The organism is Streptosporangium sp. NPDC003464 (assembly GCF_053588315.1).
This window is the reverse complement of sequence record NZ_JBSFPS010000014.1, coordinates 1-56,898: the sequence shown is the minus strand read 5'-3', so window position 1 is coordinate 56,898 and position 56,898 is coordinate 1. Positions and strand designations below refer to the sequence as shown.

At 71.4% G+C, this 56,898-nt stretch carries 50 protein-coding genes and 1 pseudogene (1 of these 51 only partly in view); 29 read left to right on the top strand and 22 right to left on the bottom strand.

What is annotated here, in order from left to right; translation table 11 throughout:
- A protein-coding gene (locus tag ACWDS7_RS05620) for a GNAT family N-acetyltransferase (protein WP_451928275.1) crosses the window boundary here: on the top strand, positions 1-429 show its 3' portion. 120 nt of this gene lie to the left of the window's left edge; 429 of the gene's 549 nt are visible here — the last part of the coding sequence; its start codon lies beyond the left edge, outside the window; the stop codon is at positions 427-429.
- A gap of 329 nt (positions 430-758) precedes the next feature.
- Positions 759-1,442: a sulfotransferase family protein gene (locus ACWDS7_RS05615; RefSeq protein WP_451928274.1), complete on the top strand. Its 684-nt coding sequence runs from the start codon at positions 759-761 to the stop codon at positions 1,440-1,442.
- Positions 1,443-1,604: 162 nt separating this feature from the next.
- Here ACWDS7_RS05615 and ACWDS7_RS05610 read toward each other — a convergent pair whose 3' ends face one another.
- The 9 genes from ACWDS7_RS05610 to ACWDS7_RS05570 all read right to left on the bottom strand — a co-directional run bounded on the left by ACWDS7_RS05610 (position 1,605) and on the right by ACWDS7_RS05570 (position 10,069).
- Complete coding sequence (locus ACWDS7_RS05610; RefSeq protein WP_451928273.1) at positions 1,605-2,132, bottom strand: OsmC family protein; 528 nt, start codon at positions 2,130-2,132, stop codon at positions 1,605-1,607.
- 26 nt (positions 2,133-2,158) lie between these two features.
- The gene (locus ACWDS7_RS05605; protein WP_451928272.1) at positions 2,159-2,785 is read right to left on the bottom strand and encodes a VOC family protein; all 627 of its coding nucleotides are present in this window, start codon (positions 2,783-2,785) and stop codon (positions 2,159-2,161) included.
- Positions 2,782-3,411, bottom strand: coding sequence for an alkylhydroperoxidase domain protein (locus ACWDS7_RS05600; protein ID WP_451928271.1), 630 nt, complete (start codon positions 3,409-3,411; stop codon positions 2,782-2,784). Before ACWDS7_RS05600 ends, ACWDS7_RS05605 begins: the two co-directional genes overlap by 4 nt.
- Positions 3,408-4,007, bottom strand: a complete 600-nt coding sequence (locus ACWDS7_RS05595; protein WP_451928270.1) for a CMD domain protein — start codon at positions 4,005-4,007, stop codon at positions 3,408-3,410. The genes ACWDS7_RS05600 and ACWDS7_RS05595 overlap by 4 nt, the downstream gene beginning before the upstream one ends.
- A 72-nt stretch (positions 4,008-4,079) precedes the next feature.
- Positions 4,080-5,114 (bottom strand): putative FMN-dependent luciferase-like monooxygenase, encoded by a 1,035-nt coding sequence (locus ACWDS7_RS05590; RefSeq protein ID WP_306865982.1) that lies wholly within the window; start codon positions 5,112-5,114, stop codon positions 4,080-4,082.
- Positions 5,111-6,715: a dipeptide ABC transporter ATP-binding protein gene (locus ACWDS7_RS05585; RefSeq protein ID WP_451928269.1), complete on the bottom strand. Its 1,605-nt coding sequence runs from the start codon at positions 6,713-6,715 to the stop codon at positions 5,111-5,113. Before ACWDS7_RS05585 ends, ACWDS7_RS05590 begins: the two co-directional genes overlap by 4 nt.
- Positions 6,712-7,521 carry an ABC transporter permease gene (locus ACWDS7_RS05580; RefSeq protein ID WP_306865986.1) on the bottom strand — a complete coding sequence of 270 codons (810 nt, stop codon included), beginning with the start codon at positions 7,519-7,521 and terminating at the stop codon, positions 6,712-6,714. Before ACWDS7_RS05580 ends, ACWDS7_RS05585 begins: the two co-directional genes overlap by 4 nt.
- Entirely contained in the window at positions 7,518-8,462 is a 945-nt protein-coding gene (locus ACWDS7_RS05575) for an ABC transporter permease (protein WP_451928268.1), read from the bottom strand. The genes ACWDS7_RS05580 and ACWDS7_RS05575 overlap by 4 nt, the downstream gene beginning before the upstream one ends.
- The gene (locus ACWDS7_RS05570; protein ID WP_451928267.1) at positions 8,459-10,069 is read right to left on the bottom strand and encodes a TIGR04028 family ABC transporter substrate-binding protein; all 1,611 of its coding nucleotides are present in this window, start codon (positions 10,067-10,069) and stop codon (positions 8,459-8,461) included. The genes ACWDS7_RS05575 and ACWDS7_RS05570 overlap by 4 nt, the downstream gene beginning before the upstream one ends.
- A 675-nt stretch (positions 10,070-10,744) precedes the next feature.
- Here ACWDS7_RS05570 and ACWDS7_RS05565 point away from each other — a divergent pair.
- Positions 10,745-12,880: an alpha/beta hydrolase-fold protein gene (locus ACWDS7_RS05565; RefSeq protein WP_451928266.1), complete on the top strand. Its 2,136-nt coding sequence runs from the start codon at positions 10,745-10,747 to the stop codon at positions 12,878-12,880.
- Here the strand turns inward: ACWDS7_RS05565 and ACWDS7_RS05560 are convergent.
- From ACWDS7_RS05560 to ACWDS7_RS05550, 3 genes are all read right to left on the bottom strand, one after another.
- Positions 12,796-14,313 carry a nitrilase-related carbon-nitrogen hydrolase gene (locus ACWDS7_RS05560; protein WP_451928265.1) on the bottom strand — a complete coding sequence of 506 codons (1,518 nt, stop codon included), beginning with the start codon at positions 14,311-14,313 and terminating at the stop codon, positions 12,796-12,798. The genes ACWDS7_RS05565 and ACWDS7_RS05560 overlap by 85 nt on opposite strands.
- Before the next feature lie 73 nt (positions 14,314-14,386).
- Positions 14,387-15,046, bottom strand: a complete 660-nt coding sequence (locus ACWDS7_RS05555; RefSeq protein WP_306865999.1) for a response regulator — start codon at positions 15,044-15,046, stop codon at positions 14,387-14,389.
- A gap of 5 nt (positions 15,047-15,051) precedes the next feature.
- Positions 15,052-16,146, bottom strand: coding sequence for a sensor histidine kinase (locus ACWDS7_RS05550; RefSeq protein ID WP_451928264.1), 1,095 nt, complete (start codon positions 16,144-16,146; stop codon positions 15,052-15,054).
- Between the two features lie 351 nt (positions 16,147-16,497).
- Here ACWDS7_RS05550 and ACWDS7_RS05545 point away from each other — a divergent pair, with 351 nt between their 5' ends.
- The 4 genes from ACWDS7_RS05545 to ACWDS7_RS05530 all read left to right on the top strand — a co-directional run bounded on the left by ACWDS7_RS05545 (position 16,498) and on the right by ACWDS7_RS05530 (position 19,429).
- On the top strand, positions 16,498-16,992 hold the full coding sequence (locus ACWDS7_RS05545) for a DoxX family protein (protein ID WP_451928263.1): 495 nt from the start codon (positions 16,498-16,500) through the stop codon (positions 16,990-16,992).
- Between the two features lie 226 nt (positions 16,993-17,218).
- A complete protein-coding gene (locus tag ACWDS7_RS05540) occupies positions 17,219-17,665 on the top strand; it encodes a MarR family transcriptional regulator (protein WP_451928262.1) in 447 nt (148 codons plus the stop codon).
- A gap of 40 nt (positions 17,666-17,705) precedes the next feature.
- Entirely contained in the window at positions 17,706-18,938 is a 1,233-nt protein-coding gene (locus ACWDS7_RS05535; RefSeq protein ID WP_451928261.1) for an epoxide hydrolase family protein, read from the top strand.
- A 107-nt stretch (positions 18,939-19,045) separates the two neighbouring features.
- Entirely contained in the window at positions 19,046-19,429 is a 384-nt protein-coding gene (locus ACWDS7_RS05530) for a DUF1801 domain-containing protein (protein ID WP_451928260.1), read from the top strand.
- Positions 19,430-19,564: 135 nt separating this feature from the next.
- Here the strand turns inward: ACWDS7_RS05530 and ACWDS7_RS05525 are convergent, their stop codons facing one another.
- The 6 genes from ACWDS7_RS05525 to ACWDS7_RS05500 all read right to left on the bottom strand — a co-directional run bounded on the left by ACWDS7_RS05525 (position 19,565) and on the right by ACWDS7_RS05500 (position 27,653).
- Positions 19,565-20,422 (bottom strand): hypothetical protein, encoded by an 858-nt coding sequence (locus tag ACWDS7_RS05525; protein WP_451928259.1) that lies wholly within the window; start codon positions 20,420-20,422, stop codon positions 19,565-19,567.
- Between the two features lie 674 nt (positions 20,423-21,096).
- Positions 21,097-23,700 (bottom strand): family 78 glycoside hydrolase catalytic domain, encoded by a 2,604-nt coding sequence (locus ACWDS7_RS05520; RefSeq protein WP_451928258.1) that lies wholly within the window; start codon positions 23,698-23,700, stop codon positions 21,097-21,099.
- Between the two features lie 14 nt (positions 23,701-23,714).
- Complete coding sequence (locus ACWDS7_RS05515) at positions 23,715-24,704, bottom strand: serine hydrolase domain-containing protein (RefSeq protein WP_451928257.1); 990 nt, start codon at positions 24,702-24,704, stop codon at positions 23,715-23,717.
- Complete coding sequence (locus tag ACWDS7_RS05510; protein WP_451928256.1) at positions 24,701-25,519, bottom strand: carbohydrate ABC transporter permease; 819 nt, start codon at positions 25,517-25,519, stop codon at positions 24,701-24,703. Before ACWDS7_RS05510 ends, ACWDS7_RS05515 begins: the two co-directional genes overlap by 4 nt.
- Complete coding sequence (locus tag ACWDS7_RS05505) at positions 25,516-26,370, bottom strand: carbohydrate ABC transporter permease (RefSeq protein ID WP_306866021.1); 855 nt, start codon at positions 26,368-26,370, stop codon at positions 25,516-25,518. The genes ACWDS7_RS05510 and ACWDS7_RS05505 overlap by 4 nt, the downstream gene beginning before the upstream one ends.
- On the bottom strand, positions 26,364-27,653 hold the full coding sequence (locus ACWDS7_RS05500) for an ABC transporter substrate-binding protein (protein WP_451928255.1): 1,290 nt from the start codon (positions 27,651-27,653) through the stop codon (positions 26,364-26,366). Before ACWDS7_RS05500 ends, ACWDS7_RS05505 begins: the two co-directional genes overlap by 7 nt.
- A 157-nt stretch (positions 27,654-27,810) precedes the next feature.
- On the opposite strand from ACWDS7_RS05500, the gene ACWDS7_RS05495 reads away from it, so the two are divergent.
- The 3 genes from ACWDS7_RS05495 (at position 27,811) to ACWDS7_RS05485 (ending at position 32,378) form a co-directional block, all read left to right on the top strand.
- Positions 27,811-28,821, top strand: a complete 1,011-nt coding sequence (locus tag ACWDS7_RS05495) for a LacI family DNA-binding transcriptional regulator (RefSeq protein ID WP_306866026.1) — start codon at positions 27,811-27,813, stop codon at positions 28,819-28,821.
- Positions 28,822-28,890: 69 nt separating this feature from the next.
- On the top strand, positions 28,891-30,471 hold the full coding sequence (locus tag ACWDS7_RS05490) for a hypothetical protein (RefSeq protein WP_451928254.1): 1,581 nt from the start codon (positions 28,891-28,893) through the stop codon (positions 30,469-30,471).
- A gap of 20 nt (positions 30,472-30,491) precedes the next feature.
- On the top strand, positions 30,492-32,378 hold the full coding sequence (locus ACWDS7_RS05485) for a hypothetical protein (RefSeq protein ID WP_451928253.1): 1,887 nt from the start codon (positions 30,492-30,494) through the stop codon (positions 32,376-32,378).
- Here ACWDS7_RS05485 and ACWDS7_RS05480 read toward each other — a convergent pair.
- A complete protein-coding gene (locus ACWDS7_RS05480) occupies positions 32,348-32,920 on the bottom strand; it encodes a TetR/AcrR family transcriptional regulator (RefSeq protein ID WP_451928252.1) in 573 nt (190 codons plus the stop codon). The genes ACWDS7_RS05485 and ACWDS7_RS05480 overlap by 31 nt on opposite strands.
- Before the next feature lie 180 nt (positions 32,921-33,100).
- Between ACWDS7_RS05480 and ACWDS7_RS05475 the strand changes: the two genes are divergently transcribed.
- The 8 genes from ACWDS7_RS05475 to ACWDS7_RS05440 all read left to right on the top strand — a co-directional run bounded on the left by ACWDS7_RS05475 (position 33,101) and on the right by ACWDS7_RS05440 (position 42,399).
- Positions 33,101-33,958 carry a poly(ethylene terephthalate) hydrolase family protein gene (locus tag ACWDS7_RS05475; RefSeq protein ID WP_306875575.1) on the top strand — a complete coding sequence of 286 codons (858 nt, stop codon included), beginning with the start codon at positions 33,101-33,103 and terminating at the stop codon, positions 33,956-33,958.
- A gap of 10 nt (positions 33,959-33,968) precedes the next feature.
- Positions 33,969-35,222: an ABC transporter substrate-binding protein gene (locus ACWDS7_RS05470; protein ID WP_451928251.1), complete on the top strand. Its 1,254-nt coding sequence runs from the start codon at positions 33,969-33,971 to the stop codon at positions 35,220-35,222.
- Positions 35,219-36,100, top strand: a complete 882-nt coding sequence (locus ACWDS7_RS05465) for a carbohydrate ABC transporter permease (protein WP_451928250.1) — start codon at positions 35,219-35,221, stop codon at positions 36,098-36,100. The genes ACWDS7_RS05470 and ACWDS7_RS05465 overlap by 4 nt, the downstream gene beginning before the upstream one ends.
- Positions 36,097-36,906, top strand: coding sequence for a carbohydrate ABC transporter permease (locus tag ACWDS7_RS05460; RefSeq protein ID WP_451928249.1), 810 nt, complete (start codon positions 36,097-36,099; stop codon positions 36,904-36,906). The genes ACWDS7_RS05465 and ACWDS7_RS05460 overlap by 4 nt, the downstream gene beginning before the upstream one ends.
- Positions 36,903-38,213 (top strand): M28 family peptidase, encoded by a 1,311-nt coding sequence (locus tag ACWDS7_RS05455; RefSeq protein WP_451928248.1) that lies wholly within the window; start codon positions 36,903-36,905, stop codon positions 38,211-38,213. The genes ACWDS7_RS05460 and ACWDS7_RS05455 overlap by 4 nt, the downstream gene beginning before the upstream one ends.
- Positions 38,210-39,568, top strand: a complete 1,359-nt coding sequence (locus ACWDS7_RS05450; protein ID WP_451928247.1) for a carboxylesterase/lipase family protein — start codon at positions 38,210-38,212, stop codon at positions 39,566-39,568. The genes ACWDS7_RS05455 and ACWDS7_RS05450 overlap by 4 nt, the downstream gene beginning before the upstream one ends.
- A 1-nt stretch (position 39,569) precedes the next feature.
- Entirely contained in the window at positions 39,570-41,162 is a 1,593-nt protein-coding gene (locus ACWDS7_RS05445) for an AMP-binding protein (RefSeq protein ID WP_451928246.1), read from the top strand.
- Between the two features lie 418 nt (positions 41,163-41,580).
- On the top strand, positions 41,581-42,399 hold the full coding sequence (locus ACWDS7_RS05440; RefSeq protein ID WP_451928245.1) for an integrase: 819 nt from the start codon (positions 41,581-41,583) through the stop codon (positions 42,397-42,399).
- Between the two features lie 114 nt (positions 42,400-42,513).
- On the opposite strand, the gene ACWDS7_RS05435 is transcribed toward ACWDS7_RS05440, so the two are convergent.
- Positions 42,514-43,080 carry an N-acetyltransferase family protein gene (locus ACWDS7_RS05435; protein WP_451928244.1) on the bottom strand — a complete coding sequence of 189 codons (567 nt, stop codon included), beginning with the start codon at positions 43,078-43,080 and terminating at the stop codon, positions 42,514-42,516.
- 234 nt (positions 43,081-43,314) lie between these two features.
- Complete coding sequence (locus tag ACWDS7_RS05430) at positions 43,315-44,070, bottom strand: GntR family transcriptional regulator (protein ID WP_451928243.1); 756 nt, start codon at positions 44,068-44,070, stop codon at positions 43,315-43,317.
- 180 nt (positions 44,071-44,250) lie between these two features.
- Here ACWDS7_RS05430 and ACWDS7_RS05425 point away from each other — a divergent pair, with 180 nt between their 5' ends.
- The 10 genes from ACWDS7_RS05425 to ACWDS7_RS05380 all read left to right on the top strand — a co-directional run bounded on the left by ACWDS7_RS05425 (position 44,251) and on the right by ACWDS7_RS05380 (position 55,652).
- Positions 44,251-45,489, top strand: coding sequence for an amidohydrolase (locus tag ACWDS7_RS05425; protein ID WP_451928242.1), 1,239 nt, complete (start codon positions 44,251-44,253; stop codon positions 45,487-45,489).
- A 143-nt stretch (positions 45,490-45,632) separates the two neighbouring features.
- Positions 45,633-47,075 (top strand): ABC transporter substrate-binding protein, encoded by a 1,443-nt coding sequence (locus tag ACWDS7_RS05420; RefSeq protein WP_451928241.1) that lies wholly within the window; start codon positions 45,633-45,635, stop codon positions 47,073-47,075.
- A 26-nt stretch (positions 47,076-47,101) separates the two neighbouring features.
- Positions 47,102-48,109 carry an ABC transporter permease gene (locus tag ACWDS7_RS05415; RefSeq protein WP_451928240.1) on the top strand — a complete coding sequence of 336 codons (1,008 nt, stop codon included), beginning with the start codon at positions 47,102-47,104 and terminating at the stop codon, positions 48,107-48,109.
- A complete protein-coding gene (locus ACWDS7_RS05410) occupies positions 48,109-49,107 on the top strand; it encodes an ABC transporter permease (RefSeq protein WP_451928239.1) in 999 nt (332 codons plus the stop codon). The genes ACWDS7_RS05415 and ACWDS7_RS05410 overlap by 1 nt, the downstream gene beginning before the upstream one ends.
- Positions 49,104-49,967 carry an ABC transporter ATP-binding protein gene (locus ACWDS7_RS05405; protein WP_451928238.1) on the top strand — a complete coding sequence of 288 codons (864 nt, stop codon included), beginning with the start codon at positions 49,104-49,106 and terminating at the stop codon, positions 49,965-49,967. The genes ACWDS7_RS05410 and ACWDS7_RS05405 overlap by 4 nt, the downstream gene beginning before the upstream one ends.
- Positions 49,964-50,791 carry an ATP-binding cassette domain-containing protein gene (locus ACWDS7_RS05400; RefSeq protein WP_451928237.1) on the top strand — a complete coding sequence of 276 codons (828 nt, stop codon included), beginning with the start codon at positions 49,964-49,966 and terminating at the stop codon, positions 50,789-50,791. The genes ACWDS7_RS05405 and ACWDS7_RS05400 overlap by 4 nt, the downstream gene beginning before the upstream one ends.
- Positions 50,788-51,885, top strand: coding sequence for a sugar phosphate isomerase/epimerase family protein (locus tag ACWDS7_RS05395; protein ID WP_451928236.1), 1,098 nt, complete (start codon positions 50,788-50,790; stop codon positions 51,883-51,885). The genes ACWDS7_RS05400 and ACWDS7_RS05395 overlap by 4 nt, the downstream gene beginning before the upstream one ends.
- Positions 51,864-53,303, top strand: a complete 1,440-nt coding sequence (locus tag ACWDS7_RS05390; RefSeq protein WP_451928235.1) for an FAD-binding oxidoreductase — start codon at positions 51,864-51,866, stop codon at positions 53,301-53,303. Before ACWDS7_RS05395 ends, ACWDS7_RS05390 begins: the two co-directional genes overlap by 22 nt.
- Before the next feature lie 5 nt (positions 53,304-53,308).
- Entirely contained in the window at positions 53,309-54,415 is a 1,107-nt protein-coding gene (locus ACWDS7_RS05385) for a sugar phosphate isomerase/epimerase family protein (protein WP_451928234.1), read from the top strand.
- Positions 54,408-55,652, top strand: a complete 1,245-nt coding sequence (locus ACWDS7_RS05380) for a M24 family metallopeptidase (RefSeq protein WP_451928233.1) — start codon at positions 54,408-54,410, stop codon at positions 55,650-55,652. Before ACWDS7_RS05385 ends, ACWDS7_RS05380 begins: the two co-directional genes overlap by 8 nt.
- 61 nt (positions 55,653-55,713) lie before the next feature.
- Here ACWDS7_RS05380 and ACWDS7_RS05375 read toward each other — a convergent pair.
- Positions 55,714-56,012 (bottom strand): annotated as a pseudogene (locus tag ACWDS7_RS05375) (transposase); the annotation flags it as partial.
- On the opposite strand from ACWDS7_RS05375, the gene ACWDS7_RS05370 reads away from it, so the two are divergent.
- On the top strand, positions 56,012-56,898 hold an 887-nt coding region (locus tag ACWDS7_RS05370; RefSeq protein ID WP_451928232.1), incomplete at its 3' end, for an ADP-ribosylglycohydrolase family protein. The pseudogene ACWDS7_RS05375 and the gene ACWDS7_RS05370 sit on opposite strands and share 1 nt — an antisense overlap.

Genomic DNA, 56,898 nt, shown 5'->3' with positions numbered 1-56,898 from the left:
ACCCCGCTCCAGGGACTCTCGCTTGTCGCGGAGCACGGGGGCGAGATCGTCGGCCACGTGATGTTCACCCGCGTCTGGCTCGACGCCCCTCGCCGCCTGGTGGAGGCGCAGTCGCTCAGCCCGCTCGCCGTGCTGCCCGGACACCAGGGGCAGGGCATCGGCTCCGCCCTGGTCCGCCGCGGCCTGGAGATCATGGCCGAGCAGGGGGTCCCCGTGGTGTTCCTGGAGGGCTCGCCCGCCTACTACGCGCGCTTCGGATTCGGCCCCGGCGCCGGGCTGGGCTTCCGCAGGCCCTCCCTCCGCATCCCCGAAGTCGCCTTCCAGGCGGTCCGCCTGCCCGCCTACGAGCCGTGGATGACCGGGACCATGGTCTACCCCGACACGTTCTGGCGGCACGACGCCGTCGGCCTGCGCGACCCCGACGCCTGAGGCCGGCCACCGGCCGTCGCGCCCCCGACGCTTAGGCCGGCCGCCGGCTGTCGTACCAGGGAGCGCGCCGCCGTCGCCGCTGTCCGTGCCGCGCCCCGGGGGCCGCGGCACGGGCTCCGGCCGGTGGGACGGCCGGGCCGGAAGGCGGTCGGCCAGGGGTCGGCGGTGCCGATGCCGTAGGAGCCGACGTCGCGCGCCTGGAGTTTCCATGTTCCAGTACCCCGTCGGGCCGTGGAGCCGGCGGCGGGGATGCCCTTGCCGGACCGGGCCGTCGGTGAAACATTGCCCGTGTAGCCATCAAGCACTTTCCGACCGACAAGGTAGGGATTATGCGGGTCATCGGGGCGGGCTTCGGCCGTACGGGAACACTCTCTCTCAAGGCGGCCCTGGAGCGGCTCGGCTTCGGGCCGTGCCATCACATGATGGAGGTGATGGGCAGGCCGGAGCAGATCCGCCGGTGGCTCGCCCTGGCCGAGGGGCGGCCGGTCGGCTGGGACGACCTGCTGGACGGCTACGACTCCTGCGTGGACTGGCCGTCCGCCGCCTACTGGCGCGAGCTCGCCGAGCACTACCCCGCGGCGAAGGTCGTCCTCACCGTGCGGGACCCCGAGCGCTGGCTGGACAGCATGAACGCCACCATCTTCAAGCAGCGCGACCGGGGCGCCACGCTCTCCGGCAGGGCGGCGCTGGGGCTTTCGGCCCTGCTGGGCACCGACTTCGCCGCGTTCGCCAAGATGACCCGCCTGACGGTCGAGAAGCGGGTCTTCGGCGGCCACGGCAGCGACCCCGGACACGCGCTGAAGACCTTCCAGGCGCACGTCGAGGAGGTCAAGGCGGTGATCCCGGCCGACCGGCTGCTCGTCTTCGAGGTCCGCCAGGGGTGGGAGCCGCTGTGCGGGTTCCTCGGGGTCCCGGTGCCCGACGAGCCCTTCCCGCGGGTCAACGACACCGCGAACTTCGCGAGGAACGCCCGCCGGCACATCGGCCCCATGCTCCTGCGGCGCAGCCGATAGGCCACCCGCCCGGGAGATCGACGGCCGGCCGGGACGTCCCACGGCCGCTGAACCGGCGCGCCCCACGGCCCGCCGGCCGGGACGCCCGCGGGCGGTGAACCGGCGCGTTCCGCGGGCGGGCGGCCGGGGCGCCCCGGCCGCATCCGGTCGCTCCCGCGGCGCTCAGCGGGGCGCCGCGTCGACCCGGGTCACCGAGCCGCTGATCTCCTGCGGGTTGCGGATCAGGTTGAGGATGGGGCACACCCGTTCCACCTCGGCGTGCAGCCGCGCCAGCTCCTCGTCGGAGGCGGGCGAGGAGAGCTGCACCTCGTAGCGGAAGTTCTGCGGATACACCGGGATGTCCGTGCTGTCCGGCTGCTGGGCGCGGGGATCGTACTCGGCCTGCACGTCGACCGCGAGCGAGTCGATGGGGACGTCCAGCTCGGCCGCCTTGATCAGGAAGATGTGCGTCACACAGCTCCCCAGCACGCCGGCCTGCAGCTCCGGGGACCCGGGCCCGAGGTCGTACCCGGCGAAGTCCGGGCCGCTGTCGCTGATGATCTGGAAGTCCCGGATCCGGATGCGCCGTACCCCGCTGCGGCCCTCGGCCGTGACGTGGGCGCGCAGCGGCACCGGGCCGGCCCCGGGCGCCGCCCGCCGGGCCAGCAGCGCCGCGCGCTTGTGGGACAGGTATTCGCGGAGAGTGCTCATGGTCTGCTTTCTCGGGGCGGATGGGTTCAGCGCAGCGTCAGCGGGCCGCGCGGGGTGTCGAGCCGCGCCTGCAACGTCGCCGCGGGCCCGGCGGTCACGTCGAGGCTGACGCCGAGCGCGGCCAGGTCCCGCCGCACGGCGGCCGGGTCGGGATGCGTCGCGGTGAAGGAGACGAGACCGAGCTGCGGCAGGCCGGACGCGGCGGGGTGCGGCGTACGGCCCCAGTCGATGAGGAAGGGCACCAGCCCGTCCGCCGCCGGCTCCGCCCGGCGGGTGAGCCGCCAGGCCAGCAGGGTGCCGTCCGGGGTGAGCCGGGACAGCGGCTGCACCTCGCCCGGGTCGTACCCGTGCTCGCGCGCCTGCCGTACGGTCTCCTCGATGCCGTCCGGGTGCACGGCCCAGGCCGCGAGCCGGGCCTCGGTGAGGGTCTCCAGGCCGAAGGCGCGGGGCCGCCCGGCGGGGTCCGCCGCCGGGTCCGGGCCGATGATCTCCAGGTAGGAGTCCGGGCCGAGGCCGACGAGGTAGTTGGCGGTCCCGCCGGGGTGGCTGCCCCCGGCGGCCGGGGTGACCCCGGTGCGTGCCGCGAACTCGGCGACCCCGGCCAGGAGGTCGGGCACCGCGTAGACGAGATGGTCCAGGTGTGGATCGGTCACTGTTCCGCCTTCCTGCCGGCCCGTGGCGCGGGCGAGGTGGGTTCTCCCAGCGAGAGCATGAGCCGGTTGGCCCAGTTGAAGAACGCGGCCGCGTGGAGCGCGTCGCTGATGGCGAGGTCGTCGAGGCCGGCTGCGCGGAGCGCGTCGAGGTGCTCCGCGGTGAGTCCGCCCGGGGTCTCCGCCAGTGCCACCGAGGCGTCGATGACGGCGCGCCAGCGCGCCTCCTGGGGGGCGTCGACCCCGTCGTCCAGCAGGCGCTGCACGTCGTCGGGGCGCTTGGAGTGGTGCGAGGCGAACCGGGCGTGCACCGAGGCGCAGAAGACGCAGCCGTTGTGGCGCGAGGTCGCGGCGGCGGCGAGTTCGCGCTCCGCGCGGGGCAGCCCGGCGTCGGTGTTGTAGAAGATGTCGTTGTCGGTCTCCGTGCGCGCCCGCAGGATCTCCGGATCGCGGGCGAGCAGCAGGAAGTACGGCGACGCGGCGCGCCTGCGGTCGACGAGCGCCTCCCAGTGGCGCTCGCTCAGCTCCTCCTCGGTGAGCGGCGCCAGCCACGGCACCCAGCCGAGCTCCTCCTGCGTGAAGGCGTGCGGGCGGTCGATGTCGGGGTGCTGGAGCACGGCGTCGGTCATGGCTTCGGTCCCTTCCGGGCGGTGTCGAGCAGCCGCAGGCCCGCGATCACGCGCACCTGGAAGCTGAGGAAGGCGACGAGCTGCGAGAGCGTCACGATCGCCGAGGTGCTCCAGCCGGCGTCGACGAGCTGCCGCAGCGCCTGGGGGCTGGACTCGCGCGGACGGAACACCAGCAGGTGCGCGTGTTCGAGGGCCGCGGCGAGCCGGCCGCCCAGCGCGGCGTGGTCGCGCACCCGGTAGTCGAGACCCTCGACGCTCTCGGCGGCCAGAGGGCCCCCGGCGGGGTAGGCGCCGTAGGGACCGGTGGTCCGGGCGGCCTCGACCTCCCGCGCGACCGCGGCCGGCAGCTCCGCCGAGTGCTCGGCGAGCCGGTCGGCGTAGAAGCGCGCGACCACGGCGTCCCGGTGGAGCCCGGTCACGAACGCCGCGACCGCGTGGCGCTCGGCCTGGGTGACCTCACCGGGGGAGTCCGGGGAGAAGAGCGCGAGGTAGCTGCGCTGGGCGTTCTCGCGGGCGGCCGGCCGCCGGCCGCGCAGGTGGTCGACGGGGGAGCCCGGCGCGATGCCGGCCAGGCGGTCGATGATGTCGGTGCTCATGTCCTGCTCGGTCCGGTCGGGGTGGTGTGGGGGTTCATGTCCTGCTCGGTCCGGTCGGGGTGGTGTGGGGGTTCATGTCCTGCTCGGTTCGGTCTGGATGGCGGTGGTGGGATGCGGCGCCCAGCCGAGCGCGGGCGCGACCTCGGTCGCGAGCAGCTCGATGGAGCGGAGGATGAGCGGATGCGGCGGGTCGACCGAGTGCACCTGGAAGACCAGATCGGTCACCCGGTCGAGCGTCGGGTCGGCGCCGAGGCCCGCGATGACCTCCTGCGGCGTCCCCAGATGGACGTCGAAGGCGGGGATGAGCTCGTCGAGCCCGCCGTCGGGCACCGGGAAACCCGCCGCCCTGAACTGGCGGGCGGCGCGGGCCAGCCCGATCTCGGCGTGGCGCAGCGCCTCCGCGCGGCTGTCGGCCACGAAGGCCGTCCGCGAGGCCATGACCCGCGGCGTCGCCCCGGACGGCAGGTTCTCGTAGTAGGCGTCCACGATGGGCCGCTGGATCTCCGCGAGCGTCGCGTGCGGAGCGTCCTCGGGGCGCGGCTGGGTGCGCGAGAGCATGAGGCCGTTGCCTGCCCGGCCGGCGCGGGCCCCGCCGCTCACCGAGAAGGTCGCCTCCCAGACGGCGCCGGGAAGGCGCGGTGCCGGCGGGTAGAGCCTGCTGCCCCCGCCGAGGGCACGCCCCGACCAGGCGTCGAGGAGCACCGCGAGATGTTCGGCGTAGGTGGCCGAACGGGCCGCGCTGTCCTGTCCGAAGGCGGCGAACGACGACGGCGTGCCGCCGCTGCCCACCCCCACCTCCAGCCGGCCGCCCGAGAGCAGGTCGAGCACGGCCGTGTCCTCGGCGACGCGGACCGGATTCTCCAGGGGCAGCGTGATGATGCCGGTGCCGAGGCGGATGCGGCTGGTCCGCGCCGCCACGTCGGCGAGGAACACCAGCGGCGCCGGCAGCCCTCCCTCGGCCTCGTCGAAGTGGTGCTGGGCCACCCAGGCCGTGTCGAACCCGACGGCCTCGGCGTGCCTGATCTGCTCGGCGGCGAGCCGGTAGCGCTCACCGGCCGGCACGTCGTCGAGCAGGCGGGTGAAGAAACCGAGCCGGCGGCCGATCATCGTGCCGCCTCCGCGGTCGCGCCCGGGATGGCCGCCAGCAGCTCGCGGGTGTAGTCGTGCCGCGGGCCGGTGAAGACCTGTCGCGTGTTTCCGGATTCCACAATGCGTCCTTTGTTCATGACCGACACGGTGTGCGAGATCTGCCGCACCACGGACAGGTCGTGAGAGATGAACAGGTAGGTGAGCCCGAGGTCGCGCTGGAGCGCTCCGAGCAGGTCGAGGATCTGCGCCTGCACGCTCACGTCGAGCGCGGAGACCGCCTCGTCGAGCACGACCACCTCCGGGTCGACGGCCAGCGCGCGGGCGATGGCCACGCGCTGCCGCTGGCCGCCGGACAGCTCCCGCGGCCTGCGGGTGAGCACGCTCGACGGCAGGGCGACCCGGTCGAGGAGGTCGCGCACCCGGATGCCGCGCGAGGCCCGGTCGCCGATCCGGAAGTTGCGCAGCGGCTCCTCCACGATCTCGGCGACCGGCTGCCGCGGGTCGAGCGAGCCGGTCGGGTTCTGGTAGACGAGCTGGACGCGGCGGCGGAGCCCGCGCAGCGCGTCGCCGCGCAGGCCGGCCGTCTCGATCCCGCCGACCGTCACCGAGCCGGAGGTGGGGTCGGCGAACCGCACGACCATGCGGGCCGTGGTCGTCTTGCCGGACCCCGACTCCCCGACGAGCGCGTGCGTCGTGCCGCGCGGCACCTCGAACGACACCCCGTCGACCGCGCGGAAGGGCCGTCCCCGGACGCGGAACTCCTTGACCAGGTCGCGGACGACGACGGCGGCCTCCCGGGGGGAGGTCTCCGGGGGTGGGGCCCGGAACTCCCGCACCGACAGCGCGGGGGCGTCGCTCAGCAACCGTCTCGTGTATCCGGCCTCCGGGGCCGCTGTCACGGCCTCCGTCGCGCCCTGCTCCTCGATCCGCCCGTCCTTCATGACGATGAGCCGGTCCGACCGGTCCGCCGCGACACCGAGGTCGTGGGTCACCAGCAGCACCGCCGTGCCGGACTCCGCGCGGAGCCCGTCGATGAGGTCGAGGATGCGCCGCTGCACGGTGGCGTCCAGCGCGCTCGTCGGCTCGTCGGCGATGATGAGCCGCGGTTCGAGCGCGATGGCGATGGCGATGAGCACCCGCTGGCGCATGCCGCCGGACAGCTCGTGCGGGAACTGCCGGGCGCGCGTCTCCGGATCGGACAGCCCGACGCGGGCGAGCAGCTCGACGACCCGGCGCGAGATCGCCCGCCGGTCGCCGCGCCGGTGGATGCGCAGGGCCTCACCGATCTGGGCGCCGACGGTCTTGACCGGGTTCAGGGAGTTGGACGGATCCTGCGGGATCAGCCCGATCTGGACGCCCCGCACCGACTCCAGCCGGCGCGACGGCCAGCCGGCGATGTCCGTGCCGTCCAGCAGGATCTGCCCGGCGTCGACGGACCCGTTCGGCGGCAGCAGCCCGAGGATCGCGTGCGCCGTGGTCGACTTGCCGGACCCGGACTCGCCGACGACCGCCACCACCTCACCGGGTTCGACGGTGAAGGAGATCCCCTCGACCGCCTGGAGCGCGCGCCGGCCGGTCCGGTAGGAGACCGCGAGGTCGCGTACGTCGAGCAGGCTCATGGGTTCTCCCGTCCCATCGATCGGCTGATCCGGCTGGCGGCGAGCACCACCGACACCACGACGGCGCCCGGCAGCGAGGTCAGCCACCAGGAGGTCGCCAGATAGTTGCGCCCCTCCGAGACGAGCAGTCCCCACTCAGGGGTGGGCGGCTCGGCGCCGTAGCCGAGGAACCCGAGGGTGGAGATGGCCAGGATCGCGGTGCCGAACTGCAGGGCGGCGAGCGCGATGACGGGGCCGAGCGAGTTGGGCAGCACGTGGCGTCCCAGGACGGCCGCGAACCGGCCGCCGCTGCCGAACGCGGCCTCGACGTAGTCGGTCCGCCGGACCCGGACGACCTCCGAGCGGACCAGGCGGGCGAAGGCCGCGACCGAGCCGACGCCCACCGCGATCGCGACGTTGACGGTGCCGGGCCCGAGCAGGATGATCATGGTGAGGGCGAGGAGCAGGCCCGGCACCGAGAGCAGCACGTCGATCCCGCGCATGATGAGCGCGTCGAGCACGCCGCCCGTCGACCCGGCGAGCAGGCCGAGCAGCGTGCCCAGCACCAGGCCGACCCCGACCGCGACGGACGCCCCGGACAGGGAGTGGACGGCCCCGTACACCACGCGGGTGAACAGGTCGCGGCCCACGGCGTCGGTGCCGAACAGGTGGTCCGGGCCGGGGCCCCGCAGTTTCTCCGCCGGGACGCCCGCGATCGGGTCGTCCGCGGTGAACAGTCCGGGTACGACGGCCCAGAGCACGACGACGGCGATCACGAGCCAGGCGAGCACCAGGCCCACGTCCGGGCGGCGGGACGCGATCCTCATGCGGCCGCACCGACCTTCGCCTTGAGCCGCGGGTCGAGCACCGGGAAGAGCAGGTCGACCACCAGGTTGACCAGCACGAAGACGGCGGTCGCGAGCACGACGACGGCCAGCATCACCGGCGTGTCCTGCGCGTTGACCGCCTGCTCGGTGAGGCGGCCGACGCCGTTGCGGCCGAAGACCGTCTCGGTGACGACCGACCCGGCGATGAGCTCGCCGAAGGTCAGGCCGGCGATCGTCAGCGTCGGCGGCAGCGCGTTGCGCGCCACGTGCCGCCACAGGATCCACCGGCGCGAGGCCCCCTTGGCCGCGACGACCGGGACGAACGGCTGGCTCTGGACCTGGTCGAGGCTGCGGGCCAGCACCTGCGCGATCGGCGCCGAGATCGGTACGGCCAGGGTCAGGACCGGCAGGATGAGCTGCTGCACCCCGTCGCCCCCGATGACCGGCACCAGCTTGAGCCGGAAGGAGAACACCTGGATCAGGAGGATGCCGAGCCAGAAGGCGGGGATCGAGACGCACAGCGACGGTACGGCCAGCAGCGCGCCGCGGACCCAGGCCAGCCGGGTGTGGCTCGCGGCGAACGCGATCAGCACGGCGATCAGCACGGCCAGGGTGAACCCGGCGGTGGCCAGCTCGGCCGTCTCCGGCAGCGCCTCGGCCAGCCGCTCGACCACCGGAGTGCCCGTGTCGACGGAGTAGCCGAAGCCGCCGCGCAGGAAGCCGAGCATCGTGTGCAGGTAGCCGGTGATCGCGGGCGCGTCGTCGCCGTAGTAGGCGCGGATCTCGGCGATCTGCGCGGGGGACAGGCCCAGCTCGGGGTTCTGGAACTTGATCAGGATCGAGTCGCCCGGCAGGATCTGCAGCAGCACGTAGCTGGCGGTGAAGGCGGCCCACAGCACCAGGACCGCCTGTCCTGTCCGCAGCAGGAGATATCTGGTCATCGGCCTGTCTGATCCGACAGCCAGACCGAGTAGAAGACCGGCCGGGCGACCGCCTCGAAGGTGACGCCCCGCACGTACGGCGCGGCGCCGTACACCTGCGGCTCCTCGAACAGCGGGATCGCGTAGCCCTGGTCGACCACGTAGCGCTGGATCTCGGCGACCTTCGCGTTGCGCGCGGTCTTGTCGGCGGCCGCGGACTCCTGCTCCAGCAGGCGGTCCAGCTTGGGGTCGTCGGAGAGGATGACGTCGCGGTTCTTGGTGTGGAAGTGGCTCTTGATCACGTCCTGGTCGGCACGGCCGACCATGGAGTGCGCGATGGCCGTCTTCTCCGCGTTCTTGATGTCCACCGCCTGCGTGCCGGCGTCGGCGGGCCGGATCTCCAGCTTCACGCCGATCTTGGCCCACTGCTGGGCGACCAGTTCGAGCGTCTGCTTCGACAGCGGCTGCGGGCCGGAGACGAAGACGCCCAGCGTCAGCTCCCGCCCGTCCTTCTGGCGGACGCCGCCGGCGCCGCGGGCCCAGCCGGCCTCCTCCAGCAGCGCGTTGGCCCTGTCCGGGTCGTAGGCCAGCTTCCCGGACAGGTCGGCGTAGCCCTGCGCCAGATGGCTGAGCACGGAGGTCGCGACCGGGTAGCCCGGGGTGAACAGGGTGTCCACGACCTCCTTGGCGTCGGTGCCGGCCTGCAGCGCCCTGCGGACCTTGACGTCACTCAGGATGCTGTTGGCCGGCCGCAGGTAGAGGCCGTTGTTGACGCCCCGGGTCGGTTCCGCGTAGACGGTGAAACCGGCGTTCTTCACCGTCTCCTCGTCGTACGCCTGCACGTAGCGCACATAGTCGGCCTGCCCGGAGGTCAGCGCGCCGACACGCACGTTGTCCTCCGGCGTCACGATCATCTTGACCGCGTCGAGGTAGGCGCGCCCCTGGTGCGCCGAGGACGCCGGCGCCCAGTTGTAGTCCTTGCGGACGGCCAGGTCGATCTCCTTGTCGACGACCTGGCGGGCCACGGTGAACGGCCCGGAGCCGACGATGTTCTTGAGCTGGCACTGCTCCTCGTAGGGGCGCGAGATCGTCGACTTGGCCACGAGGCCGGCGCCGATGACCGAGGTGCCCTGGAGGAAGCCGGGGGAGGGCTGCTTGAAGAAGAACTTCACGGTGCGCGGGTCGACGACCTGGCTGCGGTCGTAGTTGTTCACGAACTCGGCCGGCGGCAGCTTCAGGTCCGGGTCGCCGAGGCCGTAGACGTCGAAGTTCGCGGCGACGGCCGACGCGTCGAGCGGGCTGCCGTCACTGAAGGTCACGCCCTCGCGGAGGTGGAAGGTGTATTCGGTGGCGTCGGCGTTGACCTCCCAGGAGGTGGCGATCCACGGCTCGATCTCCAGCGTTTTGGGGTTCTGCCAGGTGAGCTTGTCGGTGAGCTGGTTGAGCAAGCCGCCGTTCGGGTAGAAGCCCGCGGCCGGCAGGTAGAGGCAGGTCGGTGCCTGGTGCTCCAGGTATGTCAGCGTGCCCCCGTACACCGGTCCGCCGGAGGCCTTCGCGCCGCTGGGCGAGCTCTCCCCGCCGCAGGCGCCGAGGAGCCCCACGGCGGCGAGCACGGCGGCGCTCGCCATCGCTGTGGACCGCAGTCTGGATGATGGCATGGGGTTATCGCCCTTCATGAGCAGGAGACCTTTGTGAACGGGGGCGGGCGGTCGGCCGTACGGCACCGCCACGCAGCGGACGGCGGTGCCGGGGACGCGAGGGGAGGGGGATCGGAGGCGGGAGCGAGAAGAGAAGCGGCAAGACAGGCAACAAGAGAAGGGGAGCGAGAAGAGGAGAGGGGCGCGGCGGCAGCGGACGGCCGGCGGCCTGCCGGACTCCGGGACCCGCGGGGCCTCAGCTACAGGAGGAGCCCCGACAGCTCGTGGTGCGGCGGCGCCGCATGCTGGTGTCGTCCCGCGCCGGGAGCGGACGCGCTCTGCGCTCCGCCGCCATGCGGTGGTTGGTGCTGCCGGTCATAAAAACCACAATATCCTACCTGAAGAGTAGGAAAAAGCCTGTCCGCATGTTGAGACATCGCAGGTCAACTGCCATGGAGTGCACGCAGGCCGTTTCAAGGTGGGATCAGCAAGTAGCGCGGACGGGCTGTTTCCGGGACCGGGAGGCGGTGCGGGCCGGCTGGGTCGCGGGCGCCCCTATTGACACGGCCGGAGCGGGCCCAAGACACTCGCCGGAAACGAGCTCAAGGTCCGCGTATCCGGACCGGCTTGTTGTAAACGTTTACAGCACTATCGAGGAGTGACCCGATGGCCGTTACGCGATGGCGCGGGCTCGGTGTCCTGACGGCCCTGGCCCTCGTCGCCCTGCTGGCCGTGCCCGGTCAGGCGCAGGTCGGCAAGGAGCGGGCGGGCACGATCACCGAGGGCTCCGCGTACTCCGCCGCGATGGGCGGGCCCATCCCGTACAACGTCTACCTGCCCTACGGCTACGGCGACGGCGCGCGGCGCTACCCGGTGCTCTACCTGCTGCACGGCAGGGGCGACACGATGCAGGCGTGGACCCGGGTCAAGGGCACGCTGGACCAGCTGATCCGGGACGGGCGGATCCCCGCCCTCATCGCGGTCATGCCGGACGCGCCCTGGAGCGGGCGCGGCAGCTGGTACGTGGACTCCCGGTACACCGGCGCCGACGAGCCCGGCCGGCCGGTGGAGACCGCGCTGACCCGTGACCTGGTGGGCCACGTCGACTCCACCTACCGCACCGCGCCGATCCGCGGCGCGCGGATGGTCGGCGGCTACTCCATGGGCGGCTACGGCGCGCTGCGCCTCACCCTGGCCCACCCGGACCTCTTCGGCGGCGCGCTCGTCCTCAGCCCCGCCGTCTACACGCCGCTGCCGCCGGCCGACTCCTCGGCCCGCGACCACGGCGCGTTCGGCCTCGGCGAGGAGAAGTTCGTCGACGAGGTGTATCGCAAGCTCAACTACCCCGATCTGCTGACCGGCACGGACCCCGAGCTGCCCGTGCGGCTGTTCGTCGCGGTGGGCGACGACGAGTACGCCAACCCGCGGCCCGCCGACGCCCGCCACGACCTCGACTTCGAGTCCGAAGCGCTCTACAACGCGGCACGGCGGGCGCCGGGCGTCTCGGCGCAGATGCGCATCCTGGACGGCGGCCACGACTGGAGCGTCTGGGCGCCCGCCTTCGAGCAGGGCATGGCCGACCTCGGACCCGCGCTGAGCGTCGTCCCGCCGACCGGCCTGCCCGCGCCGCTGTACGGCACCGCCGGCACCGACTGGGCGGGCGGCGTCGCGGCGCAGGCCGACGGCTCGGTGACCCTGGGGCTGGCGGCCGGCGGTCCCGTCGACGGGCAGCCGCACGCGGGCAAGCTGGACGCGGTCCTGATCCGCCGGGGCCCGGACGGCGCCACGCGGTGGACGAGACAGCTCGGCACCGCCTCCGACGAGCGCCTGTACGGCGTCGCGGCCCTGCCCGACGGCGGTGTGCTGGCCGCCGGCTACACCAAGGGTGACCTGGACGGCCGCCATCCCGGCAACACCACCGACGACGCGTTCGTGGCGCGGCTGGACGCCGACGGCGCCGTCCGGTGGCTGACCCAGTTCGGCGCGGCCGGCACCGCCGACCGCGTCTACGGGCTCGCCGCCGCCCCGGACGGCGGCGCGTACCTGGCCGGCTACACCAAGGGCGCGCTCGTCGGCCCGAACAGCGGTGACAAGGACGCCATCCTGGTCCGGGTCGCCGCCGACGGGCAGATCGCCTGGACCCGCCAGCTCGGCGGCGCCGGTGAGGACAAGGCCAACGGCGTGGCCGCCGACGGCGCCGGCGTCTCCGTGGTCGGCAGCGCCACGGCGGGACTGCCCGGCGCGCCGGCGCTCGGCGGGCTGGACGGCTGGATCGCCAGGTACGGCACCGACGGCACCCCGCAGTGGGTGTCCGCCGAGGGCGGCGCCGGCGACGACCGGCTCGCCGCGGTGACGGTCACCACGGACGGGCTCACGGTGGCCACCGGCGAGAGCGGCGGCGACCTCCTGGCCGTGGCCTACACCTCCGGCAAGCGGCGCAAGTGGCGCACGGCCGTCGCCACGCCGGCCCCGGACGCCGGCGCCGCCGTGGTCGCGCTGCCCGGCGGCGCCGTCGAGGTGATCGGCTACACCCGCGGCCGGATCGGGGTGGTGGCGGGCGGCGCCGACGTACTGGCCGTACGCCTGTCGGCCGGCGGCGTGCGGCAGGCGGCCGCCCAGTTCGGCACGGCGCGCGACGACGGCGTCGACCCGTTCGCCGAGCCGGACCTGTACGCGACGTCGGCCCCGGCGGGGAAGGTGCTGGTGGCCGGGCTGACCTACGGCGCACCCACCGGCGGCGCCGCGCTCGGCAACGGCGACCTGTTCCTGGCCGCCGTCGACCCCGCCACCGGCCTGCCGTGACCTGAGGACGGGGTGGCCGGGCGGCGCAGCAGGGTGCCGAGCAGGAGCAGGAGCAGTACGGCGCAGCTCCAGGCGGCCCAGTCACCCCATCTGGCGTATAGGGTCGGCGCGGCCGGCGCGGGGAGGGCGGCGGTGACCGACGCGAACGGCGTGTCCGCGGTCGGGGCCTCGGCCACGATCCGGCCCTGGGGGTCGCTGAGGACCAGCAGGCCGGCGCGGGGCGCGCGGGCCACGCTGAGGCCGCTCTCGACCCCGCGGGTGACCGCCATCCGGCTGTGCAGCCACCCGTCACGGTCGAAGTCCCAGGCGGGTGCGTACAGGGCGGTGGCGCCCCGGTTGCGGTAGTCGCGGACCAGGCCGGGGTAGTCCAGGTCCTTGCAGATGATCAGGCCCCACGGCTTGCCGGGGACGAAGGCCGGCCGGGTGCCGGTGCGCAGCCCGTCCTCCAGGCCCGGGATGAGGTGGTGTTTGACGTACTCGACCGGCGCGCCGCCGCCCGCGGGGAAGTCGAGCGCCACGTTGTACAGCTCTCCGCCACGGGACACGACCAGCCCGGCGATGACGTCGACCCGGTGCCTGGCGGTGATCGCGGACAGCGGAGCGGCCAGGGTCCGCAGGTCCGCGCCGTCGGCGAGGAACGTCTTCTCCGGAGTGACCACGACGCGCGCCCCCGCCGCCGCGAGGGCCTCGATGCGGGCCGTGTAGCGCCGGACCAGGTCGCGGCCCTGCGGCGTGCCGAGCTTGATCAAATCGTTCGGGTGGTCGGTCGCCAGCAGCGCCACGGTGTCCCGCTGCGCGGGGGGCGGGGTGCGCAGCTGCCAGCCGCCGTACCCCAGCGACACCGCGAGGACCGAGCCGAGGACGGCCACGAGGCGCAGCCGTCCGGCCGCGGCCGGGGCGAGCAGCGCGGCGATCCCCGACGGTACGGCCATGAGGAGGAACGTGATGCCCCAGACGCCGGCGGCCGAGGCCGTCTGCAGCACGGGCAGGACGTCGGCCTGGGTGTAGGCCAGGCTCGACCACGCGCCGTGCGGTGTGATCACCGACAGGGCGTACTCCACCGTGACCCAGGCCGCGGGGACGACGAGGGCCGCCGACAGCGGGCGGCCGCGCGACGTCAGGGCGCGGAAGGCGACCGACGCCAGCCCGAACAGCGACGCCGTCCCCACGAAGGAGACCGCCACCACCGGCAGCGGTAGCTCGATCGTGTTCAGCGCGTAGTCCCACAGCGGCGCCGTGCCGCCCAGCCACGCGGTGGTCCCGGCGGCGAAAGCCGTGCCCGCGCCGACTCGGGGCGCGAGTGCCAGCACCGGCAGCGGGGCGAGCCAGGTGCACCACGGCACGGGGTGCAGTCCGCTGCCGAAGCAGAACAGAAGCGCCGACAGCGCGGCCGCCGCGATCGCGGCGGCGGATCTCCAGGTCTTCGAGTGCATGCTCCGATGCTCCGCCTGACGCGGGCGGCGGGGCATCGCCGCCGCGATCGATCCGGCGGATCACCCGTGCGGACTACGCGCCGGGCACGACGAGGCCCGCCTCGTAGGCGAAGACGACGGCCTGCACCCGGTCGCGCAGGTCGAGCTTGGTGAGGATGCGGCTGATGTGTGTTTTGACGGTGTGCTCGCTGACGACCAGCTCGGCGGCGATCTCGGCGTTGGACCTGCCGGCCGCCACCAGCCGCAGTGTCTCGATCTCGCGCTCGGTCAGCGCCCCGAGCCGGCCGGCCAGCCGCGGCGCCACGCCGTGGCCGGGCCGCCGGACCAGGTCCTGGACCAGCCGCCTGGTGATCGTCGGAGCCAGCAGGGACTCTCCGGCGGCGACCACGCGCACGGCGTGGGCCAGCTCGTCACGGCGGATGTCCTTGAGGATGAAGCCGCTCGCCCCGGCCCGCAGCGCGTCGTAGACGTATTCGTCCAGGTCGAACATCGTCAGCACCAGCACTTTCGCGGACGTCGTCGCGCAGATGCGCCCGGTCGCCTCCACCCCGTCCATGACCGGCATCTGGATGTCCATGAGCACGACGTCCGGCTGGAGCTCCGCCGCCGCCGCGACGGCCGCGAGGCCGTCGGCCGCCTCGCCGACGACCGTGATGTCCGGCTGGGCGTCGAGGATCAGGGAGAAGCCGCCGCGGAACAGGTCCTGGTCGTCGACGATGAGGACGCGCAGCATGGGCTTCATCTAACCGGAAGCACTGCGGACACGACGAATCCCCCGGGGCCCGGCCCGGCGTGCAGGGTCCCGCCGCAGGCCGCCGCCCGCTCCCGCATGCCGGTCAGCCCGTGGCCGTCCCCGGTGCCCCCGGCGCCGCCGCCGTCGTCGGCGATCACGACCTCCAGTGACGCCCGCGTCCAGGTCAGCCGGACCCGTACGGCACCCGCGTCCGAGTGGCGCAGCACGTTCGTCAGCGCCTCCTGGACGATCCGGTAGGCGGCGACGTCGACCTCGGCGGAGATCCGGCGCGGCTCACCCTCGCGGGCCAGCGTCACCTTCAGCCCGGTCCGCCCGGTCCGCTCGACGAGCTCGGGCAGGGAGTCGACCCCCGGGCGCGGCCCCCTGCCCGCGTCCTCTCCCGAGCGCAGCGTGCCGAGCAGGTCGCGCAGCTGTACCAGCGCTCCGCGGCCGATCTCGCCGATCGCGTCGAAGGCCGCCTCGGCGCGCGCCGGGTCCGAGCGCATCGCCACGGGTCCCGCCTCGGCCTGCACCACCATGAGGCCGACGGAGTGGGTCACGATGTCGTGCATGTCGCGCGCGATGCGGGTGCGCTCCCGCGCGGCCGCCGCGTCGCGCTCCTGGGCGAGCCTGCGGGCGCGCTCCTCCAGCTCGGCGGCCTGCGCGCGACGGGCGCGGGCACCGGTCCCCAGGGCGTAGGCGGCGACGAGCGCCGTGACCAGGAAGCGGTAGGTCTCCGGCCCCTCCTGCGGCAGGACGAGGGAGAGGGCCGCGATCAGCCCGGCGACCGGGATCGTCAGCAGGCGCTGCCGGGGCGTGCCCAGCGCCGCGATGGTGTAGAGGCTCACCATCGGCCCGTACGGCAGCAGTGGCTTCTCCCACATCACCATCGCGCTCATGGCCAGTGCGACCACCAGCCCTGTCGCCATCGGAGCCCTGCGCCGCCACAGGATGGGCACCGAGGCGAGCACGGCCAGCGCCACGACCCACCACGCGCGCGGTGCGGGCAGCAGCAGGGGGACGACGGTCGCCGCGGTGACGGCCACGGTGATGGCGAGGTCGATCCGGGCCGGCGGCGACTCCCGCAGCCACTGCGCCACTGTGGGACTCCTGACGTCGGTCCGCCGGCCCCGCGGCCGGTTGGTCCGCCGAGCCTACGACGGCGCCGCGGTGCGCGCGTCAGCCGCCGGAGGGATCACCGGCGTCACTCCCGGGAGTGAGCCCGCGGGCCTGACAGGGGTCGCGGAAAATCGTCACGCGGACCGTTTACTGTTAGGAAAGTTTCCTTTATATTTTTGGCAACCTCCCAGCAAAGGAGTGCCGCGCCGCCCGGTCGGGCGCTGACAGACCTCGCCGATCTGCGTCCCGCCACGTCGGCGTGGTCACGTGACCCGGATGTCGCCCGGACCGGACGGTTGTCAATCACAGGAGCTCATGCCCGAAGGAGATCGATGAATCACGACCAGGTCCGTGGCGCCGTGCTGTCGTTGTTCCGAGCCGTGATCGGACTGCTGTTCGCCTGCCATGGGGCGGCGAGTCTGTTCGGCGTCCTCGGTGGTCCGAACGGCGGCAGGCCGCCGGAGTTCGGGGCGTGGCCGGGATGGTGGGCGGCGGTGATCGAATTCGGCGGCGGGAGCCTCGTGCTGCTCGGCCTGGCCACCCGCGTCGCCGCGCTGCTCTGCTCCGGGACGATGGCCTACGCCTACTTCGTCGTCCATCAGCCGAAAGGGCTGTTCCCGATCGTCAACGGAGGCGAGCCCGCGGCGCTGTTCGCCTGGTCGTTCCTGATGCTGGCCGTGCTCGGCGGCGGCCCCTGGTCGCTGGACGCGCTCACCGCCCAGCGCCGGAACCGGGCCGCGGGCCGGGCCGCGGCACTCCCGGAAGAGCGGCCCGGAGTGGCCGTCATCCGCCGGATGCCGAAGGCGCGCCTGCGCCGCAGCCCCTGACCTCGGAGGGGGCCTGAGGTCCCGCCGGATCCGGTTCCCGGCCCGGTGGGGACGGGCGTTCCGCGGAGGGCGTCGACCGGATCCGGCTCACCGGCCGTCGCCGCGGTGACACGGACCTCGGCGCAGGGGCCGTACGAGAAGTTCGAGGGGGCCTCCTCGTGCGGCGCCGCCCGGCAGGCGTGGAGTTGCATAAGCAACTTAAATAAGTTGGTGATACATTTCGATCATGGCACCACACAGCCGGCAGGATCTCGACGCCGAAGCCCTGGCCGCCGTGCTGGGAAGGTTCACCCGGGGCTCCATCCGGCTCCCCGCGGCCGAGAAGCACAGCTTCACCACGCTGTCGGTCCTGCACACGCTGGTCCACAGAGGCCCCATGCGGCTGACCGCGCTGAAGGTGACCGAGCAGATCACCCAGCCCGCCATCACCCAACTCGTCAGCCGGCTGGAACGCGACGGACTGGTGGAGCGCCGTCCGGACCCCGAAGACCGCCGCGCCGTACTCGTCCAGGTGACGCCGGCCGGTGCGCAGATCATCCAGACCCGGCACCAGGACCGCGTCCGCCGGTTCTCCCAGCTGGCCGAAGCCCTGACCTCCGAGGAACGGCACGCCATCGGCGCCGCCCTGCCCGCGCTGGCACGGATGGCCGCGCTCATGGACGTCGAGCGCTGATCCGCGGCGCGGCCGCCTCTCATATCCCGGAAGGAACCTCATGTCAGCCACAGCGCGCTTTCCGCTGGAGCCCGCGCCCATTCACGTCCCCGACACCGTGCTGGACGACCTCAAGGCCCGGCTGCGGCTCACGAGGTGGCCCGACGACGCGGGCAACGACGACGGCTACTACGGCGTCAGCCGGGGCTACCTCCAGGAACTCGCCGACTACTGGCTCGATCACTACGACTGGCGCAAGGCCGAAGCCGCGATCAACGCCTACGAGCACTACCGGGTGAGCGTCCAGGGCGTTCCGGTCCACTTCATGCGTAGGCCCGGCGTCGGTCCCGAGCCCACGCCGCTCATCCTCACGCACGGCTGGCCATGGACCTTCTGGCACTGGTCGAAGGTCGTCGACCCCCTCGCCGACCCCGCCGCCTTCGGCGGCGACCCGGCCGACGCGTTCGACGTCATCGTCCCCTCCCTGCCCGGCTTCGGCTTCTCCACCCCGCTGCCGGGCCACCCCGACATGAACTTCTGGAAGGTCGCCGACCTCTGGCACACCTTGATGACCGGCATCCTCGGTCACCGGAAGTACGCCGCCGGCGGATGCGACATCGGCGCTCTGGTCACCGGCCAGCTCGGTCACAAGTACGCCGGCGAACTGCACGGCATCCACATCGGCTCCGGCCAGAAGCTCACCTTCTTCAACGGCGACCGGGCCTGGGACTTCAGCGGCGGCCGGCCGATCCCCGAGGGCCTGCCCGAGCCCGTGCGCCGGCGGTCCGTCTCCCTGGACCGGCGCTTCGCCGCTCACCTGGCCGTCCACGTCCTCGACCCCAGCACCCTCGCCTACGGGCTCGCCGACTCACCGGTCGGCCTGCTCGCCTGGATCCTTGAGCGCTGGGCCGGCTGGAGCGACAACCACGGCGACGTGGAGAACGTCTTCTCCAAGGACGACCTCCTCACCCACGCCATGATCTTCTGGGTGAACAACGCCATCGGGACCTCGGTGCGCTACTACGCCAACGCCAACCGTTACCCCTGGGCCCCCTCCCACGACCGGCGGCCGGTCATCGAGGCCCCCACCGGCATCACCTTCGTCGGCTACGAGAACCCGCCCGGCGTCACCACCGCCGAGCAGCGGATCCAGAGCTGGCTCTCCAGCGACCGCGCCGACTGGTACAACCACGTCAACCTCACCACCCACGAGAGTGGCGGCCACTTCATCCCATGGGAGATCCCCGACGGCTGGGTCGACGACCTGCGTCGCACCTTCCGCGGCCGGCGCTGAACCACACCGCCGGAGATCGCCGCCGGAGCTGGACCACGCCGCCGGAGCCCCCGACAGCCGCCGCATGCGGCATCATGATCTTTGACGTTGCATGGGAGGAACGGCAGATGCAGAACAGATCTGGCGATGTCGACCGCTTCATGGCGGCCCTCGATCACCCGTTGAAGGCGGGTGTCGAACAGCTCAGATCGGCGATCTTGGCGTCGAACAGCGACATTTCCGAGCATGTGAAATGGAACGCCCCGAGCTTCCGCCATGACGGGGAGGACCGGGTGACCTTCCGGCTCCAGCCGGGGGACCGGCTGCAACTCGTCTTCCACCGTGGGGCGAAGGTCCGGGCCGACGGCGCCGAGTTCGCCTTCCAGGATCCAACGGGTCTGATGACGTGGCTCGCGCCTGACCGTGCTGTCGTCACGCTCCCGGACCTGGAAGCCGTCCGGTCCCAGCAGGTGGCGGTGGTGTCCTTGGTGAACCAGTGGGTCCGGGCGTAGCGGCGGGGTAGGGCGGCTCACCGGGCGCCTTCCGACGGCCGGCGGGAACGGCGGAGCCCTTCCACCGGCGCGGGTGGAAGGGCTCCGGGCCACATGCTCCGGGTCACACCCGTGGAAGGGCCCTGGGCCAGGGGGTCAGCCCGGAGGGAAGTTGCCGTTCTTGGCGACCGGCAGGGCCAGCTGGCTGGCGCCGCTGAGAACGGCCTGCTCGATCGGGAGTCCGGCGAGGACGGGGTTGATGTGCCGCAGCGTCAGCGAGACCGTGGGCAGGGCCGGGGTGGCGAGGTCGAACTTCTCCAGGTCGATCCACCGGACGATGTTGAACACCTCGCTCGGGATGTTGTCGCCGGCCTTCTGCACCGGGACGCACAGCTGGCGGGCGTAGAGGACCTGCGCGCCGTGCGTGGGGATCATCGGGGTCAGGACGGGGTTGAGCTGGCGCAGGGACAGCTGCTGGTTCAACGGGGTGTTGGGTGTGATGCCGTAGCACTTGAGGTCGATGTGGCGGACGAGCGACAGCACCTCGGGGGGTGGGGCCACGTTGTTCTTGATGACCGGCACGCACAGTTGCTGCGGGGTGTTCATGGAGATCTGCGTGCGCGGCAGGGTCTGGAACAGCGGGTTGAGGTGGCTGAGCACGAGGCCCGTGGTCACCGTGGTGCCGGAGATCTTGTAGCAGGCCAGGTCGACGTACTTGATGAAGTCGATCGCGGGCGACGGCGGGACCTGGGTGTTCTTGGCGACCGGCACGCACAGCTGCTCACGCTGGCCGAGGGTGACGGTCTCGATCGGCAGGGTGCTGAGCACGGGGTTGATGTGCCGTAGCGTGAGCGTGGTGGCCGGAGGCTGGTACGGGCTGGTCCTGAAGCATTCAAGATCGAGGAAGGCGGTCAGATCCTTCGGCGTCGGCAGCGCGAGGGCGCTGGCGGGCGGCACGCAGAGGAACGCCACGGCGAGCATCGCGACGGCGGCGGATGCGAGGCGCCGGAGCATCGATTTTCTACGCCCGTGAATTTCAGTTACGGCTCGGTCCATTGTGGCTCCAAAATTTGGGGCAGGCCTCCTTGTCACCGAGTGTGTGCCGCCGCGGCCGGACTTACAATATCGCTGACCATTTTTGTCGTACTCGAAATTCGGGTCGGCGGGCCGGGGAGTTGTTAACGGGCATAAAAGCGTTATTGGTTCGCTGAAAATCGGAGTGCGGCGGCTCCGCCACCGGCTGGAGGTTCACCAAACCCGGGGGGAGACGTCAGCCGGGCCCGGCGGAAAGGAGAGCGGGCCGCCATTCATCCCCCTTTTGCGGCCCTCCTGAAATATTGCATAGAGGCGTAAAAGGTCAAATGGGAAGCGGTGGGAAGAAGTGGCAGGATCGGGATATCGTACGGTGCGCGCCGGACGGAAGTCCCAGCGACGTGAAAGGCGGCCGGGACGAGTGAAAAAGGACTTCTGAAGCCCGCCGGGAGCGACAAGGACACCCGCGCTCACAAGGCCAAGCCCCGCGCGGTACTTCGCCGCGACGCCCACCCACCAAGGCCACACGTTCACCCTCGGTCACCACCGACGGAGGCGGCCTGCTGTCACCCGTCCCGCCGGCACACACCACACCCGAAGTCACCACTCGGTGATGGAGAGCGACACGAGTGGTGACCGCGAGCCTCACAACCGGCTCACCGGCCCAGGTCGTCCCACTCCTGGAGCAGATGGGCCGTGGCCGCCGCAGGGGCCGTGAACGACCAGCGGCCCGGCGGCAGGTTCAGGGCACAGCCCCCGTCGGCCAGCCTGGTGGTCGGCAGCTGCTCGCTGAGGCCCATGAGGAAGGTGCCGTTGACGGTCATCCCGTCCCACGCGCCGCGCACGGGCAGCACCACGCGGGCGGTCACGCCCTCCGGGACGGCGAACGTGAACTGGACCCCGTCGGGCCCGGCCCGCCAGCCCGACTCGACGATCCCCGACGCGCTCTCGTAGCGGGCGTGCGCCTGGCGCAGCAGCGGGACGGGGCCGGGACGCAGCAGCAGCTCGCCGAAGCCGCCCCCCGTCCCGCGCGGGTCGTCGCCCAGGCCCGCCACGTGCCGGAACAGCCAGTCACCCACGCAGCCGTAGGCGTAGTGGTTGAAGGAGTTCATGGCCGGCGTCTGCAGGCCGTGCCGATGGTGCCAGGCGTCCCAGCGCTCCCACATGGTCGTCGCCCCGGCGCGGAGCTGGTAGCGCCAGGACGGATAGCCCTCCTGGTTGAAGATCCGGCACGCCAGGTCGTGGTGGCCGGTCTCCGACAGCACGGGCAGCAGCAGGGGGGTGCCGACGAAGCCCGTCATGAGCCGGTGCCCGTCGGCGCGGACCAGCTCGGCCAGCGCCTGCGCCGACGCGGCCCGGTCCTCGGGCGGGACCAGGTCCCAGGCGAGGGCGACGGCGTAGCCGGTCTGCGTCTCGGTGTGCAGCCTCGGCCCGCTGAGGAAGGCCCGCTGGAAGGCGCCCGACACGCGGGTGAACGCCTCGCCGTACTCCGGCGCGTGCGGCTCGCCGAGCACGTCGGCCACGTGTGCGACCAGGCGGAGGCTGCGGGCGAGGGCGGCGGTGGCGATGAGGCTCTTGGGCGTCTCGACCGTGCCGGGGGCCAGCCAGTCGCCCAGGGCCCTGCCCGGTCTGATGCCGTCCTCGGCCTGGGCCAGGCAGTAGTCGGCCCACCGCCGCATCGGGTCGTACGCGCGGCGCAGCGTGCGGTCGTCGCCGTAGCGCCGCCACAGCAGCCACGGCACCTCGACCAGCGCGTCGGACCACACGGGGGAGTCGTATCCGTACTCGGGCAGGACCGGCGCGACATGCGGGACCGCGCCGTCGGCCCGCTGCCCGTCGATCAGCGTCGTCACCCAGCCGGACAGGAACGCCTGCGTGTGCCGCAGGAAGCTGAGCGTCGAGCCGAACACCGAGATGTCGGCCGTCCAGCCGGTCCGTTCGTCGCGCTGCGGGCAGTCGGTCGGCACGCTCACCAGGTTGCCGTCCGCCGACGCGCCGATGTTGGCGACGAGCTGCCGTACGGCGGGATCGCTCACGGTCAGCGAGCCGGTGACGGCGAGCGCGGAGGACAGCAGCACCGCCTCCAGGTCGTCCGGCGTCAGCGCGCCCGGCCAGCCGGTGACCTCCGCGTAGCGGAACCCGTGCAGGGTGAACGCGGGCTCCACGACGTGCGGGCCGGGGCCGAGGACGAACTCGTCACGCTGGTCCGCGGTGCGCAGGTTGTCGGTGTAGAGCCGCCCGGTCGCGGTCAGCTCCTCCCCGTGCCGCACCACGATCCGTACCGGACCCGGCGCGTCGACGCGCAGCCGTACGCGCCCGACGACGTTCCGCCCGAAGTCGGCCACCTGGACGCCCGGCGCCGGTTCGGTCACGGACACGGCGGGCACCGTGCCGATCACCCGCACCGGGGGAGCGGGGTCGGCCTCCACCAGGATCTCCGGGGCAACCGTCGTCCCGGCGGGTCCGACCTGCCGGGAAGGGGCCTGGACGGTCTCGCCCATCACCAGGTCGGCACGCGGGCGGCCGAGATCCCGCCGGGTCCAGCCCGCGTCCGTGGCGAACACGCGGCGGACCCCGTCGTCGTCCCGCACGAGCACCTGGGCGCTGGCGGCGGGCCGGTCGCCGTAGCGGCGCGGGCCTCCGCCGGCGACGTGACCCGCGTACCAGCCGGGAGCGAGCCACAGCTCCAGCTCGTTCCCGCCGGGTACGAGCAGCTCCGTGAGCTCCAGCAGCCGATAGCGCGTCCGGTGGCCGTAGTCGGTCCAGCCGGGGGCCAGCTCCTCCTCGCCCAGCCGTACCCCGTTGAGCAGCGCCCGGTAGACGCCCAGCGCGGTGGCGGCCAGCCAGGCGCGCCCGGGAGCGGGACGCCACGTGAACGACCCGCGCAGGCTCACCGCCGCCTGGGGGTCGCCCGCCAGCCAGGGGGCGTCCCACTCACCGCGCGCCCGCAGGCCCGTGGTGAACGCGCCGGTCGCGTGCCCTTCCACACTCCACGTGTACGGCGTCAGCGGCGCCAGCCGCTCACCCGGCACGTCCACGACGTGCGATCCGGCGGGCACGGACGACCGCCACACCTCGCACCCGTCCGAGGACACCACCACGGTGGCCTCCCCGAGCAGCCGGGCGTCCCACGACAGCCGGGGCGACGGCTCGTCCACGCCCACCGGATCCGCCAGACCGCACGTCAGGCCCGCCCGTGAACCGGGCGGGGCCGAACGGATGAACGGCGTCTGCGCGCCCGAGACCTGCACTTCGAGCACCCCCGAATCCCGGTTCACGCATCGAGCCCGGTGGTGAAGGCGTTGTGCAGACCGTCGACGTCGACGCCGGACAGGCTCGGCGCCATCACGTTGATCAGCAGCACGAAGCACGCGTCCTGCTCCGGGTACATCCACCACTGGCACCCCGAGGCGCCGCCGTGCCCGTACAGCCGCCGGTCGAGCAGCCCGGGAGCCGAGTGGCGCAGGTTCCAGGTGAGGCCCCAGTCCTGCCCGGCGTTGACCGGGTCGGGCTGCAGCTTGACCAGGCCCGTCGTCTGCGGGGTCGTCATGGCGGCCAGGGTGGTCGGGTGGATCAGCTCGCGGTCGCCGCGCAGCAGCGCCCCGCCCAGCGCCAGGAGGTCCTCGGCGCGGGAGAACAGCGCCCCCGCCGGGTGGCGGAGCCGTACGAACTTGTCGAAGTCGAAGCCGGGCCCGAGCAGTTCGATGCCGTGTACCTCGGCCGCGTCGCACGCCGGGTCGAACGTGATCAGCCCGCCGCCCGGCACCAGCGTGTTCAGGTCGGAGTCGATCACGTCGGCCACGTCGCGGCCCGTGACGTCGCGGACCATCTCCGCGATCCCGGCGAAGGCCAGGTTGGAGTACTGGCTGAGCGTGCCCGCCTCGAACATCGACGGCGCGGTGACGAGGTGCTCCAGCAGGTCGTCGGGCGTGAGCGTCTGCTCGGCGATGCCGCTGGTGTGGGTCAGCAGGTGCCAGAGCGTCACGTCGGGCCGAGCGAAGTTCGGCAGTACGTCCCGCAGCGGGCGGCGCAGCGACAGCAGCCCGCGCTCGACCTGGCGCAGGGCGGCCAGCCCCGTCAGCGGCTTGGTCACCGAGAACAGTGCGAAGTGGTCCTCGGTCCTGGTCGCGCGGCCGTCGTGCTCGCCGAACGCCTCCAGCACCTGGATCCCGTCGGAGGTGGCGGCGCCGAACACCGCGCACGGCAGCCGCCCCTCCTTGATCTCGCGCCTGACCCAGTCGAGCGCGATGTCGTGAGTGGTCATCCTTTGAGTGCACCTTCCGTGAGGCCGGCCAGGACGCGCTTCTGCGCGACGACGTACACCGCCACGAGGGGCAGCGTGGTGAGCAGGACGTGGGCGAAGACGAGGTTCCAGTTCAGGCTCTGCAGGGTGCCGGAGGCGAACTGGAACAGGCTCAGCGGCAGCGTGGCGTCCGCGCTGCCCTGGAGCAGGAAGAGGGCGAAGAAGAAGTCGTTCCAGACGTTGATGATCAGGATCACGCCGCCGACGAACAGCACCGGCCGCAGCAGGGGCAGCAGGATGCGGACGAAGACCTGCGGGCGGGAGGCGCCGTCGATGGCGGCGGCGTCCTCCAGGTCGCGGGGGAACGCCCGGACGAATCCGGTCGCCAGGAAGATCACGATGCCCAGGCGGCAGCCGGTCATCGTCAGCACGTAGCCGAGCGAGCCGCCGTCCAGCGACAGGGCGCGCAGCAGGTAGACGGTCGGGATGATCGACGGCGGCAGCAGGATCGACAGCCCCATCACGAAGTAGGCCGCCTGCAGCCACCGCGACCGGCTGCGCCCGAACGCCCACGCCGCCGCCGCGCCGAGGAGCACCACGGCGACCACGATCGGCACGGTCACCTTGAGGCTGTTGACCAGCCCCGTCAGGTAGCCGCCCCGGTCGAGCACGATGCCGTAGTTCTCGGCGATCGCCCACGTCCTGGGCAGGCCGAGGCCCAGCTCGGCGGCCTCGCCCGCGGGTTTGAACGAGTTGACGACCACGAGCCAGACGGGCACGAGCACCCACGGGATCGCGAAGAGCGTCAGCGCCGTGTACTTGAGGACCGCTCTCATCCCGTCACCTCCCTGCGCCGCAGCCACCACACGAGGGGCACGGCGGTGGCGATCACCAGCAGCGTCACGGTGAACCCCAGCGCGCTGGCGGAGCCGAAGAAGCCCTGCCCCCACTGCTGGCGCATCACCACGTTCAGGGCCCGCGTGTGGTCGCCGGGCCCGCCGCCGGTGGTGGCGGCGATCACGTCGTACGCGCTGAGCGCGCCCACCAGCGTGACCGCCACGTTGAAGGTCAGCGCCGGGGCGAGCATCGGGAACACCACCCGCCGCAGCCGGGTCCACGGCCCGGCCCCGTCGACGGTCGCCGACTCCAGCAGCGCCTTCGGGATGGAGTTGAGGCCCGCGATGTAGACGAGGGTGATCAGCCCGCTCCACTTCCACGCGTCGATGAACGCGACCACCACCAGCGCGGTGGACGGTTCGCCCAGCCACGCCCACTCGATGCCGAGGAAGGAGTTGACCGCCCCGTCGGGGGCGAGCAGCCCGCGCCAGATGTATCCGGCGGCCAGCGGCGAGATGAGCGTCGGCAGGAAGAACGCCGAGCGGAAGACGGTGTTGATCCCGCTGGTCCGCTGGAGGGCCAGGGCCAGCGAGAGGCTGACCGTGTTCTGGATCGCCATGCACAGGATCGCGTACAGCACGGTCACGGTGACCGCGTTGGCCAGCAGGTCCTGGTCGATCAGCGTGCGGACGTTCTCCAGCCCGTTCCAGGTGATCTCGGCCCGGAAGCTCGTCCAGGAGGAGAACGCGAACCGGACGTTGAGCAGGAACGGGGCGACGAAGAAGACCGTGACCAGCACGATCGCGGGCAGTGCCCACGGCAGCCAGGCCGCCCTGTTCCGCATCACCATCCGGGCAGTCCTGCCGCCTTGGCCGCCTGCTCGACCTGGCCCTGGAGCTGGGTCGCCGCCTTCTGCGGATCCTTCTGCCCGGCGATCAGCTCGGACATGAGCTGGGCCAGCCCGCCCATGCCGGGGATGTCGGAGTTGAAGGCGATGACCGCGCCGGTGTCGTACGCCTTCTTGACGTCCTGCAGCACGGACGAGACGCCCTGCGGGTCGGGCACGTCCTTGAACACGGGGAAGGTCTTGGACGCGGCGACGTACTCGGCGTAGGCCGGGCCGGTCATGAAGCGCACGAAGTCGAGCGACGCCTTCTCCCGCGCCGCGTCACCGGTCTTGGGCAGGTAGAACGTGCCGATCGGGCCGGGCGCGTAGGTCACGAGCGGCTTGTCGCTCGACAGGCCGACGAAGCCGACGGACTCGTCGACGGTCTTCTGGTCGCCGCCCGCGGCCGCGAGGAGGGCCGGGAGCATGTCGGAGTGCTGGGCGACCATGGCGGCCTCGCCGGTCACGAGGGCCTTCATGGAGTCCTCGAACTTGGCGGTGACGATGTCCTTGTTGAAGCAGCCGTCGGTCTTCAGCTTGGCGTAGGCGGTCAGGCCGGAGACGAAGGGCGAGCCGGCGTCGGCCAGCGTGCTGCTGTGGCCCGCGATGGCCTTGCCGTACGCGTTGGACTGGTTGGCGCCTGCCAGGTAGAGGATGGGCAGGATCTGCACCGGCCAGATCGACCCGCCCGACTCGAAGACCGGCGTGACCCCGGCGGCCTTGAGCTTGGGGCAGGCGGCGGCGAGCTCGGTGAAGTTCGTGGGCGGGGTCAGCCCGGCCTTGGTGAAGACCTTCTTGTTGTAGTAGAGGCCGAAGACCTGGGGGAAGCCGGTGATGGCGGCGTAGACCTTGCCGTTGACGGATCCGGCGGCCTGGTAGAGGTCGCCGGACCTGGCGATGTAGGCCTCGCCTGTCAGGTCGCGCAGGTTCTCGGCCGGGTTGAGGGCGAGCAGGCCGCTCACCGTCGCGTGGTACTCCAGGATGTCCGGGCGGTCGCCGGTGGCCCACTTGGTCTGGGTGGTGTCCTCGAAGCCGTCGGACGGGATCGACACGAGCTCGATCTTGTGGCCGGACTGCTTCTCGAACTTCTTGTACATCTCCAGTAGCGGCGCCGGGTCCGCGCTGTTGTGCCAGAGGGTCAGTTTCACCTGACCGGTCCCCTCCGGGGCGGACGACCCGCAGCCGGAGAGGGACAGGGCGAGGACGGCGCCGAGCGCCGCGCCGAGCGGACGAGATGGTGCTCTCACGCCCGTGCTCCTGTTCATGTGGGGGAGAATTGTGTAGAACGTTCTACGGCAAGGTAGAAACGCCCGTCAAGGGGTGGACCTGAGGAGCGGTAGCGGGCTAGCCTCTGCTCTCAGCAAAGTGTGTAGTTCGTTCTACGAGAACCCAGAAGGACGGCGTGTGACGAGCGGACGGGTGACGATCGCCGATGTGGCCAGGCGGGCCGGGGTCTCCACGGCCGCCGTGTCCAAGGTGGTGCGCGGGGCCTACGGCGTGAGCGCGGAGATGCAGGCCAAGGTGACGCAGGCCATCGACGAGCTGGGCTACCGCCCGCACGCCGCGGCCCGCGCCCTGCGCGGACGCACCTACACCCTCGGCGTCATGCTCTCGGACACCCGCAACCCGTTCTTCCCCGACATCATCGAGGGTGTCACCGGCAGGCTGGGCGACACCGAGTACCAGGTGCTGCTCGGACCTGGCGGGATCGAGCCCAAGACCCAGGCCAGGATGACCGACGCCATGATCGACCGGAGCATGGACGGGCTCATCCTGATCTCGCCGGTCATGACGGACGCCGAACTCGCCGCCATCGCGACGGCCACCCCGGTCGTCGTGGTGGGCAGGCACGGCGGCGCCGCGGCCTACGACTCGGTCGTCGACGACGACGTGATGGGGGCGCGGCTGGTGGTCGACCACCTGGTCGGGCTCGGGCACACCCGCATCACGCACATCACCCACCTGGAGCGGGCCCGCGCCCAGGGACTGCCGCACATGGTGCGCGCCGAAGGCTACCGCCAGGCGATGCGCGCCCACGGACTCGCCGACGACGTGCTGGCCACCTCCTTCACCGAGGAGGGCGGCTTCGAGGGCGCGCGGGAACTGCTCGCGCGCGACGACCGGCCCACCGCGATCTTCGCCGGGGCCGACATCGCGGCGCTCGGCGTGCTGCGCGCCGCCGACGAGGCGGGCCTGTCGGTGCCGGAGGACCTCTCCGTCGCCGGATACGACAACATCGGCATCGCCTCGCTCAAGCGCATCTCGCTCACCAGCGTCGACCAGGACGGGCAGGTGATCGGGGCGACCGCCGCGCGCCTGCTCGTCGAACGCATCGAGGGACGCTCACGGTCGGTGACCTCGTCGGTGTCGCCCACGCTGATCGTCCGCGGAACCACCGGACCGCCTCGCCTCTGAGAGCCAACCGCACGTCGGGGGACTGTCGCGGACCACGCATTAAAACGATTCGATGGAAGGACCCCCTACGTGAGACGACTCGCTCTCCTCGCCCTTCTCCTCCCGCTGGTCGCGCCCGCGCAACCGGCCCTCGCCCAGACGGCCGCCCTGACCTGCCCGGTCAGGGTCGACCCCGCCGCGTTCGCCTCCGAGGCCCGCCTGAGCGCCCTGGCCGAGCGGCAGGAGACGTTCGGCCCCAGGCCGACCGGCTCCACCGCGCACGCCGACTACGTCGACTGGCTGGAGGACGAGATGGCGGCCATCCCCGGCCTCCAGTTCTCCTCCCTGCCCTACTCCATCGACCGCTGGGACAGCCTCGGCACCGGCCTGACCGTCGGCGGTACGGCCGTGCAGGTCGCGGCCCCCGTGCCGTTCTCCTCCTCCACCGGCGCGGGCGGCGTCTCGGCGCCGCTCGTCCACCTGGCGGCAGGGACGAACATCACCGCGGCCAACGCCGCCGGGAAGATCGTCGTCAGGGACCTGCCGTGGACCAACGTGCCCAACCTGCTGTTCTATCCGCTCGGCCTCGGCTACTCCATGTACGACCCGGGCCTCACGATCAACATGCTCGGCTCGGAGTCGATGGAGGCCCCGGCCGCGGCCGACGCCGACCTCAAGGCGGCCGCCGCCGCGGGCGCGGTGGGCGTGATCGAGGTCAGCCAGCTCCCGCACGCCCAGATCCAGGGCATGTACGCGCCCTACGAGGGCCTGCCGTACGGCGTGCCGGGCGCGTACGTCGGCGCCGACCAGGGCAAGCAGATCAAGGACGCGCTGGCCGCCGGGCAGCCGGTCCAGGCCGCGCTGACCGTGAACGCCGCCTGGACGCCGACGACGACCCGCACCCTGCTCGCGACGCTTCCCGGCGGGAGCGCCCAGAAGATCGTCGTGGAGAGCCACACCGACGGCATGAGCCCGGTGTGGGACAACGGCCCGCTCACCATGATCGAGATGGCCCGCTACCTGTCGTCGCTACCGGTGGAGTGCCGTCCGCGCACCGTGCAGTTCGCGTTCGTGACCGGCCACCTCTACCAGCACCTGACCGGCCCCGACGTCCGCGAGGGCGGCGCGGGTCAGCTCGCCGCCCAGCTCGACGCCGAGTACGACCAGGGCAAGGTCTCCTCCGTCGTCGTGCTCGAACACCTCGGCGCCAAGCGCTACGACGCGGTCGCCAGGCCGAACGGCCTGCCGGGCAAGCAGCTCGTCGCCAGCCCCACCCTCACCGAACTGCTGCTGGTCCCCGTCAGCGAGAGCACGCCGCTGCGCGAACTCGTCAAGGGCCACATCGAGTACTGGGACGTGAGGCGCACCGCGATCCTCAAGGGCCTGTCGGCGGCCGACCTCGCCACGGTGCCGCGCCACTGCAGCTTCGGTGGCGAGGGCACGCCGTACAACCAGCACCTGCTGCCCGTCATCGCGCCCATCGCCGCGCCCAAGACGCTGTTCTCGCCGCAGTTCGGCACCGAGGCGATCGACCTGCCGGCGATGCGCAAGGCGTCGCTCGCCTTCACCGACGTCGTGCTCGACCTCGGCCCGATGGCCCAGTCGGCCGTCGCGGGCGACGTGACCGCCATGCGCCAGCAGCGCGCCTCCGGCACGCCGGGGTGCGCGTGAGCATGGACAGGAGGACGCTCGTGCGTCGGCACACCATCGCCGACGCCGGGTGTCCGCTCACCGTCGGCAACGGGGAGTTCGCCTTCACCGCCGACGCCACCGGGCTGCAGACCTTCGCGCCGCTGGGCACGCAGGCGCAGTGGGGCTGGCACACGATGCCCAACCCCGAGGGTCACGTGCTGGAGGACGCGCTCACCGACTACGACGGCGTCGGCTATCCGGACCTGTATCCGGCCACCGAGGCGGGCGGCTGGCTGCACGTGAACCCGCACCGCCTGCATCTCGGCCGGATCGGCCTCGACGTCGACGAGGCCGCCCCGCTCGGCCGGTCGGCGCAGACCCTCGACCTGTGGACCGGCACGCTGTCGAGCTCCTTCGAGCTGGGCGGCCTGCCGTACGAGGTGGAGACGGTCTGTCACCCCGAGCGGGACCTGCTGGCCATCCGTGTCGTGGGCGGCGCGCGGATCAGGATCGCCTTCCCCTACGCCAGCGACGGCTGGCACACCACCGCCGACTGGGACAGCCCCGACAGGCACACCACCACACACACGCTCACGCGCACGCCGTACGGCTCGCGCTGCGACTTCACCCGCGTCCTGGACGCGGACCGATACCACGTGGCCGCCGAGTGGGCGGGGTCGGCGCGGCTCACGTCGCCCGGCGGTCACGTGTACCTGATCCAGGGCGACGAACTGGAGCTCGTCGTCGAGTTCGCCCGCCACCCCGTCGGCGCCGCCCTCCCGTCCTTCTCCCAGGTCCGTACGGCCGCCGCCGCCCACTGGGAGAGGTTCTGGACGAGCGGGGGAGCGGTGAGCTTCGACGGCAGCACCGACCCGCGAGCGCCCGAGCTCGAACGCCGGGTGGTGCTCTCGCAGTACCTCACCGCGGTCAACTGCGCGGGCTCCACCCCGCCGCAGGAGACCGGGCTGGCCGTCAACTCCTGGAGCGGCAAGTTCCACCTGGAGATGCACTGGTGGCACGCCGCCCACTTCGCCCTGTGGGGCAGGCCCGAGCTGCTGGAGCGGAGCCTGCCGTGGTACCGCTCGATCCTGCCGCGGGCCAGGGCCACGGCCGCCCGGCAGGGTTTCCGCGGCGCCCGCTGGCCCAAGCAGGTGGGGCCGGAGGGCAGGGAGAGCCCGAGCGAGATCGGCGCCTTCATCGTCTGGCAGCAGCCGCACCTGATCTACTTCGCCGAGCTGCTCCGCCGGGTCCGCCCGGGGGCGCTGGAGGACTACCGGGACCTGGTGTTCGAGACGGCCGAGTTCATGGCCTCCTTCGCGGGCGGCGGGCATCTGGGGCCGCCGCTGGTCCCGGCACAGGAGTCCTACTACGAGTCCAGGCGGTCGGTGCGCGATCCCGCGTTCGAGCTGGCCTACTGGTGGTGGGGGCTGGAGACGGCCCAGCGGTGGCGGGGCCTGCTCGGCCTCGACCCCGACCCGGAGTGGGCGCGGGTCCTGCACGGCCTGGCCCGGCCGCTGGTGCGCGACGGCGTCTACGCGGCCATCGGCGTGGAGCCGTACACGATCAGGACCGACCACCCCTCGATGACCGGCGCGCTCGGGTTCGTGCCGCCCACCCCGCTGATCGACCCCGAGACCATGCGGGCCACCCTGCACGACGTGCTCGCCGACTGGGACCTGGAGAGCACCTGGGGCTGGGACTATCCGATGCTCGCCATGTGCGCGGCCAGGCTCGGCGAGCCTGACACCGCCGTGGACGCGCTGCTGATGGACGCCCCGAAGAACACCTACCTGGCCAGCGGCCACAACCACCAGTGGCCCGGACTGCTGCCCCTCTACCTGCCGGGCAACGGCGGCCTGCTGGCCGCCGTCGCCCACATGGCGGCGGAGGGGTGCTTCCCCGAAGGCTGGCTGGTTCAGGCGGAAGGGGTGGTCGGGATGCCGTGATCGGGGCCGGCGAGCAGGGCGGCCACGTAGTGGTAGAGGTCGCCGGCCGACGACGTCAGAGTGGCGACGCGGCCCTCACGCACCTCCGAGGCGATGAACTCGGTGACCCCGTAGACGATCAGGCGGGGCACCGCGGCACGCAGCGGCGGCAGCGAGGGGTCCTCCAGCCTGGCCCGCGCGGCCAGCGCCCCGAACATGTCGAGGAAGGGCCGGTAGGCGGCGTCACGCTGCTCGACGGCCCGCTCACCCGCCCTCGGCAACTCCACGAAGTACGCCTGCGCGTACTCCGGGCGCTCCTGCCACCACCGCAGGTAGGCGACCATCCCCAGCCAGAGCGCCTCGCTCCAGCGGTCGCCCGCCCCCGACGCGGCCGTGTGGATCGAGTCGATCATCTCGGGCAGGTCGCGCTCGCATCCGGCGAGGAAGCACGCCTCCTTGTCGGCGAACTGGGCGTAGAAGGCGTTGCGCGAGACCCGCGCGGCGGCGATCACGTCCGGCACGCTCGTGGCGGCGTATCCACGCCTCGCGACGAGCCTCAGCATGGCCTCCACGAGGCGGTCCCGCTGGGAGGCGCGCACCGTGTCGGGGGAGAGTCCGTGCCGCCCCCTGGGGAGTGGCCGGGCCGCTGGAACTTCCTTCTGTTCATGTCTTGACATCGCTCCCCGATCGTACTTCCCTCTCTTTGGAGACGTTCACGTCTCCAAATAATCTACGAGGTGACCATGGAGAACTTCACCCGTCGGCAGGCGTTGCGGGCAGGGGCGCTCGGCCTCATGTCGGCCGGATTCCTGTCATGGACCACCGAGGCCAACGCCGCCTCCACCATCGAGACGATCTACAAGGCGGCGGGTCCGTGGCCGGTCGCCACCGGCACCTCGGGCGGCCACCGGCTCTACTACCCGCAGACCCTGGGCTCGGGCGGCGTCACCCACCCGATCGTCACATGGGGCAACGGCTCGTGGGCCACCCCCGACAACTATCCGGGACTGCTCAACCACCTCGCCTCGTGGGGCTTCGCGGTGGTCGCCTCCACCGACACGACCACGGGCACCGGCGCCGAGATCCTCGCCGCCGCCCAGCACCTCATCGGCCTCGCCACCGACCCCGCCAGCGTCTTCCACGGCAAGCTGAACACCGCCCAGGTCGCCGCGGTCGGCCACTCCCAGGGTGCGGGCGGATCCATCAACGCGGCCAACGACTCCGCCGGGCTGATCAAGACCGTCGTGCCGATCGCCGTGCCCGCGCAGTGGATGGCCAGCCCGGGGGACGAGTTCTCCGTCGCCGACCTGACCTGCCCGGTGCTCTTCCTCAGCGGCGCGGACGACTGGCTGATCTCCTCGGCCGCGACCGTGCAGGGCTACTACGACCAGGCCACCGCCGGAGCGGGCCGGGCGCTGCTCAAGGGCGCGGGGCACAACGACATCCAGAACACCGGCGGGGCCTTCCTCGGCTACGTGACCGCCTGGCTGAGATACCGCCTCCAGGCCGACCCCCAGGCCCGCGGGGCGTTCGCCGGCGGCACCGCCGAGCTCCCCACCAACACCGCCTGGCAGAACCAGGCCCTCAAGAACCTCACCTAGGAGAACCACCATGGCGGATCTCACGCGGCGTGGGCTGCTCGCCGCCGGCGCGCTCACCCTGCTCGCCGGATGCGGCAAGGACCAGCCTCGGCAGCAGGCCGCGGACGGCGGGCCGCACGGCGAGGTCACCGTCTGGCTGCACGGCTCGCAGGACACCGGTCAGCAGTTCCAGGAGCTCGTGCACCGCTACATCGCCGAGTTCAAGGTCGACGTGAAGCTGCTCTACCTGCCCGTGGGCCAGCTCGACGCCAAACTGCTGACCGCCTTCAGCGGCGGCGCCCCGCCCGACGTCTTCAAGATCGGCCACTGGAGCTTCCCCGCGCACGCCAAGAAGGAGCGGCTCGCGCCCGTCGACACCAAGGCGCTCCCGCTGCAGAACTACGAGCCGGGCACGACCACCCCGCTCACCTACCAGGACGTGCCCTACGGCGTGCCCATCGACTTCAACCCCTGCATGCTCTACTACCGCAAGGACCGGTTCAAGGAGGCCGGACTCGACCCCGACAAGCCCCCGGCGACCTGGGAGGAGGTCGCCGAGTACAGCGCCAGGCTCACCTCCGGGGACCGCAGGCGGGTCGGCTTGCAGTGGCTCTACGGCGACCCGCAGTGGGCCCTCATGACGCTGACCGCCCTCGTCCGGGGCAAGGGCGGCGAGCTCGTCGCGGCGGGCGGCGCGAAGGCGTCGCTGGCCACCGAGCAGGGCATCGACGCCCTGACGTACATGTCGGGGATCGGCAACCCCAAGCTCTCCAACCCGCTGGGCGCGCTCGGCCTGTTCTACTCCGGCGAGGCCGCCATGGTCGTCAGCGGCGCCTTCCTCGGCCCCGCGCTGGAGAAGCTGGGCAAGGACAAGCTCACCTTCGGCAAGCAGTACGGCGTCGCGCCCATGCCCACCTGGGCCGGCGGCCGGCCCGTTGTCCCCGCCTACACCTGGGGCTGGGGCGTGGCCAAGGACTCGCCCAACCAGTTCACCGCCTGGCACCTCGTCAACTACCTGCAGGGCGCCCCGTCGGTGACCGCCAACCTCGACAACGGCATCATCATCCCGACCAAGGGCTGGCGCGACGCCGGGCCGCGCGGCAGGTCCGAGATCATGAAGATCGTCGCCGACAGCCTCCCGCATGTCGACTTCGGCCCGATCACCCCCGGCGCCCTCGAACTGGCGAAGGCCGCGGCCGGCGCCGTCGACTCCGTCGCCCACGGCAAGTCGACCCCCGCCCAGGCCGCGGCGGCCTTCGACTCCACCGTGAGACTGGTCCAGTGAGCGTGCTCGGCGGGGGCAGGGTCCGGCCCCAGGCCACGGCGGGCGTGGCGCTGACCCTCCCGGTGGCCGTCTTCTTCGTCGTGTTCTGGCTCGTCCCGTTCCTGGCCGCCGTCTATCTCAGCTTCACCGACTACGAGATGGCAGGGACGCCCAACTGGATCGGCCTCGCCAACTACGAGCGCATGTTCGCCGACCCCGGCTTCCTCAACTCGGCGTGGATCACCGTCGTCTACACGGTCTGCACGGTCGTCCCGACGATCGTGCTGGCCCTGCTGGTGGCCGTGCCGCTGAGCAAGCCGGGACGGCTCAACCGCCGGCTCAGAGCGCTCGTCATGATTCCGGCCGTGATGCCGCTCGCCGCCACGTCCATGGTCTGGGTGATCATCTACTCCGACCGCGGCCTGGCCAACACCCTCCTCGGCCTGGTCGGGATCGCTCCGCAGTCCTGGCTGACCAGCTCCGACCTGGCCATCTGGGCCCTGGTCGTGATGGTCGTCTGGAAGAGCATGGGGCTGTTCGTGATCATCCTGACCGCCGGGCTGCAGGCGCTGCCCGGCGAGGTGTACGAGGCCGCCGCCATCGACGGCTCAGGGGCGGTGACCACGTTCACCCGGATCACGCTCCCGCTGCTGCGCAGGACCCTGCTGTTCGTCCTGGTCATCTCGGTGGCCGGATCGATGCAGGCGTTCGTGCCCGCCTTCCTGCTCACCGGCGGCGGGCCCGCCGACGCCACCCAGGTGCTGCCGTACTACATCTGGGCCAACGCCTTCCCGTACGAGCACATGGGCTACGCCGCCGCGATGGGCATGGTGCTGCTCGCCGCCATGGTGATCGTCTCGGCGCTGCAGTTCGGGTTCCTGAAGGGCGGCGACGAATGAGAGCGGGAACGATCCTGCGCACCGTCTGGCTGATCGTCGCGGTCGGGTTCATGCTGCTGCCGGTCTACGCCATGCTCGTCGTCGCCTCGGCGCCCGACGACACCGACCTGCGCGGGCTGGTCTTCAACGGCTTCCACCTGCCCGAGAACATCGGGCTGCTGTTCGGCGAGGGCAACCTGCCCACCTACCTGCGCAACAGCCTCATCCTGTGCGTCGGCACCGGCGTCCTGGACGTGATCTTCTCGGCCGCCGCCGGATACGCGATGGCCCAGCTGTCCTTCCCCGGCCGCCGCGTCCTGTTCGCGCTGGTGGTCGGCACGCTCGCGCTCACCCCGATGGTCCTGGTCATCCCCGTCTTCCTCATCGTGAAGGAACTCGGCTGGGTCAACACCTTCCAGGGCATGATGGTGCCCGGCATGATCAGCGCGTTCGGCGTCTTCCTGGTGCGGCAGTTCGCCCTCGGCATCCCGAAGGAGCTGCTGCTGGCCGCGCGGGTCGACGGCGCGGGGGAGTTCCGCATCTTCGCGCGCATGGCCGTGCCGCTGCTCAAGCCCGCGCTCATCACCCTGTTCCTCGTGCACTTCCTGGCGCAGTGGGACAACCTGCTGTGGCCGCTGATCGTGGCCAACGAGCAGGAGCTGTGGCCGTTGCCGGTGGGGCTGGCCAACTTCCAGAGCGAGGTCGGCTTCAACTATCACCTGACCACCACCGCGGCACTGGTCACCGCCGTGCCACCGTTCATCCTGATGGTGGCGTTGCAGCGCTACTACGTGGCGGGGCTCACCTTCGGAGGGCTGAAACGATGATCCCGGACACCGCGCGGATGATGGAGTGGATCGAGACGGTCACCTCGCGGGGCATCAGGCGTCCCGGCTACCCGGCCGACGACTGGACCGCCGCGTGGGCCGCCGAGCGCTTCACCGAGTTCGGGCTCCACGACGTACGGCTGGCGCCGGTCGAGCTGCCCGTCTGGCGGCCGGTGACGGCGGCCCTGGTGGTGCGCCTGGACGCCGACCCGTCGAGAGTCGTGCGGGTGGCGGCGTCCGCCCTGCCGTACACCACGCCGAAGGCGGTCGTGAGTGCGCCGGTCAGCCGCGAGGTCGTGCCGGGCGCGATCGTCGTGCCCGAGTACACCTTCACCGAGCTGCCGCAGTCCTACCTCAGGGACCTGGCGACGGCCGTGCACGACCCCGAGGGCGTCTTCGACGGGCTGGTCCAGACGCTGCCGTTCCAGCTCGACTACCTCGACGTCATCCAGGGCGTCATGGACGGCGGCGCCGCCGCCTTCGCGGGGGCGCTGACCGGGGTGCCGTGGGAGACACGCGACTACTACGTGCCCTACGACGCCGTGCACCGCGACCTCCCGGCCGTCTGGCTGTCGGGCGGCGACTCGCGGCGGGTGCTCGACCTGGTCGACGAGGGCCCCTGCACGGGCACGCTCACCGTCGAGTCGGAGACGGGCCCGGCCGTCTCGCACAACGTGATCGGCACGCTCCCCGGCCGCTCCGGCCAGTGGGTGATCATCGGCTCGCACCACGACGCGCCCTGGGCCTCGGCCGTCGAGGACGCCTCGGGCATCGCGCTGGTGCTGGCCGCCGCCCAGTACTGGGCGGGCGTGCCCGAGCGGGACCGGCCGCACAACCTGATCTTCCTGCTGACCGCGGGTCACATGGCGCACGCCGCGGGCACCCGGGCCTTCATCGAGGAGAACCGCGGCCTGCTGGGCGACGTCGTGCTCCAGCTCCACCTGGAGCACGCCGCCCGGCGGTGCGTGGTCGTGGACGGCGAGCTGGTGCCCACCGATGACCCCGAACCCGGCTGGTGGTTCACCACCAGGGAGCCGGAGCTGGAGAGCCTGGTGGCGGCGGCCCTCGTCGCGGAGGACCTGAGACGCTCGTTCGTGCTGCCGCCGGACGTGTTCTCCCCGATGCCGCCCACCGACGGGGCCTTCTTCCACCCCGAAGGGGTGCCGCTCGTGCACTTCCTGTCGGCTCCCATGTACCTGTTCGACTCGGCCGACACCCTCGACAAGGTGCACGAGGCCAGCCTTGAGCCGCTCACCCGGGCGGCGATCAGAATCGTCGAAGGGACGGCCGGATGGCGCCGCGCATGATCGTGCGAACCACTGCCGGGCTGGTCGAGGGCAGGGCCGAGGAGGGCGTGCTCGCCTTCCTCGGCGTGCCGTACGCCGCCCCGCCCTTCGGCGAGCATCGCTTCGGCGCGCCCGTCCCGCCCCCCGCGTGGGACGGCGTACGGCCCGCCGTCACGCGGGGCCCGGCCGCCCCGCAGGCGGCCGGTGAGGACATCGGCCTGTACGCGCCCGACGTCTTCGAGGTCGGCGAGGACTGCCTCAACCTCGACGTGCGCACCCCTGAGACCGGCCGGGCCGGGCTGCCCGTCCTGGTCTGGATCCACGGCGGCGCGTTCTCCATCGGCGGCAACGGGGCGGCCTGGCACCAGGGCCCCCGCTTCGCCCGCGACGGCGTGGTCTGCGTGGCCATCAACTACCGGCTCGGCTTCGAGGGCTTCCTGGCCCTGGAGGACGCCCCGCTCAACCGGGGCGTCCTCGACTGGCTGGCCGCGCTGGAATGGGTACGCGACAACATCGCGGCCTTCGGCGGCGACCCCGGCAACGTGACGATCGCCGGGCAGTCGGCGGGCGCCGCCGCCGTCGCCACCCTGCTGACGATGCCCCGCGCCGAAGGGCTGTTCCGGCGCGCGATCGTGATGAGCGGCTCGGCCAACCTGGTCGCCACCGAGCAGGAGGCGCGCGACTACGCCAAGACGCTCGCCACCCGGCTGGGGACCGACCCGACCAGGTCCTCCTTCGCCAGGCTGTCCCCCGAGGCGCTCGTCGCCGAACAGCCGCCGGCGCTGACCGGCGACTCCGGCGGGCTGAACGAGTCGGTGCCGGTCAAACCGGTTGTCGACGGCGACCTGATCCCGGCCGTCCCGCTGGCCGCCCTGCGCACGGGCGCGAGCGCGCACCTCCCACTGCTGGTCGGCTGCACCTCCCAGGAGGCCGACGTGTTCGTCCGCCGCCTGGCCGCCGACCTCGACGAGGCCGCCGCGCAGGCCGTGCTCGACCACCTCGGCGTCCAGATCGACGGACCCGGCCTCACGCCCGCCGAGCGCGTCGGACGCGCCTTCACCCAGCACCTGTTCACCCGCGAGACGCGCTGGATCCGCGAGGCCAGGCCCGCCTACGCCTACGAGTTCCGGTGGGAGTCGCCCGTCGAGAGCCCGGTCGGCGGCGGACGCGTGGGCGCGGTGCACAACCTCGACCTGCCCTTCGTCTTCGACGTGCTCGACGCGCCCGGCGTCGAACGCACCGCGGGGCCGGGCGCGCCGCAGGCCCTGGCCGACGCGATGCACGCCGCCTGGGTGCGCTTCGCCCGCACCGGCGATCCCGGCTGGCCACTCGGGCACACCATGGTCTTCAATGAACTCACCGACCGGAGGTTGTGACATGCAGTCCTACTCGAGCGCGGTGGCGCAGACCCCGCTGCTGGGCGAGACCATCGGCGACAACTTCGAGCGGACCGTGCGGCGCTTCGGCGACCGCGAGGCACTCGTCGACGTGCCCTCCGGCCGTCGCTGGACCTACGCCGAGCTCGACGCCGACGTGAACCGGCTGGCCCTCGCGCTCCTCGCCTCCGGCATCGCCAAGGGCGACCGGATCGGCATCTGGGCGCCCAACTGCGCCGAATGGGTGATCGTCCAGTACGCCACCGCGAAGATCGGCGCGATCCTGGTCAACGTCAACCCCGCCTACCGCGCCCACGAGCTCGACTACGTCGTCAGGCAGTCGGGCCTGCGCCTGCTCATCAGCGCGCTCACGCACAAGGGCAGCGACTACCGCGCGATGGTCGAGGAGATCGGGTTCGCCGACGTCGTCTACCTCGGCGACCCCGGCTGGGACCGGCTGCTGGCGCTGACCGCCCCCGAGGAGCGGCTGCGCGAGCGCATGGCGTCGCTGAGCGCCGACGACGCGATCAACATCCAGTACACCTCAGGCACGACCGGCTTCCCCAAGGGCGCCACGCTCTCGCACCACAACATCCTCAACAACGGGTTCTTCGTCGGCGAGCTCATCCACTACGACGAGCACGACAGGGTGTGCCTGCCGGTGCCCTTCTACCACTGCTTCGGCATGGTGATGGGCAACCTCGGCGCCACCTCCCACGGCGCGTGCGTGGTCATCCCCGCGCCCGGCTTCGACCCCGAGTCGACGCTGCGGGCCGTACAGCAGGAACGATGCACCTCCCTGTACGGCGTGCCGACCATGTTCATCGCCGAGCTCACCCTCGCAGGGCAGTACGACCTGTCCAGCCTGCGCACCGGCATCATGGCGGGCTCGCCCTGCCCTGTCGAGGTGATGAAGCGCGTCGTCACCGAGATGAACATGGCCGAGGTCGCCATCTGCTACGGCATGACCGAGACCTCGCCCGTCTCCACCATGACCAGGTCCGACGACGGCCTGGAGCGCCGCACCGAGACCGTCGGACGGGTGATGCCGCACGTCGAAGTCAAGATCACGCACCCGGCGACCGGGCTGACCGTGCCGCGCGGTGAGCCCGGCGAGCTGTGCACGCGCGGCTACTCGGTGATGCTCGGCTACTGGAACGAGCCGGAGCGCACGGCCGAGGTCATCGACGCCGCCCGCTGGATGCACACCGGCGACCTGGCCACCATGGACGCCGACGGTTACGTCAACGTGGTCGGCCGGATCAAGGACATGGTCATCAGGGGCGGCGAGAACGTCTACCCGCGCGAGGTCGAGGAGTTCCTCTACCGCCACCCCGACATCGCCGACGTGCAGGTGATCGGCGTGCCCGACGAGAAGTACGGCGAGGAGCTCATGGCCTGGGTCGTCGTCCGCCAGGGCGGCACACCTCTGACCGCCGAGGCCGTCAGGGAGTTCTGCGCCGGCAAGCTCGCCCACTACAAGATCCCGCGCTATGTCCACGTCGTCGACGGGTTCCCGATGACGGTCACCGGCAAGATCCGCAAGGTCGAGATGCGCGAGGAGAGCGTGCGCCTGCTCGGGCTCGACCAGTGAGCCGGCGGTGAGGCTTGCGGCCGTGTGCGGGAGTTGCCGTGGCTCTCGGCCGCTGTCTCATCAGTCGCGTCATATGGAACGCTGATGTCGTGGATCGGATGATGCTCGCCGGGCTCCTGGGCCGTGACGGGGAGGCGGAGATCGAATCTCGTCATCACTTTCGACTCTTCCTCGCGCCGGGTGCTTTTCGAATCGTCGCCTGCCTCGGTGCCGGCCAGGAGCACAATGGCCAGGGATGGGATTGAACCTGCTCGGGCGGGCGCATGACGTGTGTGCCTCGGTGGAAATTCGATACACCCGGATCAGAAGATCGCTCCCAGCCTTTGCCGGCGGAGGTGGAATACGACCCGGCGACCGGGGAAGCGGTCGGAGTGGAACCGGCCAGCCCGCTCCACCGGTACGAGGAGACCTGAACCCGATGCGTGTCACCTTCGCCACCCAAGCAGTTCCCGGCCGTCCGAACGAGGACTTCGTCGGTGCCACGCCGGACGCGATCGTCCTGCTCGACGGCGCAGGCACCCCGCCCGGCTCGGAATCCGGCTGTGTTCACGGTGTCACCTGGTACGCGCGCTCCCTCGGCTCCACCCTCCTGGCCGGCCTGGCCCAGGACGGCAAGCCGCTGACGGAGATCCTGGCCGAGGGCATCAAGGCCGTGGCCTCCCTGCACGACTTCGTCTGCGACCTGACCCATCCCGGCTCGCCCTCGGCCACCGTGGTCATGCTCCGCCGTACGGCGGACGCGCTGGACTTCCTCGTCCTGGCCGACTCCGTCCTCATCCTCGACGTGATCGGTACGGCGGAGCCGATGGTTGTCTGCGACGACCGGGAAGCCCAGGTCGGCGCGGCCCACCGGACGGCCATGGACGCGCTTGCCTCCGGCAGCCCTGGGCATGTCTCGGCCCACCGTGCTTACGTGGAGACCCTGCGCGATCACCGTAACCGCGACGGCGGGTTCTGGGTCGCCGCCGTCGATCCCCTCGCCGCCGAACAGGCCCTCACCGGAACGGTTCCCGCCGCCCGCGTGCGTGCCGCCGCACTGCTCAGCGACGGAGCATCCCGCCTCGTCGACCGCTTCCGCCTGGCCACCTGGCGACAGACCCTCGACCTGCTCGACGACTCCGGCCCCGAAGAGCTGATCCGCCGAGTCCGCGAGGCCGAACACAGCGATCCGGACGGCTCCCGCTGGCCACGCGGTAAGGCGCACGATGACGCCACGGCCGTCTCTTGCCACATCTGACCGCTACTCCACCCACCACCAGCGGCTCCCGAGATCATGGACCCGACTGCCTGAACCGCCGGCAGCGGTCCGGATGCTCGGCTGCCTGTTTCACCGCCCGCGGGAACGCAAGCTCTACGACGAGTCCGCGGCGTTCCCGCCTGCGGGTGGCCGACCACCATCAGGGACGGTGTCATCGGACAACGCTGACGCCGCCTGATCGTCAACCGATACCGGTCTGCTCAGCCGCACCTCCTCCTCCGCGTATCCCAGCGCCCGGTAGAAACTTCGGGCGCGGACATTGGCCGCACCGGTCTCCAACGTGATGCGCTGCAGGCCGTGGTCGCGCGCCCAGGACTCGGCGGCGTTCACCAAGGCACGCCCGATCCCCATGCGTTCTGCCTCGGCAGAGACGACGAGCTCTCCGATATAGGCGTCCACCTGGCCGGTGAAGTGCCGGCGGGTGGTCACGGTGACAAAGCCCGCGACACGCCCGTCGCGGACCGCCACCAGCACGCCGTGGCCGTCGCTGTTGCCCTGGCCCAGGGAACCGGTGACCCAGCCGCGCACGGCGACGGATACGGCAGCGGCATCCCGCCAGGCCGCGACCCCCTCGGTCAGGCGCGGGGCCAGCGTGACGATGGCATCACGGTCTTCGTCTCGGTAGGGCCGGACCACGACGGAGGACTGTCCACCACTCATGATCGGCAGTCTGGCATCCGACCCCCTCGTGAAAAAACAGTCGCACCCGATCCCCTCGCGAAAACAGTCAGCGGCCCGCAGACGCCAACTCGGCTTGACGCCTTACGCAGATCGGATGTGCTGGTCCGGCGGCCGGTACGTGGTGCCGACCTGCCGGTGCTGGTCCGGCGGTGGCTCGAACGGCACGACTTGGCTCTGGAGGAGCCGTCGGTAGAGCCTGTGGATCAGGTAGGCCTATGGCGTGCGCCTGATCATATGGCGGGCGCCCGTCGGCTGGGGTGACTGCGTCTCGTCGAGGAGTGACTGCACGATCGGGAGGGTGTCGCGCCGGCTGTGCTCCACGTGGGCGAAGGCCAAGGCGGCGGCCAGCTCCACCTGGCCGGCCGAGATCGCCCGGTAGAGCTCGGCGTGCTCGTGGTGGAAGTTGACCTGGTCGCTCTCGGGCACGATGTAGAAGAGCCGGTTCACGCGCCCGAGGATCGGCGCCATGAGATCTTGCAGCAGCTGGTTGTCCGAGAGCGTCAGGATCGCGGCGTGGAAGCGCGAGTTGGTGGCTGACAGCAGCGCGCCGTCGTTGGCGGTGACGGCTCTCTCCGCCTCGTCGAGGATCTCCCGGAGAATCTCGGCGGACGCGCCGAGCCAGCACTGCTCGGCCGCGAGCCGGGTGGCGAGCACCTCGAGCGAGGCGCGCACATCGTAGAGCTCGTTCACATCCCGCACCGTCAGCGAGGCGACCACCGCGCCGCGCCGGGGCACGCTGCGGATGAACCCCTCGCTCTCCAGTCGCGGGAACGCCTCGCGGATGGGGATGCGAGAGATGCCGAGCTCTTCGGCCACCGTCCGCTCGCGGATGCGCGCGCCCGGTCTGTAGGTGCCGTCGATGATCCGCTCGCGCACCCACTCGTAGGCCAGCTGGTCGAGGGAGAGTCCGGGTGTGTCGACCGGTTCCCCCTCGGCCGTCGGCGGTCGTTCCTGCTCTGGAATGGACACCCTCAACCTCCGTGCTCCGGCGACTCATTCTAGGCGTGATCGAACCCCTCGCCCGCCGGGCCCCGTTCCGCCGCGATTTCCATTTGGTATACAACAACGGCGTAACGAGCCTCAGGAACCGTGACAAACGTGATTCTGTCTGCGACTGTGTATGCCAACAGCGGAGCTGAGAGGATCGATGTGAGTCAAACGACCCTTCGAAACGGACGTCTTCGAGACGGCGGCCTCGTCGACATCGAGATCGCGGACACGGTCATCCGGGAGATCAGGCCGGCCGGCTCCCACCCTGTCGCCGGACCGTTCGAGGATCTCGCGGGGCGTCTTGTCCTCCCGCCGCTCGTCAACGGTCACGCCCACCTCGACAAGACCTTCTTCGGCGGGGAATGGCAGCCGCACGTTCCCGGTGGCAGCATCCGGGAGCGCATCGAGCTGGAGAAGGCGTGTCGCACCGCGCTCGACCACACCGCCGACGAACGCGCGTTCAGCCTCGCCCGCACGATGGTCGAGTTCGGAACCGGTACGTTACGCGCTCACGTCGACATCGACCCCGACATCGGGCTCGGCGGGCTGAAGCGGATGCTGCGGCTCCGCGAGACGTTCGCCGGTTGCCTGAACGTGCAGATCGTCGCCTTCCCGCAGAGCGGAATCGTCTCGGCACCCGGAGTGGCGGACCTGCTCGAAGAGGCGATGCGCCTCGGCGCGGACGTCGTCGGCGGGCTGGACCCCCATTCCCTCGACGGAGACCTCGACGGCCACCTCGATGCGGTCTTCGCGCTGGCGGCCCGCCACGGCGCCGGAATCGACATTCACCTGCACGAGGACGGCCCTGCGGCGCTCGCCGAGTACCGGGCGATCGCCGATCGCGTCGCCGCATACGGCATGCAGGGCTCCGTGGCGCTCAGCCACGCGTACGGGCTGGGCCGGCTGGGGGAGCGCGACTTCGACGAGATCGCCGGCGTGCTCGCCGAGCGGCGAATATCGATCATGACCAACGGGCCCGCCGGCCCCGTCCCGCCCGTGCTCGCACTCGTGCGACGTGGCGTCAATGTCTTCTCGGGAACCGACAACATCCGCGACAGCTGGTGGCCGTTCGGCTCCGGGGACCCACTGGACCTGGCGCGGACTGTCGCCCACCGTAACAGCCTGTTCACCGACGACAGCCTCGCCCTCGCCCTCGGCCTCGTGACCGACCGCGCGGCGGCCGCCCTCGGCGTGCAGGACTACGGCCTGCGCGCCGGCGGTCCTGCCGACCTCGTCGTGGTCGGCGCCCACGGTGCGGCGGAGGCCGTCGCCGCCCCGCCCGTGGCCCGCGACGTGCTCCGCGCCGACCGGTGGGTCTCGCGGCGCTCTCTCTCCACCCGATCGGACGTTCCCCGGTCGGCCGTCGAACCCTCCACACAATCCCCCCAGCACATCTGAGAGAGGAACCCGACATGAAAGGTCGCGCTACGAAGCGAGCCATTCTCGCAGTCCTTTGCGTAACGGCGGCACCGGCGCTGGCGTCGTGCGGGCTGTCCGCCCCTTCGAAGGACAGCGGCACCGGAACGAAGGCGGAGACCATCGTGGCCGCCGGCCAGGCCTCGCTCGAAACCCTCGATCCCCTGCAGTCGTCGAACGCTGACAACGACATCTTCATCAACGCGTTCTACGACCGTCTGGTCGGATTCGACTCCGAGTCCAAGATGATCCCCAAGCTGGCCACCTCCTGGGAGTTCAACTCCGACGCGACAGCCGTGACCCTCACGCTCCGCGACGATGTGGTCTTCCACTCCGGGAACAAGTTCACGGCCGAGGACGTGAAGTACACCCTGGACCGGGCGGAGCGGATCGCCTCCGGGAGCGACGCCTTCATTCCTTCGTACGCTTCATCGAAGGTCATCGACGACACCCACGTCACCATCACGTTCACCCGGCCGAGCGTGAGCTTCCTCGCGGGTCTCAGCTACCTCTACATCGTCGACTCCAAGGTCGTGCGGGGCAACGAGGGCACCGACCACGCTCAGCAGTGGCTGGCGACGCACGACGCGGGGTCCGGCCCGTACACGTTGAGCGGATACAAGGCGAACCAGGAGGTGAGCCTCTCCCGGTTCGGCAAGTACTGGGCGACGGACAGCCGCCGGCCGCAGAACATCGTGCTCCGCATGATCAACGAGAGCAGCCTGCTCAGGGACGAGCTCCTCACGGGGAACGTCGATCTCGGGTGGGGCCTCGCTCCCCTCGACATCAAGCAGCTCAACGGCAAGGCCGGCCTGGAAGGCTACTCGATGCCCTCGACGCGCGTGACCCTGGGCCTGATGAACACGCAGGGCAAGGTCACCGGCGACCCTCGGGTGCGCGAGGCGATCCAGCTCGCCTACGACTACGAGGGCCACATCAAGACCGCGCTGCAAGGCTCCGGAGAGATCGCCCGGAGCGTCACCCCCCGTGGCATGGACTGTGTTTACGACGGTCCCAAGCCCACACACGACGTGGCCAAGGCGGAACAGCTCCTCAGTGAGGCGGGAGCGGCCGGAGCGACGGTGACGATCGCCTACGACCCGGCGGTCCCGGAATTCAAGCTCGCCGGGACACTCCTGGAGAACAGCCTCCGCGAGATCGGCCTCGTGGTGAAGGTCAAGACGGCGACCTTCCCCCAGTACCTGCAGCTGATCTCCACCGCGGCGACGACCCCGGACATCTCGATCGCGTGGGATTTCGCACCGTACCCTGATGCCGGCGCCGTCCTGGACCGTTCCTGGAACTCCAAGGCGATCGGCCAGACGAACGGCGCGCGGTACGACAACCCGCAGGTCGACAGCCTCCTCGCGGCAGCCTCCACCGCCAAGGACCCGGCAGCGGCCTGCGAGGCCTACGTGAGCGCGCAGAAGCAGATCGTGGACGACCACGCCGCGGTGTACATCGCCTGGCCGACGGTGAACGGCGCCAGGAACGCCAAGGTGGCGAAGATCCCGTACACGCCCACGAGCCCAACCTTCGACGTCAGTCAGCTGCTGCTGGCGAAGTAATCGGACGGTCGCTGATGTTCGTCTTCGTGATCCGACGGATCGGCCTGGCGTTGCTGTCCGGCTGGGGCGTCGCGACGATCGTGTTCCTGATGTCGAAGCTGATCCCGGGCGATCCCGCCCGGGTGGCCGCGGGCCGCTTCGCCTCGGCCGAGCAGGTCGAGCAGGTCCGGCACGCGATGGGTCTGGACCAGTCCCTGGTCGCCCAGTACGGCAGCTACCTCGCCCGCGCGGCCGCCGGTGACCTCGGCAGCTCCGCCTACACGCACCAGGGGGTGGCCAGCGATCTGGCCGCGGCGCTCCCCAACACGGTTCAGCTGGTGCTCGCGGGGATGCTGATCACCGTGCTGGTGGCGGTCCCGCTGGGTGTCGTCGCGGCGGTCTCGCAGGGGCGGGCGGCGGACGTCGCCGCCCGTCTCATCCTCGTCCTGGCCGGCGGAGTCCCGATCTTCTGGTTTGCGATCATGCTCCGCTGGACGCTCGGGTTCCTCCTCGGCTGGTTCCCGCTCTCCGGCACGAACAGCGTGGGGATGGCACCACCCGACGTGACCGGGTTCACCGTGCTCGACTCGATCCTGTTCGGAAACCTCGCGAACCTGCAGGACTCGCTCGCGCACCTCATCCTCCCCGCCCTGGCCCTGAGCGTCCCGTTCATCGCCACGCTGGCGCGGAACGTGCGGTCGAACATGATCTCCGCTCTGCACTCCGACTACATCGACTTCGCGATCTCGAAGGGCGTCCCGCGCCGGCGGGTGGTCGTGCGCCACGCGCTCCGCGCCGCCATGGGCTCGACGCTGACGATCTTCGGCATGCAGTTCGGCTGGATGGTCAGCGCCTCCGTGCTCGTGGAGGCGGTGTTCTCGTTCCCAGGAATCGGCAGCTACATGTACAAGGCCATCGTCAACAACGACACGTTCGCCGTGCTGGGTGCGGTGCTCGTCGTCGGTTTCGTCTTCATCGTCTCCTCGGTGGTCGTCGATCTGCTGCAGATGCTCCTCGACCCGCGGGTGCGGACCAACCACCTGAGAGCTGCCTGATGACCGAGACCCGCGAACCCCTCAGCATGACCGAGACCCGCGAACCCCTCAGCATGACCGAGACCCGCGAACCCCTCAGCATGACCGAGACCCGTGAACCCCTCAGCGTTCCCGGCGGGATCGACCTGTCCACGGCCGCGGTCGGCCGGAGCATCGGCGGTGGGATCCGCCGGCTCTTCGGCCGGCGCGTCGCCCTGGTCGACCGCTCCGCGTTCGCCGGCGTCGCGCTCCTGCTGCTGCTCTCCGCGGTCGGCCCGTTCGTCACGCCGTTCTCGCCCTACGAGGTCGACCCGGCGAACGCGCTCCTGGCACCCGGCTCAGGTCACCTGCTCGGGACCGACGACGCCGGGCGCGACGTGTTCTCCCGTATCCTCGCCGGCGCGGGGACGACGCTGCTCGCGGCCGTGGGCATCGTGGTGCTGTCGATGATCACCGGCGTCCTCGTCGCGAGCGTCGCCGCGCTGCTGCCACGCTGGGCCGACGAGGCCGTCATGCGCGCGTGCGACATCTTCATGTCCATCCCGTCGCTCGTGCTCGCCCTCGGCCTGGCCGCCGCGATCGGCCCGTCGCTCGGGTCGATCATCATCGCGATGGTCGCGACCTCGTGGCCGGGCACCGCCCGGCTGGTGCGGGGCATCCTGCGCGAGACGATGAGCGGCTCCTACGTCGAGGCGGCCCAGGTGCTCGGGGTCTCGCGGCTCCGGCTCATGCTCCGGCACGTGCTGCCCAACTCGATGGACGCGGTGTACGTGCAGGCGAGCATGGAGATCTCCGGCACCATCGTGATGATGGCGGGCCTCGCCTTCCTCGGCGTCGGCGCACCCCCGCCGAGCCCGGACTGGGGGTCGCTCGTCGCCCAGGGACAGCAGTTCATCACGAGCGCGTGGTGGGTGGCTCTCTTCCCCGGCATCGCCATCACGATCTCCGCCATCGCCTTCGGTCTCGTCGGCGACGCCGTGCGCGGCTTCGTCGACCCGACCTCAAGGAGTGTCCGATGACCGAGGCCGTGCTCAGCATCCAGAACCTCAGCGTGCGCGTGCCCGAGCGAGCACGCATCGGAGGAGGCGCGGGCGACCTCACGGTCGTCGAAGGGCTCACCCTGGCGATCTGCCCGGGCGAGCGCGTCGCGCTGGTCGGCGAGTCGGGCTCCGGCAAGTCGATCACGGCCCGCGCCGTCCTGCAGCTGAACCGTTCCCTCACCTACGACGGCTCGATCCGGTGGGACGGGACCGAACTGCTCGGCGCCGGGGAGCGCCGGATGCAGCGCGTCCGCGGGAGCGAGATCTCGATGATCTTCCAGGATCCGATGACCGCGCTCAACCCCGTGCTCACGATCGGGCAGCAGGTGGCCGAGCCGCTCCTGGTGCGCGGCGTCGCGCGCCGCGAGGCGCTGCGGCGAGCGGCCGAGATGCTCGACCGGCTCGGCGTGCCGAAGGCGAAGGAGCGGCTGAAGGCCTATCCCGGCCAGTTCTCCGGCGGCATGCGGCAGCGCGTCGTCATGGCGGCCGCCCTCATCGCCGAGCCGCGCCTGCTCATCGCCGACGAGCCGACGACCGCCTTGGACGTACGGGTCCAGGAGCAGGTGCTCGACCTCATCGAGACCATGTCGCGCGAGATGAACCTCGCCGTGCTCTTCATCACGCACGACCTCGCGATCGTCGCCGGCCTGGCCAACCGCGTCGCGGTGATGTACCGGGGTCACCTCGTGGAGGACCGCCCGGTCGACGAGCTGTTCGAGAACCCACAGCACGCGTACACCCGCGGGCTGATCGGCTCGATCCCTCGCCTCGACGCGGACCCGAACACCCGGCTGCAGACGGTCGAGGACTTCATGGCGACGGAAAGGCCCCCGGTATGAGCAGAGTGCTGTTCCAGGTCGACGGCCTCTCGAAACGGTTCGGCTCCGGCCGCCGCACGCACCAGGCGCTGGACGACGTGAGCTTCGAGATCGCCGAGGGCGAGATCGTCGGCCTCGTCGGCGAGTCCGGCTCGGGCAAGTCGACGATCATCCGCTGCCTGATCGGCCTCGAACGGGAGGACTCCGGCAGCATCCGCTACGACGGCATCGATCCGGCACGACCGGGCCGCGGCGAGCTGCACCGCTACCGCCGCGAGGTGCAGATGGTCTTCCAGGACCCGTACTCGAGCCTCGACCCGCGGATGACCGTACGGCAGTTGCTGGAGGAGCCGATGCTCGTCATGGGCGGCTTCTCGTCCCGCGAGCGGATGGAGCGGATCCTCGACCTGCTCCGCCTGGTCGGGCTGGACGCCGAGCATCTGAGCCGCTATCCGAGAGACTTCTCGGGCGGCCAGCGGCAACGCATCGCGATCGTGCGCGCGCTGGTCGTCGGGCCGCGGGTGCTGCTGTGCGACGAACCGGTCTCCGCGCTCGACGTCTCGGTGCAGGCCCAGGTGCTCAACCTGCTCAAGGACATGCAGAAGCAGCTCAACCTGACCGTGCTCTTCGTCTCCCACGACCTCGCGGTCGTGAAGTACCTGTGCAGCCGCGTCGTCGTGCTCCATCACGGCCGCGTCGTCGACTCGGGCAGCGTCGCCGAGATCTACGACAGCCCCCAAGCCGACTACACGCGCGCGCTGCTCGAAGCCGTGCCCATCCCCGACCCGGCGTACGAGCGCGAGCGCCGAGAGCTGCGCAGGCTGCGGGCGGAGGGGACGCGATGACCAGGATCGGCGCCGACGTCAAGTTCTCCGGTGGCTCCTCCCTGCTGGGCGCGGACCCGCTCACGACCCTCGACGCCGTGGCGGGGCTCGGGTTCGAAGGCATCCTCGTGCGCACGGTCGACGGAGCCTTCCCCGAACTCGACCCGGGCGCGATCGGCGCGTTCGCCCAGGAGGCCCGGGACCGCGGGATGTTCGTCCAGCTCGGGCTCGGCAAGGTCAACCCGTACATGACCGCGGAGCTGCCGCGCGTCCGGGACCTCGGGGGCGGCAGCTACCTGGCCGGCATGGAACGGCTGATCCGCCTGTGCGCCGAGCACGGCTGGACCGAGGCCTGGACGGCCACCGGCGGCTTCAAGCCGTACCCCGGGCTGCTCAGCTTCGACCGTTTCCGCACCGACGTGGACTGGGCCGACCAGCTCGCCGCGACCCGCGACCTCCTGCTCTCCCTCGCGCCCGTGCTCCGCGAGTACGGCGTGCGCCTCAACATCGAGACGCACGAGGAGATCACGACCTTCGAGATCCTGCGCCTGATCGACCGGGTCGGCCCCGACGTGCTCGGCGTCTGCCTCGACCCGGCGAACCTGGTCGTCCGCGGCGAGCTCATCGGACCGGCCGTCGCCCGGGTCGCGCCGTACACCCACATGACGCATCTGCGCGACGCGATCCTCGCCGACGCGGAGGAGGGGCTCTCCCGGTTCCTCATGCCGATCGGCCGCGGGATGACCGACTGGCCGCGGCTGCTCGACACGCTCCTGGACGCGCAGCCGGAGATCGACCTCGTCATCGAGGGCGTCGGCGGCACCCGGGCGGAGATGTCGCTGCTGCCCGACGACCCGCGGTGGTGGCCGGCCCATCCCGACATGACCGCCTCCGACCTGGAGGAGCTGCGGTCGCTCGCGGCACTGCACGCGGCCAACGCCGCCGCCGGCGTCTGGCCGGGGCTCGACGGACTGCGGCGCTCCGGCCCGGCCGGGCCGGAGCTGCGCGCGTTCCTCGGCGAATCGCTCGCCGAGCTCCGCGCCCTCCTCGACCTCCGAAACTCAACCCTCGCCAGTGAAGGAGAACTCACCACATGCACGAACCCGAGGTCCTGAACAGCCTCGCGTCCGCCGTCGGCTGCGACGTGGTGTACCCGGGCCAGCCGGGGTACGAGTCGCTGCGCCGCGTCTGGAACGCCGACATCGACCAGCACCCGGCGGCGATCGTGCGCTGCACGAGCACGGCCGACGTCGCGGACGCGCTCCGCTGGTGCGTCGCCAACGCCTACCCGCTGACCGTCCGGGGCGGAGGGCACAATCTCGCCGGGACCAGCGTCGCGGACGGCAGCGTGCTGATCGACACCGGGCTGATGCGGTCGGTGTCCATCGACACGGAGGCGCGGACGATCACCGTGGGCGCCGGCTGCCGCTGGGGCGACGTGGACCGCGCGGCGGAGCCGTACGACATCGCCCTGCCGGCCGGCGTCGTCTCCCACACCGGCGTGGCCGGCCTCACCCTCGGCGGCGGCATGGGCTACCTCTCCCGCATGTTCGGCTCCACGGTCGACTTCCTGCGCGAGGTGGAGCTCGTCACCGCGGACGGCGAGGTGCGCCGCGTCAACGCCGACAGCGACCCCGACCTGTTCTGGGGGCTCAAGGGCGCGGGGCACAACTTCGGGATCGCGACCGAGTTCGTCTTCGGCTACGTGGACCTCCCCGGCCTGGCGACGGTGCGCCTCTCCCTCTACCCGGCGGAGTCACGCAAGCAGGTGCTGCAACTGTTCCGCGAGCAGGGGCCGGCGATGCCGGACAACGTCGGGACCTACGTGCGGCTCTACCGCAGCCCGGAGTACTGGTCGCAACTGCCCCGCGAGCACCGTGGCAGGCCGATCATCTCGGTGGCGACCGTCACCTACGGCGATCCGGCCGACGAGCCCGCGCTCAGCGCGCCGATGTTCCGGACCGGCGACCCGATCTATCACACCGTGCGCTCCATCCCGCACGTGACGCTGCAGCACGCGACCGACGACGAGTTCCGCTACGGCATCGCGCACTACTGGCGGCATGTCGCCTTCGGCGAACTCCCCGACGAGCTGCTCGACCTCGCCATCGAGCACGTGGACGCCTACCCCGGGCGCTCGCTCAACTCCAGTTCGTTCATCACGCACCAGACGATGTGCCCGTTCGAGCTCATCGCCGGCCGGCTCCAGCCGCGCGACCACGCGGACGACTCCACCTCGGGCATCCACTCCCGCTGGGCCGGCAACATCGGCGCCGACTGGGAGTACCCGGACGAGCGCGAGGCGCTGGTGGCGTGGGTCAGGCGATTCTCGGCCGCCGTCTCGGAATGGGAGAACGGCAGTTACGTCAACTTCACCTCCGAGCAGGAGGACGAGGGCGGCGCCCGCGCGATCTACGGTCCGAAGTACGACCGGCTGGTCGAGCTGAAGCGCCGCTACGACCCGCTGAACGTCTTCGACCACGGCCTCGTCGACCTCCAGCCCGCCGGTGCCGACCAGCCGGGCGCGGAGTAGCGACCATGCTGAGAGTCGGTGTCGACAGCTCCAAGTTCCCCGGCGCGCCGGGGAGGGGAGCGGTCTGGCTGCTCGAGCAGGCGGCGGCGCTCGGCCTGGACGGCGTGTTCTTCCGGTCGGTGCTCGAACTGAGCGAGAACCTCGACCCGGCGGAACTGCGCGACGCCGTACAGGCCGCGACGGCGCTGGGCCTGCGGGTCGAGGCGGGGGTGGGGAAGGTGAACCCGTTCGCCAACCCCGAATCACCCGCGGTCCGCGCCCTCGGCGACGGGGACTACCTCCTCGGCCTGCGACGGATGATCACCGCCGCCGCGGACGCCGGCATCCGGGAGCTGTGGACCGCGACGGCGAACTACCAGTTCCGCCTCAGCGGGCTGTACGCCTGCGACCGCTTCCGGACCGACGTGAGCTGGCCGCGGCAGCTGGCCGCCATCGAGCGTTTCCTCGGCAAGGTCGCGCCGGTCGCCCGGGACGCCGGCGTGCGTCTCGACATCGAGACGCACGAGGAGATCACGACGTTCGAGCTGGTCCGGATCGTGGAGGCGGTGGGCGCCGACGTGCTCGGCATCACCTTCGACACCGCGAACGTGCTCGTGCGCTGCGAGGACCCGGTGCGCGCGATGCACCGCGCCGCGCCCTACGTGCGGGCCACCCACATCCGCGACGTCGCCCTGGCGTTCACCGACGAGGGCATCGGCCGGTTCCTGCTCCCCGTCGGCCAGGGTGTGATCGACTGGCCCGCGCTGCTCGCGCCGCTCGCCGGCCGCGACGTGATGCTCTCGATCGAGGGCATCATCGGCAGCCGCGCCGAGATGTCGCTGCACATCGACGACGAACGCTGGCTGCGGGCACATCCGGACCTGACCGCCGCGGAGGCGCTGGAGGTCGTACGGCTGACACGGGCGTACGAGGCTCGTGCCGCGGCCGGCTCCGCGCCGGACCTGCACCGGCTCAGAGCGCCGGTCGCACCGGGCGAGCCGCTCGAATTCATCAGGGAGAGCGCGCGTCGCCTGCGCGAGCTCGTCGCGGCCCTCCCACCGTCCCTCCTGCCGTCAACCACGTCGTCAACCACGTCGTCAACCAAAGAGAGAACAGAGCACTCGCATGACTGAAATCTTGGAAGAGACGACCGTCAAGTACCCCACCCTGAGCCTGCGCGAGCGTGACCGCCGCTGGGCCTCGATCCGGGCCCTGCTGGAACGCTCCGGGCTCGACGGAGTGGTCGTGTTCGGCTACGGCCGGGACTCCGCCGACTCCTACATCACCAACGAGGTCACCCACTCGGTCGTGCTGTTCACCCGGACCGGCGACCCGCTCCTGCTGGTCGGGGACGTTCCCCTCGGCCGCTTCGACGAGCCGGGCGCCCGCTGGGAACGCTGGGTCGCCGACTGGGTGCCCGGGGACACGCTCGCCAACCTCGCCGACGCGGTGCGGGAACGCGGCCTGGACCGGACGGCGCTCGGCGTCGTGGGTCTCACCAGCCGGTTCGTCGGCGACTGGTCCGGAGTCATCCCGTTCGGCGAGTGGACGCGCGTGCTCTCGCTGCTCCCCGACGTCACCTGGGTCGACATCTCCGGCGCGTACGAGTCGCTCGCGCTCGTCAAGAGCCCCGAGGAGCAGGTCCTCCTGCGCCGGGCCGCGGAGCTCGGCGAGGCGGCCTGCGCGGCGTTCGTCGGAAAGGTACACGAAGGCGCGAACGAGCATGAGATCGCCGCCGCCTCCTTCCACGCGATCATCGCCGGCGGCGGCTGGGCGCGCTGGCCGTTCATGCTGGAGCGCGCGGGAGCGTCGCGCTTCGCCTGGAACATCCCCGAGTGGTTCGGCATGGGCGGCGCCCCGCACGTGCTCCGGCGCGGCGACACCATCGCGGCGGAGATCTTCGCGTTCTACGGGGGCATGGAGTCGCAGCAGCAGATCGACGTGTCCCTCGGCGAGCCGGACGCGCTGCTCCGTGAGCTGGAGGAGGTCTGCCTGGAGTCCTACCAGGCCGGCCTGGCCGCGCTGCGTCCCGGGCTCCGCTTCTCCGAGCTCGCGGCGGTCATGGAGGAGCCGCTGCACCGCTCCCGCACCTGGAACACCGGCCCGATGGTCCAGACGGTCTCGCCGCTCTACAACAGCGCCACCCGCCTGCACCCGGAGGTCGACCCGGCGCTGTCGCACCTGGAGAAACTGCCGAGCGGCAAGGGACTCGACGGCGACTTCGAGATCACCGAGGGACACGCCTTCGCGTTCGAGCCCAACGCTCTGCGCGACGGCAAGCGCGTCTGCATCGGCGGCACCGTGCTGCTGACGGCAGCCGGCCCGGAGGAGCTCAACACCATCCCGAACCGGCTGAACGTAGTCGATTGACCCTGCTGGGCGCCGCGGCTTACCAGACCGCGGCGCCGGCTGTCGTCGACAAGCCTTCAGCGCGGTCGGCATGCAGTCGCCGGGGCTTGCGACGGGACGGCCGCGGAGGCCACGGAGGCCGTGGATCGGCGGGATCTTGTCCAGCAGCGGCCGGAGCAGCGGCCGGAGTTGGGTGACGTCATGGTGGTTGCGGCCGGTGAGGGAGACGGCCAGGGGTGTGCCGTGGGTGTCGACGATCAGGCGGTGCTTGGAGGCGGGACGGCCTCGGCCGACGGGGGAGGGGCCGACGTGGTCCCCCCTTTCAGCGCGCGGACGTGGTTCCCCTTTTTTCAGCGCGCGGATATGGGAGCCTTCGAGAGATGTCAATCACTCCTTCTGCGCGTGCCACGGCCTCTCTGCACGGCCTGGCCCTCGGCGACGCCTTTGGTTCGCAGCTCTTCGTTCCGGCCAATCGTCACGCTCTCTCCGGCCGTCTGCTTCCGTCCGCCCCATGGCAGTGGACCGATGACACCGAGATGGCGTGCTCCATCTATCGCGTCCTGGCTGATCACGGTGTTGTCGATCAGGACAAGCTCGCTGCGGGTTTCGCCGGCCGCCACGACTTCGATCGTGGATACGGCCCGGCCACCAATCGGATGCTCCGCCTTATCCGTGAAGGAGGCGACTGGCGGACACTTTCGTCCGAGTTGTTCGACGGCAAAGGCTCGTGGGGCAACGGCGCCGCGATGCGGGTGGCACCACTTGGTGCCTGGCTCGCGGAGGATCTCGCGGAAGTCGTCCGACAGGCAGCCTTGTCGGCGCAGGTCACTCACACGCACTCGGAAGCGGTGGCCGGTGCCGTTGCCGTTGCCGTGGCCGCGGCGACGGCGGTCAGGGAACCCGATCTCTCCCCAGGGCGGTTTCTCGACAGGGTCAGGGAACATGTGCCCGCGAGCATGGTCCAGGAAGGTATCGCCGAGGCTCGCCAACTCCTCACCATCAGGGATCCCGTGCTTGCCGCCCAGGTGCTGGGCAACGGGCGGCAGGTCAGCGCGCACGACACGGTTCCCTTCACGCTCTGGGTGACGGCTCGCGAACGTCATGACTTTGAAGCGGCCATGTGGACCACCGCGACAGCTGGGGGTGATGTCGACACCACCTGTGCCATCGTCGGCGGCATCGTCGCGGCTTCCGGCACCGCCGGCTTCCTCCCTCCGGAGTGGAGGAGGAGATGCGAACCACTACCGGACTGGGCGGGTGTTCCACC

Bases quoted from the DNA above. Each gene is read 5' to 3' on its own strand.
- ACWDS7_RS05475 (WP_306875575.1), top strand. From the start codon at position 33,101: ATGGAGAACTTCACCCGTCGGCAGGCGTTGCGGGCAGGGGCGCTCGGC.
- ACWDS7_RS05460 (WP_451928249.1), top strand. From the start codon at position 36,097: ATGAGAGCGGGAACGATCCTGCGCACCGTCTGGCTGATCGTCGCGGTC.
- ACWDS7_RS05455 (WP_451928248.1), top strand. From the start codon at position 36,903: ATGATCCCGGACACCGCGCGGATGATGGAGTGGATCGAGACGGTCACC.
- ACWDS7_RS05545 (WP_451928263.1), top strand. From the start codon at position 16,498: ATGAATCACGACCAGGTCCGTGGCGCCGTGCTGTCGTTGTTCCGAGCC.
- ACWDS7_RS05585 (WP_451928269.1), bottom strand. From the start codon at position 6,715: ATGAGCCTGCTCGACGTACGCGACCTCGCGGTCTCCTACCGGACCGGC.
- ACWDS7_RS05505 (WP_306866021.1), bottom strand. From the start codon at position 26,370: ATGGTGATGCGGAACAGGGCGGCCTGGCTGCCGTGGGCACTGCCCGCG.
- ACWDS7_RS05385 (WP_451928234.1), top strand. From the start codon at position 53,309: ATGCTGAGAGTCGGTGTCGACAGCTCCAAGTTCCCCGGCGCGCCGGGG.
- ACWDS7_RS05565 (WP_451928266.1), top strand. From the start codon at position 10,745: ATGGCCGTTACGCGATGGCGCGGGCTCGGTGTCCTGACGGCCCTGGCC.
- ACWDS7_RS05535 (WP_451928261.1), top strand. From the start codon at position 17,706: ATGTCAGCCACAGCGCGCTTTCCGCTGGAGCCCGCGCCCATTCACGTC.
- ACWDS7_RS05540 (WP_451928262.1), top strand. From the start codon at position 17,219: ATGGCACCACACAGCCGGCAGGATCTCGACGCCGAAGCCCTGGCCGCC.
- ACWDS7_RS05470 (WP_451928251.1), top strand. From the start codon at position 33,969: ATGGCGGATCTCACGCGGCGTGGGCTGCTCGCCGCCGGCGCGCTCACC.
- ACWDS7_RS05560 (WP_451928265.1), bottom strand. From the start codon at position 14,313: ATGCACTCGAAGACCTGGAGATCCGCCGCCGCGATCGCGGCGGCCGCG.
- ACWDS7_RS05525 (WP_451928259.1), bottom strand. From the start codon at position 20,422: ATGCTCCGGCGCCTCGCATCCGCCGCCGTCGCGATGCTCGCCGTGGCG.
- ACWDS7_RS05575 (WP_451928268.1), bottom strand. From the start codon at position 8,462: ATGACCAGATATCTCCTGCTGCGGACAGGACAGGCGGTCCTGGTGCTG.
- ACWDS7_RS05440 (WP_451928245.1), top strand. From the start codon at position 41,581: ATGCGTGTCACCTTCGCCACCCAAGCAGTTCCCGGCCGTCCGAACGAG.
- ACWDS7_RS05515 (WP_451928257.1), bottom strand. From the start codon at position 24,704: ATGACCACTCACGACATCGCGCTCGACTGGGTCAGGCGCGAGATCAAG.
- ACWDS7_RS05445 (WP_451928246.1), top strand. From the start codon at position 39,570: ATGCAGTCCTACTCGAGCGCGGTGGCGCAGACCCCGCTGCTGGGCGAG.
- ACWDS7_RS05480 (WP_451928252.1), bottom strand. From the start codon at position 32,920: ATGCTGAGGCTCGTCGCGAGGCGTGGATACGCCGCCACGAGCGTGCCG.
- ACWDS7_RS05450 (WP_451928247.1), top strand. From the start codon at position 38,210: ATGATCGTGCGAACCACTGCCGGGCTGGTCGAGGGCAGGGCCGAGGAG.
- ACWDS7_RS05600 (WP_451928271.1), bottom strand. From the start codon at position 3,411: ATGACCGACGCCGTGCTCCAGCACCCCGACATCGACCGCCCGCACGCC.
- ACWDS7_RS05595 (WP_451928270.1), bottom strand. From the start codon at position 4,007: ATGAGCACCGACATCATCGACCGCCTGGCCGGCATCGCGCCGGGCTCC.
- ACWDS7_RS05590 (WP_306865982.1), bottom strand. From the start codon at position 5,114: ATGATCGGCCGCCGGCTCGGTTTCTTCACCCGCCTGCTCGACGACGTG.
- ACWDS7_RS05580 (WP_306865986.1), bottom strand. From the start codon at position 7,521: ATGAGGATCGCGTCCCGCCGCCCGGACGTGGGCCTGGTGCTCGCCTGG.
- ACWDS7_RS05380 (WP_451928233.1), top strand. From the start codon at position 54,408: ATGACTGAAATCTTGGAAGAGACGACCGTCAAGTACCCCACCCTGAGC.
- ACWDS7_RS05390 (WP_451928235.1), top strand. From the start codon at position 51,864: ATGCACGAACCCGAGGTCCTGAACAGCCTCGCGTCCGCCGTCGGCTGC.
- ACWDS7_RS05555 (WP_306865999.1), bottom strand. From the start codon at position 15,046: ATGCTGCGCGTCCTCATCGTCGACGACCAGGACCTGTTCCGCGGCGGC.
- ACWDS7_RS05400 (WP_451928237.1), top strand. From the start codon at position 49,964: ATGAGCAGAGTGCTGTTCCAGGTCGACGGCCTCTCGAAACGGTTCGGC.
- ACWDS7_RS05570 (WP_451928267.1), bottom strand. From the start codon at position 10,069: ATGGCGAGCGCCGCCGTGCTCGCCGCCGTGGGGCTCCTCGGCGCCTGC.
- ACWDS7_RS05530 (WP_451928260.1), top strand. From the start codon at position 19,046: ATGCAGAACAGATCTGGCGATGTCGACCGCTTCATGGCGGCCCTCGAT.
- ACWDS7_RS05410 (WP_451928239.1), top strand. From the start codon at position 48,109: ATGACCGAGACCCGCGAACCCCTCAGCATGACCGAGACCCGCGAACCC.
- ACWDS7_RS05510 (WP_451928256.1), bottom strand. From the start codon at position 25,519: ATGAGAGCGGTCCTCAAGTACACGGCGCTGACGCTCTTCGCGATCCCG.
- ACWDS7_RS05395 (WP_451928236.1), top strand. From the start codon at position 50,788: ATGACCAGGATCGGCGCCGACGTCAAGTTCTCCGGTGGCTCCTCCCTG.
- ACWDS7_RS05435 (WP_451928244.1), bottom strand. From the start codon at position 43,080: ATGAGTGGTGGACAGTCCTCCGTCGTGGTCCGGCCCTACCGAGACGAA.
- ACWDS7_RS05615 (WP_451928274.1), top strand. From the start codon at position 759: ATGCGGGTCATCGGGGCGGGCTTCGGCCGTACGGGAACACTCTCTCTC.
- ACWDS7_RS05405 (WP_451928238.1), top strand. From the start codon at position 49,104: ATGACCGAGGCCGTGCTCAGCATCCAGAACCTCAGCGTGCGCGTGCCC.
- ACWDS7_RS05610 (WP_451928273.1), bottom strand. From the start codon at position 2,132: ATGAGCACTCTCCGCGAATACCTGTCCCACAAGCGCGCGGCGCTGCTG.